The 57,671-nt window shown below is 61.1% G+C and carries 53 protein-coding genes (2 of these 53 cut by a window edge); 36 read left to right on the top strand and 17 right to left on the bottom strand.

What is annotated here, in order from left to right; translation table 11 throughout:
• Positions 1-1,301: the 5' portion of a 3-hydroxyacyl-CoA dehydrogenase gene (locus CP958_RS06370; RefSeq protein ID WP_096701146.1), read on the bottom strand. It extends 220 nt beyond the left edge of the window; only the first 1,301 of its 1,521 coding nucleotides appear in the window; it begins with the start codon at positions 1,299-1,301; the stop codon falls past the left edge of the window.
• Positions 1,302-1,304: 3 nt separating this feature from the next.
• A complete protein-coding gene (locus CP958_RS06365; protein ID WP_096701145.1) occupies positions 1,305-2,075 on the bottom strand; it encodes an enoyl-CoA hydratase in 771 nt (256 codons plus the stop codon).
• A gap of 391 nt (positions 2,076-2,466) precedes the next feature.
• Here CP958_RS06365 and CP958_RS06360 point away from each other — a divergent pair, with 391 nt between their 5' ends.
• The gene (locus CP958_RS06360; protein ID WP_096701144.1) at positions 2,467-3,369 is read left to right on the top strand and encodes a hydroxymethylglutaryl-CoA lyase; all 903 of its coding nucleotides are present in this window, start codon (positions 2,467-2,469) and stop codon (positions 3,367-3,369) included.
• A 70-nt stretch (positions 3,370-3,439) separates the two neighbouring features.
• On the opposite strand, the gene CP958_RS06355 is transcribed toward CP958_RS06360, so the two are convergent.
• Positions 3,440-4,378, bottom strand: coding sequence for an FAD-binding protein (locus CP958_RS06355; protein WP_096701143.1), 939 nt, complete (start codon positions 4,376-4,378; stop codon positions 3,440-3,442).
• A gap of 2 nt (positions 4,379-4,380) precedes the next feature.
• Positions 4,381-5,130 carry an electron transfer flavoprotein subunit beta/FixA family protein gene (locus tag CP958_RS06350; RefSeq protein WP_096701142.1) on the bottom strand — a complete coding sequence of 250 codons (750 nt, stop codon included), beginning with the start codon at positions 5,128-5,130 and terminating at the stop codon, positions 4,381-4,383.
• Between the two features lie 466 nt (positions 5,131-5,596).
• Here CP958_RS06350 and CP958_RS06345 point away from each other — a divergent pair, with 466 nt between their 5' ends.
• From CP958_RS06345 to CP958_RS06320, 6 genes are read left to right on the top strand one after another with little or no spacing between them, the layout of a single operon-like run.
• Positions 5,597-6,949, top strand: coding sequence for a 2-hydroxyacyl-CoA dehydratase family protein (locus tag CP958_RS06345; protein WP_170958861.1), 1,353 nt, complete (start codon positions 5,597-5,599; stop codon positions 6,947-6,949).
• 34 nt (positions 6,950-6,983) lie between these two features.
• Positions 6,984-8,156: a 2-hydroxyacyl-CoA dehydratase family protein gene (locus CP958_RS06340; protein ID WP_096701140.1), complete on the top strand. Its 1,173-nt coding sequence runs from the start codon at positions 6,984-6,986 to the stop codon at positions 8,154-8,156.
• A 23-nt stretch (positions 8,157-8,179) separates the two neighbouring features.
• A complete protein-coding gene (locus CP958_RS06335; protein WP_096701139.1) occupies positions 8,180-8,989 on the top strand; it encodes an acyl-CoA dehydratase activase in 810 nt (269 codons plus the stop codon).
• 3 nt (positions 8,990-8,992) lie between these two features.
• Complete coding sequence (locus CP958_RS06330) at positions 8,993-9,868, top strand: acyl-CoA dehydratase activase (protein WP_096701138.1); 876 nt, start codon at positions 8,993-8,995, stop codon at positions 9,866-9,868.
• Between the two features lies 1 nt (position 9,869).
• Positions 9,870-11,003 carry an acyl-CoA dehydrogenase family protein gene (locus tag CP958_RS06325; protein ID WP_096701137.1) on the top strand — a complete coding sequence of 378 codons (1,134 nt, stop codon included), beginning with the start codon at positions 9,870-9,872 and terminating at the stop codon, positions 11,001-11,003.
• A 60-nt stretch (positions 11,004-11,063) separates the two neighbouring features.
• Positions 11,064-11,525: a ferritin family protein gene (locus tag CP958_RS06320; RefSeq protein ID WP_096701136.1), complete on the top strand. Its 462-nt coding sequence runs from the start codon at positions 11,064-11,066 to the stop codon at positions 11,523-11,525.
• Positions 11,526-11,988: 463 nt separating this feature from the next.
• On the opposite strand, the gene CP958_RS06315 is transcribed toward CP958_RS06320, so the two are convergent.
• Positions 11,989-13,560: a long-chain fatty acid--CoA ligase gene (locus CP958_RS06315; RefSeq protein ID WP_096701135.1), complete on the bottom strand. Its 1,572-nt coding sequence runs from the start codon at positions 13,558-13,560 to the stop codon at positions 11,989-11,991.
• Between the two features lie 115 nt (positions 13,561-13,675).
• Positions 13,676-14,449: an enoyl-CoA hydratase-related protein gene (locus tag CP958_RS06310; RefSeq protein ID WP_096701134.1), complete on the bottom strand. Its 774-nt coding sequence runs from the start codon at positions 14,447-14,449 to the stop codon at positions 13,676-13,678.
• Between the two features lie 149 nt (positions 14,450-14,598).
• Between CP958_RS06310 and CP958_RS06305 the strand changes: the two genes are divergently transcribed.
• The 16 genes from CP958_RS06305 to CP958_RS06230 all read left to right on the top strand — a co-directional run bounded on the left by CP958_RS06305 (position 14,599) and on the right by CP958_RS06230 (position 31,294).
• Positions 14,599-15,501: a LysR family transcriptional regulator gene (locus tag CP958_RS06305; RefSeq protein WP_170958860.1), complete on the top strand. Its 903-nt coding sequence runs from the start codon at positions 14,599-14,601 to the stop codon at positions 15,499-15,501.
• A 155-nt stretch (positions 15,502-15,656) separates the two neighbouring features.
• The gene (locus CP958_RS06300; RefSeq protein ID WP_096701132.1) at positions 15,657-16,865 is read left to right on the top strand and encodes an acetyl-CoA C-acetyltransferase; all 1,209 of its coding nucleotides are present in this window, start codon (positions 15,657-15,659) and stop codon (positions 16,863-16,865) included.
• Between the two features lie 22 nt (positions 16,866-16,887).
• The gene (locus CP958_RS06295) at positions 16,888-19,023 is read left to right on the top strand and encodes a 3-hydroxyacyl-CoA dehydrogenase NAD-binding domain-containing protein (RefSeq protein WP_096701131.1); all 2,136 of its coding nucleotides are present in this window, start codon (positions 16,888-16,890) and stop codon (positions 19,021-19,023) included.
• A 70-nt stretch (positions 19,024-19,093) separates the two neighbouring features.
• Positions 19,094-20,227: an acyl-CoA dehydrogenase family protein gene (locus CP958_RS06290; protein WP_197706364.1), complete on the top strand. Its 1,134-nt coding sequence runs from the start codon at positions 19,094-19,096 to the stop codon at positions 20,225-20,227.
• Positions 20,228-20,307: 80 nt separating this feature from the next.
• Positions 20,308-21,282, top strand: coding sequence for a nitronate monooxygenase family protein (locus CP958_RS06285; protein WP_096701244.1), 975 nt, complete (start codon positions 20,308-20,310; stop codon positions 21,280-21,282).
• A gap of 256 nt (positions 21,283-21,538) precedes the next feature.
• Complete coding sequence (gene mhpD / locus CP958_RS06280) at positions 21,539-22,339, top strand: 2-keto-4-pentenoate hydratase (protein WP_096701129.1); 801 nt, start codon at positions 21,539-21,541, stop codon at positions 22,337-22,339.
• Between the two features lie 7 nt (positions 22,340-22,346).
• Complete coding sequence (locus CP958_RS06275; protein WP_096701128.1) at positions 22,347-23,291, top strand: acetaldehyde dehydrogenase (acetylating); 945 nt, start codon at positions 22,347-22,349, stop codon at positions 23,289-23,291.
• A complete protein-coding gene (dmpG, locus tag CP958_RS06270; RefSeq protein ID WP_096701127.1) occupies positions 23,288-24,316 on the top strand; it encodes a 4-hydroxy-2-oxovalerate aldolase in 1,029 nt (342 codons plus the stop codon). The genes CP958_RS06275 and dmpG overlap by 4 nt, the downstream gene beginning before the upstream one ends.
• Before the next feature lie 208 nt (positions 24,317-24,524).
• Positions 24,525-25,748 carry an FAD-dependent oxidoreductase gene (locus tag CP958_RS06265; protein WP_096701126.1) on the top strand — a complete coding sequence of 408 codons (1,224 nt, stop codon included), beginning with the start codon at positions 24,525-24,527 and terminating at the stop codon, positions 25,746-25,748.
• A 20-nt stretch (positions 25,749-25,768) separates the two neighbouring features.
• Positions 25,769-27,040 (top strand): aromatic ring-hydroxylating dioxygenase subunit alpha, encoded by a 1,272-nt coding sequence (locus CP958_RS06260; protein WP_096701125.1) that lies wholly within the window; start codon positions 25,769-25,771, stop codon positions 27,038-27,040.
• 15 nt (positions 27,041-27,055) lie between these two features.
• The gene (locus CP958_RS06255) at positions 27,056-27,544 is read left to right on the top strand and encodes an aromatic-ring-hydroxylating dioxygenase subunit beta (protein ID WP_096701124.1); all 489 of its coding nucleotides are present in this window, start codon (positions 27,056-27,058) and stop codon (positions 27,542-27,544) included.
• Between the two features lie 12 nt (positions 27,545-27,556).
• Positions 27,557-28,480: a VOC family protein gene (locus tag CP958_RS06250; protein ID WP_096701123.1), complete on the top strand. Its 924-nt coding sequence runs from the start codon at positions 27,557-27,559 to the stop codon at positions 28,478-28,480.
• Positions 28,477-29,253, top strand: coding sequence for an SDR family oxidoreductase (locus tag CP958_RS06245; protein WP_170958859.1), 777 nt, complete (start codon positions 28,477-28,479; stop codon positions 29,251-29,253). Before CP958_RS06250 ends, CP958_RS06245 begins: the two co-directional genes overlap by 4 nt.
• A gap of 42 nt (positions 29,254-29,295) precedes the next feature.
• Positions 29,296-29,592, top strand: coding sequence for a non-heme iron oxygenase ferredoxin subunit (locus CP958_RS06240; RefSeq protein WP_170958858.1), 297 nt, complete (start codon positions 29,296-29,298; stop codon positions 29,590-29,592).
• Positions 29,593-29,619: 27 nt separating this feature from the next.
• Positions 29,620-30,456, top strand: a complete 837-nt coding sequence (locus CP958_RS06235) for an alpha/beta hydrolase (RefSeq protein ID WP_096701121.1) — start codon at positions 29,620-29,622, stop codon at positions 30,454-30,456.
• A 190-nt stretch (positions 30,457-30,646) separates the two neighbouring features.
• Complete coding sequence (locus tag CP958_RS06230) at positions 30,647-31,294, top strand: TetR/AcrR family transcriptional regulator (RefSeq protein ID WP_096701120.1); 648 nt, start codon at positions 30,647-30,649, stop codon at positions 31,292-31,294.
• Between the two features lie 7 nt (positions 31,295-31,301).
• Here CP958_RS06230 and CP958_RS06225 read toward each other — a convergent pair whose 3' ends face one another.
• The 6 genes from CP958_RS06225 to CP958_RS06195 form a co-directional block, all read right to left on the bottom strand.
• Positions 31,302-32,006 (bottom strand): class II aldolase/adducin family protein, encoded by a 705-nt coding sequence (locus CP958_RS06225; protein WP_242442784.1) that lies wholly within the window; start codon positions 32,004-32,006, stop codon positions 31,302-31,304.
• Positions 32,007-32,411: 405 nt separating this feature from the next.
• Entirely contained in the window at positions 32,412-33,539 is a 1,128-nt protein-coding gene (locus CP958_RS06215) for an ABC transporter permease (RefSeq protein ID WP_096701117.1), read from the bottom strand.
• A 5-nt stretch (positions 33,540-33,544) separates the two neighbouring features.
• A complete protein-coding gene (gene rbbA, locus CP958_RS06210; RefSeq protein WP_096701116.1) occupies positions 33,545-36,259 on the bottom strand; it encodes a ribosome-associated ATPase/putative transporter RbbA in 2,715 nt (904 codons plus the stop codon).
• A 4-nt stretch (positions 36,260-36,263) separates the two neighbouring features.
• The gene (locus CP958_RS06205; protein ID WP_096701115.1) at positions 36,264-37,268 is read right to left on the bottom strand and encodes an efflux RND transporter periplasmic adaptor subunit; all 1,005 of its coding nucleotides are present in this window, start codon (positions 37,266-37,268) and stop codon (positions 36,264-36,266) included.
• A 117-nt stretch (positions 37,269-37,385) separates the two neighbouring features.
• On the bottom strand, positions 37,386-38,063 hold the full coding sequence (locus tag CP958_RS06200; RefSeq protein WP_096701114.1) for a 3-oxoacid CoA-transferase subunit B: 678 nt from the start codon (positions 38,061-38,063) through the stop codon (positions 37,386-37,388).
• A 17-nt stretch (positions 38,064-38,080) separates the two neighbouring features.
• Positions 38,081-38,782, bottom strand: coding sequence for a CoA transferase subunit A (locus CP958_RS06195; RefSeq protein WP_096701113.1), 702 nt, complete (start codon positions 38,780-38,782; stop codon positions 38,081-38,083).
• Positions 38,783-38,912: 130 nt separating this feature from the next.
• Here CP958_RS06195 and CP958_RS06190 point away from each other — a divergent pair, with 130 nt between their 5' ends.
• From CP958_RS06190 to CP958_RS06180, 3 genes are all read left to right on the top strand, one after another.
• Positions 38,913-40,199, top strand: coding sequence for an acyl-CoA dehydrogenase family protein (locus CP958_RS06190; protein ID WP_242442775.1), 1,287 nt, complete (start codon positions 38,913-38,915; stop codon positions 40,197-40,199).
• 20 nt (positions 40,200-40,219) lie between these two features.
• Positions 40,220-41,068 carry a MaoC/PaaZ C-terminal domain-containing protein gene (locus tag CP958_RS06185; RefSeq protein ID WP_096701111.1) on the top strand — a complete coding sequence of 283 codons (849 nt, stop codon included), beginning with the start codon at positions 40,220-40,222 and terminating at the stop codon, positions 41,066-41,068.
• Positions 41,069-41,131: 63 nt separating this feature from the next.
• A complete protein-coding gene (locus CP958_RS06180; RefSeq protein WP_096701110.1) occupies positions 41,132-41,893 on the top strand; it encodes an enoyl-CoA hydratase/isomerase family protein in 762 nt (253 codons plus the stop codon).
• Here the strand turns inward: CP958_RS06180 and CP958_RS06175 are convergent.
• The 4 genes from CP958_RS06175 to had all read right to left on the bottom strand — a co-directional run bounded on the left by CP958_RS06175 (position 41,877) and on the right by had (position 46,138).
• Positions 41,877-42,914, bottom strand: coding sequence for an acetyl-CoA hydrolase/transferase family protein (locus CP958_RS06175; RefSeq protein WP_170958856.1), 1,038 nt, complete (start codon positions 42,912-42,914; stop codon positions 41,877-41,879). The two genes, CP958_RS06180 and CP958_RS06175, sit on opposite strands and share 17 nt — an antisense overlap.
• A 211-nt stretch (positions 42,915-43,125) precedes the next feature.
• Positions 43,126-43,899: a cyclohexa-1,5-dienecarbonyl-CoA hydratase gene (locus CP958_RS06170; protein ID WP_096701108.1), complete on the bottom strand. Its 774-nt coding sequence runs from the start codon at positions 43,897-43,899 to the stop codon at positions 43,126-43,128.
• Positions 43,899-45,038 (bottom strand): 6-oxocyclohex-1-ene-1-carbonyl-CoA hydratase, encoded by a 1,140-nt coding sequence (oah, locus tag CP958_RS06165; RefSeq protein WP_096701107.1) that lies wholly within the window; start codon positions 45,036-45,038, stop codon positions 43,899-43,901. Before oah ends, CP958_RS06170 begins: the two co-directional genes overlap by 1 nt.
• 11 nt (positions 45,039-45,049) lie before the next feature.
• Entirely contained in the window at positions 45,050-46,138 is a 1,089-nt protein-coding gene (gene had / locus CP958_RS06160; RefSeq protein WP_242442774.1) for a 6-hydroxycyclohex-1-ene-1-carbonyl-CoA dehydrogenase, read from the bottom strand.
• 172 nt (positions 46,139-46,310) lie between these two features.
• On the opposite strand from had, the gene CP958_RS06155 reads away from it, so the two are divergent.
• From CP958_RS06155 to CP958_RS06145, 3 genes are all read left to right on the top strand, one after another.
• Positions 46,311-46,778: a MaoC family dehydratase gene (locus CP958_RS06155; protein ID WP_096701242.1), complete on the top strand. Its 468-nt coding sequence runs from the start codon at positions 46,311-46,313 to the stop codon at positions 46,776-46,778.
• A 134-nt stretch (positions 46,779-46,912) separates the two neighbouring features.
• Entirely contained in the window at positions 46,913-48,058 is a 1,146-nt protein-coding gene (locus CP958_RS06150; RefSeq protein ID WP_096701105.1) for an ABC transporter substrate-binding protein, read from the top strand.
• A gap of 124 nt (positions 48,059-48,182) precedes the next feature.
• Entirely contained in the window at positions 48,183-48,851 is a 669-nt protein-coding gene (locus CP958_RS06145) for a TetR/AcrR family transcriptional regulator (protein ID WP_170958855.1), read from the top strand.
• Between the two features lie 28 nt (positions 48,852-48,879).
• Here CP958_RS06145 and CP958_RS06140 read toward each other — a convergent pair whose 3' ends face one another.
• Positions 48,880-50,529, bottom strand: coding sequence for a class I adenylate-forming enzyme family protein (locus CP958_RS06140; RefSeq protein ID WP_096701103.1), 1,650 nt, complete (start codon positions 50,527-50,529; stop codon positions 48,880-48,882).
• A 307-nt stretch (positions 50,530-50,836) separates the two neighbouring features.
• Between CP958_RS06140 and CP958_RS06135 the strand changes: the two genes are divergently transcribed.
• From CP958_RS06135 to CP958_RS06105, 7 genes are all read left to right on the top strand, one after another.
• Complete coding sequence (locus CP958_RS06135; RefSeq protein WP_096701102.1) at positions 50,837-51,649, top strand: universal stress protein; 813 nt, start codon at positions 50,837-50,839, stop codon at positions 51,647-51,649.
• Positions 51,650-51,776: 127 nt separating this feature from the next.
• Positions 51,777-53,093 (top strand): FAD-dependent oxidoreductase, encoded by a 1,317-nt coding sequence (locus tag CP958_RS06130; protein ID WP_170958854.1) that lies wholly within the window; start codon positions 51,777-51,779, stop codon positions 53,091-53,093.
• A 41-nt stretch (positions 53,094-53,134) separates the two neighbouring features.
• On the top strand, positions 53,135-53,935 hold the full coding sequence (locus CP958_RS06125; protein WP_096701100.1) for an ABC transporter ATP-binding protein: 801 nt from the start codon (positions 53,135-53,137) through the stop codon (positions 53,933-53,935).
• A complete protein-coding gene (locus tag CP958_RS06120; RefSeq protein WP_096701099.1) occupies positions 53,932-54,747 on the top strand; it encodes an ABC transporter ATP-binding protein in 816 nt (271 codons plus the stop codon). The genes CP958_RS06125 and CP958_RS06120 overlap by 4 nt, the downstream gene beginning before the upstream one ends.
• The gene (locus tag CP958_RS06115; protein WP_197706362.1) at positions 54,734-56,677 is read left to right on the top strand and encodes an AMP-binding protein; all 1,944 of its coding nucleotides are present in this window, start codon (positions 54,734-54,736) and stop codon (positions 56,675-56,677) included. The genes CP958_RS06120 and CP958_RS06115 overlap by 14 nt, the downstream gene beginning before the upstream one ends.
• A gap of 5 nt (positions 56,678-56,682) precedes the next feature.
• Positions 56,683-57,555 (top strand): branched-chain amino acid ABC transporter permease, encoded by an 873-nt coding sequence (locus tag CP958_RS06110; RefSeq protein ID WP_096701098.1) that lies wholly within the window; start codon positions 56,683-56,685, stop codon positions 57,553-57,555.
• Position 57,556: 1 nt separating this feature from the next.
• On the top strand, positions 57,557-57,671 hold the 5' end (the start) of the coding sequence (locus CP958_RS06105; protein WP_096701097.1) for a branched-chain amino acid ABC transporter permease. It continues 932 nt past the right edge of the window; only the first 115 of its 1,047 coding nucleotides appear in the window; it begins with the start codon at positions 57,557-57,559; its stop codon lies beyond the right edge, outside the window.

Genomic DNA, 57,671 nt, shown 5'->3' with positions numbered 1-57,671 from the left:
TGGGCGATGTCGCAGCCGATATTGACGATGGTCGCCACCACCCTTTGCGCCACTAGGCCGGGGCTGTCATGGATCACCGAGACGGCGATCTCGTCGCCGGCCAGCAGGCCGTGGGCGCCGTCGCGGATTTCCGCCGCCGTCACCGGATTGGTCATCAGGGTGCGGTGGCTGTCCAGCCCGAACAGCGGATCGATGGCGATCGTGCGGGTAGCGTCGAGGCCGAGGCGGACGCAGGCGGTCGTACAGTCCTCGCCCTGCACAGGGACAAGGATGAGGGCGGCTTTGGTCGGCTTCTCGCCCCTCTCCAGTATGGCGTCCAGCTTGGTCACCAAGGCGGTGACGGTCAGAGAGCCTTCGCCCGGCGCCACCCATACCGGGCCGGTCCAGGCGGCGGGGACCACCGGCGCCGGTGGGACCACGGCCTTGTCGTCCTTGTAGGCATAGAAGCCACGCCCGGTCTTGCGCCCCAGCAGTCCGGCGGTGACACGCTGGCGGCCAATGGGGGACGGGCGGAAGCGCGGCTCCTGGTAATACTGGTCGTAGATGCTTTCCATCACCGGATGGGAGACATCCAGACCGGTGAGGTCGAGCAGTTCGAACGGCCCCATGCGGAAGCCGGCGGCGCCTTTCAAGATACGGTCGGCGGTGGCGAAATCAGCGACCCCCTCGCCCACCAGTTTCAGCGCCTCGGTGCCGTAGCCGCGGCCGGCGTGGTTGACGATGAAGCCCGGCGTGTCCTTGGCCTTCACCGGGGCATGCCCCATACGCAGGGCCAGATTGGTCAGCGCCTCGACCACCCAGGGCGCCGTCATGACGCCATCGATGACCTCCACCACCTTCATCAGTGGAACGGGATTGAAGAAATGAAACCCGCCCACCCGCTCAGGATGCCGGCAGGCGGCGGCGATGGAGGTCACCGACAGCGACGAGGTATTGGTGGCGATCAGGCAGCCGGCCGAAACCACCGTCTCCAGATCCTTCATCAGGGTCTGTTTGACCGTGATGTCTTCGGCGACGGCCTCCACCACCACATGGCAGGGGGTGAGGTCGGCGATAGTTTCGGCGATGACGAGGCGATCAAGGGCAGCTTCGGTAGCCGAAGTGCTCAGTGTTCCTCTCTCGGCCAGTTTATTCAGCATTTTCGTTATGAAAATTCTTGCTTCGGCGGCAGCTCCATCCCGAGCATCCATCAAGATGACGGCGCAGCCGGCGATCGCAGCGATCTGGGCGATGCCGCGTCCCATGGCACCTGTACCGACAACCCCCATGACGAGGTCGGGGCGTGCTGCATCCAGGCTCATGCTTTAAACCCCCTCATAGGCTGGTTTACGCTTTTCCAGGAAGGCGGCCATGCCCTCTTTCTGGTCCCAACTGGCAAATAGAAGCTGGAAAGCCTTGCGCTCCAGCATCAGGGCGGTATCCAGAGAGGCGTCCTGCCCGGCCAGCAGCACCTCCTTGATCTGGGCGATGGCGAGCGGCGGCATTCGTGAGATGGTCTTGGCAATATCGAGCGCCTTGTCCAGGACTTCGGCATCGGGGATCACCAGACTGGCAAGGCCCATCTGCCCAGCCTCGGCACCACTGAAGGCTTGGCCGGTCATGGCCAGGAACATGGCCCGGTATTTGCCCACGGCGCGCACGAGGCGCTGGGTACCTCCGGCACCGGGCATGATGCCGACCTTGACCTCGGGCTGGGAGAAGCTGGCATTCTCGCCCGCTACGATGATGTCGGCGTGCATAGCCAACTCGCAGCCGCCGCCCCAGGCGTAGCCCTGGACCGCAGCAATTACCGGCTTTGGACATTGGGCGATGGTTCGCCACAGGAGGTGGTTGTTGCGCTGCATCAGCTCGATGGCGCCGACTGCCGCCATATCCTTGATATCGGCTCCGGCGGCGAAAGCCTCATGGTTTCCAGTAATCACTATGACGCGAACCGAAGCGTCGGCGCCCAGGGTGATCATGTGCTCGGCCAACTGGCGGCGGACCTCCGCATTGAGTGCGTTTTTCGCCTCGGGCCGGTTGATGCGCAGGAGCGCCACGCGGTCCAAGGGATGGCTCAAAAGGACTTCCGCCACCAGTGCCTCCTTGTCACAGGTTCGAATTGATCATGAACGGCATCAGCTGGAGATTTGTGGCGCCGTCAAGATGACCAATCGGTCAATTTATTGGTAGCTGTCATTGGAGGGAGTGTCAATATTCAACTCCGTGCGCCTCAGCGTTTGCCACCATGGCAGCCACTTTGTTGACGAGGCGGTTCACAGAATGTATGGTCTGATAATGAGACTGACTAGTCATTTTTATAACTCATGTCTCGATTGGTGAGTGCTTTCCGTTGCCGGGATCGGGGCTCCGCTATGGTGGCCTCTTACTCGTTCCCCGAGATCACCTGGCGCCTCTTGCTCGCCGAGAATCGCGAGGTGAGTGACGTCGCGACAAGAGCCCCATTGAGCCGAAGTGGATTTACCCATGAGAGTTCCCAAACACGTCAAACTGGTGGAAGTCGGCCCTCGTGATGGGCTACAGAATGAACGAAGGCCGGTATTGCCGGCGGTCAAGGCGGAGTTAATCAACCGTTTGGGTGAGGCTGGGATGGCCGTCATCGAAGCGGGTAGCTTCGTCAGCCCCAAATGGGTCCCGCAGATGGCCGATACCGCTGCAGTGATGGATCTTATCGTCCGTAAGCCGGGCGTTTCATATCCCGTCCTGGTGCCCAATCTTCAGGGATTGGAGGCGGCGGTGGCGGCCCGCGTCAACGAGATCGCCGTCTTTGCCGCCGCGTCGGAGAGCTTTTCCCGCAAAAACATCAACTGTTCCATTGGAGAAAGTCTGGACCGATTGGCTCCGGTGGTGGCGGACGCTCGCAAGAAAGGCCTTCGGGTGCGCGGCTATGTATCCTGCGTCCTGGGATGCCCCTACGAGGGAACAGTTTCAGCCGGGATCGTCGCCGATGTCGCGGCTCGCTTGGCGGATTTCGGCTGCTACGAAATCTCCCTGGGTGACACCATAGGTGTTGGTACCCCCGGCGGGACGCTGGAAATGCTGCGGACGGTCGCTGTACACGTCCCTGTCGATAAGCTGGCGGTTCACTTTCACGATACTTATGGACAGGCATTGGCCAATATTCTCGCCGCATTGGATCTTGGCATTGCGGTCGTGGATTGTTCGATCTCCGGTTTGGGAGGGTGTCCTTACGCCAAAGGGGCATCGGGCAACGTGGCCTCCGAGGACGTACTGTACATGCTGAATGGCCTGGACGTTGAAACGGGCGTGAATTTGGACCGTTTGATAGACGCAGGGGCCTTTATCTGCGGTGTGCTGGGGCGCCCGACAGGTTCGAAGGTGGCTATGGTGCTGGCGGGGGGCAGATAGATACTTCCGCTGCAGGAATGAAAAAAGCGGGGGAGGGCCATACTCGGCCCGCCCCCGCCAGGCTGCGGCCTCAGGGAGACTGGAGGGCCGCGGTGAGTTCGGGCAACACCTTGAACAGGTCGGCGACCAGGCCGTAATCGGCGACCTGGAAGATGGGGGCCTCTTCGTCCTTGTTGATGGCGACGATGACCTTGGAATCCTTCATGCCGGCCAGGTGCTGGATGGCGCCCGAGATGCCGACGGCGATGTAGAGGTCCGGCGCCACGATCTTGCCGGTCTGGCCGACCTGGAAGTCGTTGGGCACGAAGCCGGCGTCGACGGCGGCGCGGGACGCTCCCACGGCGGCGCCCAGCTTGTCGGCCACGGCTTCCAGCAGGTGGAAGTTGTCGCCCGACTGCATGCCGCGTCCGCCCGAGATGATGATGCGGGCCGAGGTCAGCTCGGGACGCTCGGACTTGCTGAGCTGGCTGCCCACGTAGGACGACAGGGCCGGGTCGGCGGCGGCGGCCACGGCTTCGACGGTGGCAGAACCGCCTTCAGCCTTGGCGGCCTCGAAGCCGGTGCCGCGCACGGTGATCACCTTGGTGGCGTCCTTGGACTGCACGGTGGCCAGGGCGTTGCCGGCATAGATCGGGCGGATGAAGGTGTCGGCCGACACCACGCCGGTGATCTCGGAGACCTGGGCCACATCCAGCAGGGCGGCGACGCGGGGAGCGACGTTCTTGCCGCCGGTGGTGGCGGGCGCCAGGATGTGGCTGTAGCCGCCGGCCAGGGAGACCACCAGGGCGGCCAGGGGCTCGGCCAGATGGTTGGCGTAGAGCGCCGCGTCGGCAGACAGCACCTTGGCGACGCCGGCCACCTTGGACGCGGCCTCGGCCACGGCAGCGATGCCCGAACCGGCCACCAGCACATGGATGTCGCCGCCAATCTTCGAAGCGGCGGAGACGGTGTTCAGCGTGGCGGGCTTGAGGGCGCCGCCCTCGTGCTCGGCAATGACGAGAACGGTCATGATCAGATCACCTTCGCTTCGTTCTTCAGCTTGTCGACCAGGGCGGCGACATCGGCCACCTTGATGCCGGCCTTGCGCTTGGGCGGCTCTTCCACCTTCAAGGTGACGAGGCGGGGCGCCACGTCGACGCCCAGATCGGCCGGGCTGACAGTGTCGATGGGCTTCTTTTTGGCCTTCATGATGTTGGGCAGGCTGGCGTAGCGCGGCTCGTTCAGGCGCAGATCGGTGGTCACCACCGCCGGCAGCTTGAGATTCACCGTCTCCAGGCCGCCGTCCACCTCGCGGGTCACCGCAATGGCGTCAGGCCCCACCTCAACCTTGCTGGCGAAGGTGCCCTGGGCACAGCCCAGCAGGGCCGCCAGCATCTGACCGGTCTGGTTGGAATCGTCGTCGATGGCCTGCTTGCCCAGGATGATCAGGCCGGGAGCCTCTTTGGCCACCAGAGCCTTCAGCACCTTGGCGACGCCTAAGGGCTGGACCTCGTCGTCGGTCTGCACCAGAACGCCGCGGTCGGCGCCCATGGCCAAAGCGGTGCGCAGGGTCTCCGAGCAGGCGGCTGGGCCGACCGACACCGCCACCACCTCGGTGGCCTTGCCGGCTTCCTTCAGGCGTACGGCTTCTTCAACCGCGATCTCGTCGAACGGATTCATGGAGAACTTCACGTTCTGGGTCTCGACCCCCGAACCATCCGACTTCACGCGGATCTTCACGTTGTAGTCGATCACCCGCTTGATCGCGACCAGAACTCTCATTGTTGGCGACTCCCTCTAGAAGCCATGCCCTTGAAACGTTGGCTTGTGGCCGAATCGCTCGGCTGATGCGATGGCTCGGCAGTAGGGATACTTTTGGAGTGACTATCCAGTCAACTAATTTTTTGGTGGTCATTAATTTTTATATACCTAGAAACAATCGATGTTTTCCACAAGATCGCTGGCTCCGCTAGAGCTAATGTGACCATCAGGTTATGCCTTATTTTAGATTTCTGCAGATTCGGCGTGCCTCCAATCCGTTCGGGCGGGGCAGCGCAGATGCTCCAATGGCTCTCGAGAGTCGTGAAGTGACCATTCAGCCAATTTATGTGTCGTCCTGTTTCCTGGATATTTTTGAAAAACGTCGGAAAGCCGCGAAAAAATTGATTCGAATCTTATTGACGTCGGTGGGATTGGAGGGTAAATGGTTAGTCAGTCATCTTTTTTGAGAGAGATTGGAGAGCCGATAATGAGCGCTACCAGTGGAGAGCGGCCCGGCCATGCCCCGGTCGGCCATGAGATTGTGGGGCGTGGTTCACGCGAATCAGCGCGGCTGATGCGCAAGTGGTTTGCGTCGCTCACCGAGGCGGCCCGTCACGACAAGAAGGCGGCTTTCGTGTTCGTGATGGGCAACATGAATGAAGTGTTGCGGACCTTCGACATGCCGATCGTGTTTCCCGAGATCACCGCGTTGCAGACCGCAGTGCGCGGCACATCGGAGGAGTACCTTAAGGAAGCCGAGGATTATGGGTTCTCACCCGACGTCTGTGGCTATGTGAAGGCGGACATCGCCATGCACCTGCGTGGCGGCGGTCATCCCATGGGGCTGATTCCGAAGCCGGGCTTGGTGGTGGCTACCAACGCCTGCAACACCTACTTCAAGTGGGGCGAGATTTGGGAGCGGCTGTACGACGCACCCGTTGTCACCATCGATGTGCCCAATGATCGGTCCTGTGGATCCCGGACCATGCCGGGTGACAAGGATTTCAAGCACGAGCTCGCCTACGTGGTCGCCCAGATCAAGGAACTGATCTCCGAGTGCGAGCGGGTAACCGGCAAGAAGTTCGACATCGACAAGTTCCGCGAGCATCTGCGCTACGCCAACACCATGAGCCGCTACTGGAAGCAGCTGTTGGCGCTGAATGAGCGGACGCCGGCGGTGTTCAATGCTCTGACCGACGGGCTGGCCTTTCTCGGTATGGCCAACTGTTTCCGGGCGACGGAGGAAGGTGCCACTTTCTTCAAGGAACTCTACGAGGAGATGGAGTATCGCTCGGCGAACAACATCGGTTCAGTGACCCGCAAGGACGGCAAAGATGTCCCTGTGGAACAGAAGTTCCGACTCGGTCTGTTGGGAGTGCCCTGCTACTCCCACTTCCGTGGTTTCGCCGAGTTCTTCTCCGATTGGGGCGGCGTGTTCGTGATTTCGAGCTACCTGAAGTTCGCTTCCGGCGGCACGGCTCTGGGCTTCGAGTTCGATCTCGACAACCCTATCGAAAGCTACGCAGAGGGAATTCTGCTGACGGTCCGCGAAACCCAGCAGGGGCTGCTGTTTAATTTCTCCGACGTCGAGGACAAGTATTCACCCTACAAGCTCGACGGCATCGTCTATCACGGGGTCAAGAGCTGTCGCACCGCCTCGTCGGGCTTGGCCGACCGCCGCTTCCACACCTCCGAATCCTTGGGGCTGCCGACCCTGTTGCTCGAGTCCGACATCGTCGATCCTCGGGCGGTTTCCAAGGCACAGATGAAGAACCGCGCCGACGCCTTCTTCGAAGGAATGATCGCCCGCAAGCAGAAAGAGGCGGTGGCGGGCCATTGAGGCCGTCTCGCCCATTGAAAGCAGGAGATTCCGCATGACAGCCTCAGTTCCTTTGTTCACCGGATGGCAGGACCGGCCGCTGGATGAAATCTTCGCCCGTTGCCGGGAATTGGTCGAGGATGAGACCTATCCGACCGTCAAGGCGTGGCGCCAGAGCGGCGGACGCGTGCTCGGTCACTTCCAGGTCTACTTCCCCGAGGAGATCGCGCACGCCGCCGGTATGTTGCCGGTCAAGATCAAGGGTGGGCGAACCGAAGGGGTTTCGATCAGCCAGCACTTCGGATCGTTTCTCTGTTCTATCCTCAAGACGTCGCTAGAGTTGGCCATCGAGAAGCACATCGAACTCGACCTGTTCGTCACCCATCCTATCTGTGACGGCGCTCGCAATCTGGCCGGGATCTGGGGCCGTAATTTTCCCTACAAGGCTCAGATCCTGCACTTGCCGCAGAACGTCAATTCCGAGGGTGCTGCGGAATTCCTGCGTTACGAATATCTGAGGCTGGCCGAGGATATCGTAGCCGCCGGCGGTCAGCCGATCACCGAGGATGCGTTGCGGCAGTCCCTGGAACTCTATAACCATTCGCGCAAGCTGATGCGTGATCTCTACGATATCCGCCGCACCATGCCGTGGAAGCTGGCGGCCGACGAATCCTTCGCCTTGATTGGGTTGGCTGGCTTTCTGCCCCGCGAGGAATTCAACACCCTGCTCGAGACCGTGCTGCCGATGATCCGGGAACGGCCGGTTCGCCAGCAGGACAAAATGCGGGTGGTGTTGGAAGGCGGTTTCTGCGAGACCCCGCCGTTCGACTTGCTGCAGGCGGTATCGCGATCCTGCCATGTGGTCGATGACGACCTGTTCATCGGTCTGCGCTGGATTCTCGAGGACATCAATACTGCGGGCGACCCCTGGGCCAACTTGGCTTCGGCCTATATCTCGAAGTCATCCTATAGCGCCGTCCAGCACGATAACGACAAGCCCAACGAGAAGATGTTGCTGAAGCGGATCAAGCACGCGAATGCCGAGGCGGTAATCATCGCTTCCGCCAAGATGTGCGAACCCGGTCTCGACGAGGTGGTGGCGTATTCGAAGGAACTGGATGCCAAGAAAATCCCGTACTTCATCACGGAATTCGAGGAAAACCAGAACACCTTTGACGACATTTCCATCCAGATGGAGACCTTCGTCGAAAACATTATGTTCGACTGAAGGCAACACGGAGAGATGATGCCATGAAGTATACAGCAGGCGTCGACGTGGGTTCGACGCAGACCAAGGCGGTGATTATCGACGAGAGCAAGCGCATCGTCGCCCGCGCTTTGACCGATACCGGAGCCAACGTCACCCAGGCGGCACAGAACGCATTCGATTTGGCTTGCGCCGACGGCGGCATCGATCCCAAGTCGGTGGGATACGTGATCGGCACCGGTTACGGCCGCTACAAGGTCACCTTCGGCGACAAGCAGGTGACCGAGATCAGCTGCCACGGCCGTGGTGCCGCCCATATGTTTCCCGGTACCGGCACGGTCATCGACATGGGCGGCCAGGACAGCAAGGCCATCCGGGTCAAGCCGGACGGCGAGATCATCGACTTTTGCATGAACGACAAGTGTGCCGCCGGCACTGGGCGTTTTCTGGGTGCCGCCGCCATGGCCCTGGGTATGAGTCTCGGCGACCTTGGACCGGTATCCTTGAAGTCGACAAAGCCGGTCAAGATCAGCACCACCTGCACGGTGTTCGCCGAGGCCGAGGTTCTGTCCTGGTTGGGCAAGGGCAAGGCGGTCGAGGACATTCTGTGGGGCGTTCACAAGTCGATCGCCTCACGGTCCTACGGCCTGCTACGTCGGACCGGCATCACCGGCGAGATCACCTTCACCGGCGGTGTCGCCAAGAACCCCGGCATGGTCAAGGCGCTGGAGGAGGCATTGGGCAAGCCGCTCAACGTCAGCGACGACAGCCACTATATGGGAGCCCTTGGGGCGGCCCTGTTCGCCATGGACTATCTGATCGCCGGCGAAGCCCCGGCCCGCAAGGAGGCGTGAACCATGCGCTACACGATGGGACTGGACATCGGGTCCACTTATACCAAGGGCATTATTCTGGACGATTCCGACACGATCGTCGCCCGTACCGTCAAGCAGACCGGTTCGCGACTGCAGGAGGCGGCTCAGGCTGTGATGGCGGAGACCCTAAACCTTGCCGGCCTGGCACGGGAGGAGGTCGCCTATGTCATCACCACCGGCTACGGCCGGCATCAATTCGATGACCGGGATATCCAGGTCACCGACCTGACCGCCAACGCCCGCGGCGCCTCTTTCCTTTTTCCCCGCACCCGAACCGTGCTCGACATCGGCGGCCAGACCATGAAGGCCAGCCGCCTCGACGAGGCCAGAAAGGTCCGGACGTTCCGCCTCAACGACAAGTGCGCGTCGGGGACGGGGATGTTCCTGGAAAAGACCGTCCGCTACATGGGCTTCGACACCGAAGATATCGACGGTCTGCTGGAAAGCGCCACCGAACCGGCCTCCATTTCCGGGGTTTGCACCGTGTTCGCCGAGTCCGAAGTCATCAATCACCTCAGCAACAGCGTGTCGCCGGAAAATATCATGTTCGGTGCGGGTATGTCGCTCACGGGGCGTGCTGGTCAGCTTCTCAAGCGAGTCAAGATTGAGGAAGAGTTGACCCTGGTCGGGGGGATCCTGCGTTGGGGGCGTATCGCCCAAGCCATCTCCGAGGAACTCAAGATGGAGGTCAATGTTGCCGACGGCGACATGCCGCAATACACCGCTGCACTGGGGTGTGCCATCCTTGGCCATCTGCGACTGAAGACCACCGTAGGGCGTTCCGCTGAGGCTCTGTCCATGCAGGCAGTTGCTCTGCGGAACTCGCAGAAAAGCTGTTCGGCCTGCGGGACTGCTTAAGATGCAGTTCGCTCTTAGCCAAGAGCAAAGGATGGTATGCGATCTCGCCGAGGCATTTTCCCGCGACGAGATCGCTCCCATCGCCGCCAGGATGGATCGCGAGGCGACCTTTCCCATGGAGGTTCATCGCAAGGCCCATGAGCTTGGGCTGATCGGCGTGACCATCCCGCAGGAATACGGCGGGCATGGGCTGGGGACGACCGAACTGGTGCTGATCAGCGAGGCCTTCGCCCACGGTTGCGTCGGAGTGGCGACTTCTCTCGGGCTCAATCCTCTGGTCACGGAAGCATTGGTGCTCGCCGGCACCGAGCGGCAAAAACGGACTTATCTCGGGCGCATGGCCGATGGCGGCTTCGCCTGCTGGGGGCTGACCGAACCCGCTGCTGGCTCCGACGTGGCCGGGATCACCACCCGCGCCCGCCGGGTCGGGGGCGACTACGTCATCAACGGCGGAAAAGTATGGATCACCAACGCCTCGCTGGCCAGCTTCATCCTGGCTTTCGCCAAGACCGATCCCGACGCCGGCCACAAGGGGATGACAGCCTTCCTGATCGAGCGCGACACGCCCGGAGTCGAGGTCAGCCAGCCACTGTCCAAGATGGGACAGAAGGCATCCCCCACCTGCGAGATTCATTTCAGCGATGTCGTGGTACCGGCCGCCAACATTCTCGGTAATGAAAATGACGGTTTTCGTCTGGCCATGAAGTCGTTCGACAAGTCGCGCCCCATGGTGGGAGCCTTCGCAGTTGGGTTGATACGGCGCTGCCTGGACGAATCCATGGGGTATGCCCGTGAGCGGCGCACCATGGGATGCGCCATCATCGACCATCAGGTGATCGGGCACCGACTGGCGGACATGCGGATCAAGCTGGAGGCGTCGCGTCTCCTGACTCTCCAATCTGCCTGGCTGGCCGACATGGGTCAGTCCAATACCCTGGAGGCGTCTTGCGCCAAGGCATTCGCCTGCGACGCAGCCATGTGGGCCGCCACTGAAGCCGTCCAGATTCACGGTGGAATGGGCTACTCCACCGAGTTTCCGGTCGAGAAATTGTTCCGGGACGCCAAGATTCTGCAGATCTACGAAGGAACCAGCGAAATCCAACGCAACATCATTCTGCGGGAAATGCGGAAATAGCGCTGTCGTCGCCGAATTGGCCACGGTGGCTATGTTTTACGCTAGTCAAGGAGTCGTTTCATGAATTATTCCCTGCCGGAATTCCTCGCCCATGCCGTTGCTCTCGAACGGGAGGCTGAGGAACGCTACACCGAGCTGGCCGAAATGATGGAGGCCCACGCCAACCGCGACACGGCAAAGGTCTTCCGTGAGATGGCGCGCTTTTCCAAGCTGCACGCGCACGAGATATCCAACCGTACCAAGAATCTGGAGATTGCAAAGCTGAAGTCATGGGAGTTCCGCTGGCGGTTGCCTCCGGAAGTCGGCGACTATGCTCAAGACGGAACCGATTACCTGATGACGCCGCTTCATGCCCTGACCTATGCCCGCGCCAACGAAGTGCGTGGCATGGAGTTCTATCGGACGGCTGCAGAGCATGCTCAAAACGAGGATGTACGGCGATTCGCCAGCCGGTGCGCCGATGAGGAGGAGGAACATGTTGCCGCCTTGGATCGCTGGATCGCCAACAACTCTTCTCCTTAGATAGATAGGTAGCGTTGGGTTTTAAGTGGATAGCATCACCAATGCTTTCCGCTATGAGCCAAAGGAGGTTGTAAATGCCGGAGGAGTGCTTCGCAAGATTGATGTCTGCCATGGATACGTCTGGCGATTCTAATAATAAAAAAGCAATTTATATATCTATGAATACGATTTTATGTAGGTTTACGGGCATGTGCTCTGAATCTGATGTTTGCCATATAATTGCAGGGAGTATCATTGCGGATGTCGGTGGTTGTTCAGTATATCATGACTATTATGCACCACCTTCTTGATTCTGCCGTCTGGTGGAGTCTGGTAATACACCCTGGATATTAAAAGCTTGGCGGGGATCGTGTATGACCATCGCCTCCGCGTCCTTCAGCCGGAGCAGAAATGCTCCGGGACTTCGCCTCGAGGTCTCGATGAAGGGGATCTGCCTACCCATAGAGTCTTTCCCCCTCGTAGCTCATCCACGTGCTGTCCTTTCAACAGCTATGTCGGTCAGGAGGTATTCATCCCGGACCAGCCGCTTAAGAATCTTGCCAGCACCTGACAACGGGAACATGCCGTCCCGGAACTTGACCGAGCGGGGGCACTTGTAATGGCCGATGAGGTCGCGGCAGTGCTCGATCAGTTCAGACTCGGTCGCCGTCATCCCATCGCGCAGGACCACCACCGCTAGTACCGCCTCGCCCCAGACCGGGTCCGGCAGACCGATGACGACACAGCTCGATACGCTGGGGTGCTTTGCCAAAGCGTTTTCAACCTCGACGGAATAGATGTTCTCGCCGCCCGAAATAATCATGTCCTTCAGGCGATCCACCACATGCAGGAAGCCGTCAGTATCCAGAAAGCCGGCATCGCCGGTCCGAACCCAGCCATCAACGAGAGCATTCCTGGTCTCTTCCGGCTTGTTCCAGTAGCCGAGCATAGCCATCGGCCCCGCGACCGTGATCTCACCGACCTCTCCTGGAGCGGCAGGATTGCCATTGGGAGCTATCACCATCACCTCGCTCATCGTTGTCGCCCTGCCGGCGGTCTGCAGATGGCCGCTGTCCGGTCCTTCAAGCGTGTGGTACTGCGGCTCAAGCAGAGTAGCGATGGGAGACAACTCGGTCTGCCCATAGCACTGGACAAACCTGCATTGACCGAGGCGCGCCATGGAATCCCTCAGCAATGTCTCGGTGATGGGAGCGCCGCCGTAGCCGATGCAACTCAGCGAACTCAGATCGAACTTATCCCATTCGGGATGCTCGATCAGAATTTTGAGGATGGTCGGCACCAGCGGCAGGGTGGTGACACGATGACGCTCGATGGTCTGGAAAACCTCCACCGGCTGGAAGCCGGAGAGCATCACATGACTTCCCCCGGCCAAAGTGGTCGCGACACCGAAAGAGGTGTCTGCCATATGGAACATGGGAGCGATGTGCAGAAGCACGCTGTCCTCGTTCAGCCGCGTGGAGGGCAGGAGCGAGAGGGAACTGCTGATGAGGCCCCGGTGAGGCACCATCACCCCCTTGGGAAGGCCGGTGGTGCCGCCGGTATAGAAGATCCCCGCCAAATCCTCGCCGCCCCGCCGCGCATCCACGCAGGGCTTCGAATCCTCGACTAGGCACCGGTGGCTCACCGCCTCCTGGGGAGTGGAACCGGCACCGGCATGAATGAGGTGCCGCACCAAGCCGCACTGGCCCCGGAGTTGCTGCCCGGCGCCGAGGAAGTGGTCGTCCACCACGAGCACGACGGCACCGGCATCGTCGATGGCGTAGCGATTCTCCTGCACCGACCAGCGGGTATTGAGCGGAACGATACAGCCGCCAGCCCACATGGCGCCGAAGAAGTATTCGAGATAGTAGTCCGAATTCAAGCTGAGCAAAGCGACCCGGTCGCCGGTTCCGACCCCCAGGTCGCGCAATCCCCTGGCGACGCGAGCGACGCGGTCGGCGAACTCGCTCCATGTATTCGCCCGCCCATCACAGATGGTAGCAATGCGTTTGCCGCCGATCGCCGCAAACCGATGAATGCTTCTAGTCAATTGCATGATCAGCCCCCCTCAACCAGATCGCCCCGGAGGCCTTCGTGCGAAGACATCTCCCTGGTTCCGTCATGGATAAACGAATGCTTGGCCATCGCCATCTGGACTGGCCTCGCCAACCTTACCGTCCAATAAAGACCGGCTTCCGTTTTTCACGAAAGGCAATGACACCTTCAGCAAAATCGCGGGATGCACTGGCTATTTCCTGATGACGGGTCTCTATCTCCAGCGCCCTGGAAAGTGGCGCTTCGAGGCATTCCCTAATTCCGTGGCGGATCAGGCCATAGGCCAGTGTCGGGCCCTCCGCTAGTTTGGCCGAGATCGCTGCGACAGTATCGGCAAGCATGTTGTCGTCGACCACCGAATGAACCATCCCCCAGGCTGCGGCAGTTTCCGCTGTGATCCGTTCACCCAGCATCATCGCAGCAGTGGCGCGGGATCGGCCGAGAAGACGGGGAAGGAGCCAGGTCGCCCCCGTGTCGGGAACCAGCCCTACCTTGGCGAAGGCCAGCAGGAAATAGGCGGACCGCGCCGCGACCACGATATCGCCGGCGAGAGCGAGCGAACATCCGGCACCGACTGCGGCGCCATTGACCGCTACGACGATGGGGACCCGCAAGGCGTAAAGCTGCTCGATCAGCGGATTCGCATGCTTGCGCAGGATATCCATCGACAACTCTCCGGTGCCGCCCCCCAGATCGGCACCGGAAGAAAAGGCGCGCCCGGCACCGGTCAAGACTAAAACCCGGGCCGTCTCATCCTTTTCCACGGCCGCGCAGGCATCCCGTAACTCATCGACCGTATCCGCGTCCAAGGCATTGAGCACAGCATCGCGATCAATGGTCAGACACGCGATTCCTCCCTCGATCACAAGCGATAAATTACGATAGGCCATGTCACGTCTTCCCCGTCTGCCGATCCCATGGTCCCAGGCGTGTCTCGGATGGTCTGCACGCTTTCAGGTCTATCAGGATTGCGGCAGCGCCCCGTGCTACGTCTAATTCATTATTGACAGCACATATGCCGGCCAGGAATATCATGGGTATGTCTGACACCCGGCTGAGGCATGTGGTCGCGGTTGCCCGCCTCGGATCATTCTCGAAGGCGGGCGACGCGCTGGGGCTGACCCAGTCCGCGATCACAAAGAGTGTCGCCGAGGTTGAGCGTCAACTTGGCTACCCTCTGTTCGCCCGGACTTCGCGGGGCGCCCAGATGACTGAGGACGGCCGTAATTTCGTCAACAACGCCGCGCATATCCTGAGCGATCTGGACGAATTGTTCGCCGGGGCGCGGGGTGGGGGTAATCGCTATGCCGGTCCACTGCGCATCGGAATCTGCCCCGCCTCTCTGGAATGGATGCTGACCGAGCCGTGTGTGAAACTGTTGCGGCAGCATAGTGATGTCCGCCTGGAAATCGTCGGCGGCTCGTCCGAGCGCATCGTCGAGATGTTGCGGCAGGGCCGCCTCGACCTAGCGGTTGGACCGTTGGATACCCTTCAGGAATGGCGGGAGTTTTCTTGCGCCCCCATTGCGTCGGTATTGCCGAAACTGTTCGTCAGGAAGGGCCATCCACTGGCTTCCGGCACTCCGATAAGCTTTGCCGATCTGGCGAAGTACGAAATCATCGTTCCCCTGCCCATGCAGCCCTATCTGGGGGCCATCAGCGCGATCTATGAGGACGTCGGCCAGGACTGGACCCGGAAGGTCCACCTGATCGACTATTTTCCGGTAGTCAAGCGGCTGGTCCTGGAATTCGGATTGATCGGGGTGGTCGCGGAGAGCTATGGGATGACCAAACGCTTTGCAGAACGCTTTGACCTGCTCTCCCAGCCGAATCTCTTCCCGCCAATCACTTTCTGCTGCGCCTTCCGGGCGCGCTGGATTCCCAAGCCCGCCGCCGTGGCTTTTGGCCGTATCGTACGCGCCATCCTTCCCCCTCCCGCCTGAACGGCCTTTGTCCGTTAATCGCTATTCCTATTTGGAATGGCTCATCCGAATAAGCACTTGGCGGCGGCCAAATCTTCCATGTTAGCGCTATTGCAGTCGCTTGGCCGCGCGTTTGCCGTGCTAAGGGCTTCGCGCCGATGACAGGGAGGATTTGAATGGCCTTCGCAGCGTATATCTACGACGCCGTCCGTACCCCACGCGGCAAGGGCAAGCAGGACGGCGCCCTCCACCCGGTGAAGCCGGTCCGCCTTCTCGCCGATCTGCTGTCGGCGCTCGAAGTTCGCAACAAACTCGATACTGCGCGGGTCGAGGACGTGGTGGCCGGCTGCGCATCCGCAGCAGGCGAACAAGGAGCCGCCATCGGCAAGTCAGCGGCTTTGCTCGCTGGTTGGGCGGACAGCGTCTCAGGGTTCCAACTTGATCGCTTCTGCGCTTCCGGCCTCGAGGCGGTCAACACCGCCGCTGCCAAGATTATGAGCGGCATGGAGAGCCTGATCGTCGCGGGCGGCGTGGAGTCCATGTCACGGGTTCCCATGGGGGCGGGCGGCGGCGCCTATATCTCGGACTCCGAACTGATGTCGAAGACTGGATTCGTCTCCCAGGGTGTGGCGGCCGACCTGATCGCAACTCTTGGCGGTTACAGCCGAGAGCAGGTGGACGCCTTTGCCCTAAGCTCCCAACAGAAGGCTGCGACGGCCATTGCCGCCGGACGTTTCAATCGCAGCATGGTCGCCGTCAAAGATAAATTCGGGCGGGTTCTGCTCGATCGCGACGAGTTCGTGAAGCCAGACACCACCATGCAAGGGCTGGCAGCGGTCAAGCCCTCATTCGCCAAGATGGGCGAGATGGGAATGGATAGCGTCGCCATCTCCAAGTACCCCCATGTTTTGAGTATCGATCATGTGCATACGGCCGGGAATTCGTCGGGCGTGGTTGACGGGGCCAGCGCGGTCCTGATCGGCAACGAGGCGGTCGGCAGCGAATTGTCCCTGACGCCGCGCGGCCGAATCGTCGCCACCGCCGTCCTCAGCACCGAACCCACGATCATGCTGACCGGGCCGGCGCCGGCCACACGCAAGCTTCTGGCCAAGGCGGGGCTTGGGATAGATGACATCGACCTGTTCGAGGTCAACGAGGCCTTCGCCTCCGTCGTGCTGCGCTTCATGGACGATCTCGGCGTTCCCGAGGAGAAGATCAACGTGAATGGCGGCGCCATCGCGCTGGGACACCCCATCGCTGCCACCGGCGGCATGCTGGTGGCGACCATGATCGACGAACTGGAGCGCCGACAGCTCCGCCGCGGCATCTGCACGCTGTGCGTCGGCGGTGGCATGGGTATCGCGACGCTCATCGAGCGCGTCTGACCAATCAGTGGAGTTAGAAGTGATGCGCGACGCAAAATTCGACGTAAATCAGAAGAACATCGCCGTCGTGACGATCGATATGCACGATCGTCCGCTCAACGTGATGAATGATGACTACGTCAGCATGATCGATGAAGTCCTGGCGAAGCTGGAGGCGGGCCGGGAGACGCTCAAGGGCGTCATCATCACCTCCGGCAAGGACACCTTCATCGCCGGGGGCGATGTCCAGAAAATCCTGGACCTGCGGGCCGCCGGCCCGGAAGCGGGCTGCGCCTTCGTCGATGGCCTCAAGAGCCAGTTGCGCCGGTTTGAACGGCTCGGCATTCCCGTGGTCGCCGCGCTGAACGGTACCGCGCTCGGTGGCGGGTTCGAACTCGCTCTCGCCTGTCATTACCGTATCGCCGTTGATAACCCCAAGGCCCGATTCGGTTTTCCCGAGGTCGGCCTGGGCATCCTGCCTGCTTCCGGCGGCATCGTGCGAAGCGTGCGACTGCTCGGTCTGATGAACGCGCTGCCGCTCCTGACCGAAGGTAAGCAGTTGACTCCTCAGGAGGCACTGGGACAAGGGCTGGTTGACGCCCTGGCCGTCGACCGCGATGCCATGATGGCTGCCGCCGAGACGTGGATTCTTGCCAATCCCACCGCCACTCAGCCGTGGGAGCGGAAGGGATACTCCATTCCCGGCGGCGATATGTTCGCTGCGGAGAATCTGCCGGGAATGTCCATGTTTCCCAGCATGATCTTCAAGAAGACCCGGGGATTGCTTCCCGCCGCCGAGCGGATTCTTTCCACCGCGGCGGAAAGCGTCCAGACCGGATTCGACGCCGCCATGGCGATCGAAACCGGCAATTTCTGCGAACTTCTGATGTCTCCGGTCACGGAAAACCTGATCCGTACCATGTTCCTCCAGATGAACGAGATTTCGAGCGGAGCCAGCCGTCCGGAGGTCAAGGATAAGGGCAAGGTCCGCAAGGTCGGCGTGCTTGGCGCCGGCATGATGGGGCGCGGCATCGCCTTCGCGTCCGCGACGTGCGGTATCGAGGTCGTCCTGAAGGACATAAGCCTGGAAGTCGCCGAAAAGGGTAAGGGGTATGCGGCCGACATTCTCGGCAAACGGGTCACGCGTGGAAGCATGACCCAGGAGAAGGTGGACGCCACCCTGGCCTTGATCCATCCGACGGTCGACATGGCCGATCTCGCCGATTGCGACCTGATCATTGAGGCGGTGTTCGAGGACATCCCCCTGAAGAAGGCCATCATCTCGGAGGTCGAGGCGCTGCTGAAACCCGACGCGATCTTTGCCACTAACACCTCGACGCTTCCGATCTCCCTTCTCGCCACGGCAGCCAAGCGGCCGGGAAACTTCCTCGGCCTGCATTTCTTCTCCCCCGTGGACAAGATGCACATCGTCGAGATCATCAGCGGCAAGGAAACCAGCGATTCCTGTCTGGCGCGGGCCTATGACTATGTCCAGCAGATCAAGAAAACGCCCATCGTCGTCAATGACCATCGCGGATTCTTTACGTCCCGCGTCTTCAGCATGTATCCCGACGAGGGTGACCGGTTGCTGAAGGATGGCGTGAATCCCGTCCTGATTGAGAATCTCGGAAAGGAGATCGGCATGCCCGTCGGGCCGCTGGCCGTCCAGGACGAGGTCATGATGGACATGCTGCTGCGCAGCCACAAGACCAACACGGCGCTCGACCAGGAATTGGGCGGCACCTATGCCTCGACCTACGCCGTCTGTGGAGAATTGTGCCAGACCATGTGCGACAACGGACGTCCAGGCCGGGCGGCCGGGCGCGGCTTCTACGACTATGCCCCCGATGGCGGCAAGGCCCTGTGGCCCGGTCTTGCCGAGCTGTTCGGCGGTACCCGGGATATGCCGCTCCAGGACATTCGCGACCGATTGATGTTCCGCATGGTCGTCGAGGCTCTGCGCTGCCTTGACGAGGGTGTCCTCGACGAACTGCGGGACGGCAATATCGGATCCATTCTGGCCTTCGGTTTCCCCGTCCATACTGGCGGAGTGTTCCAGTTTGTCCGTTCCTACGGCATCGACGCGTTCAAGGCGCGTTGCAAGGAATTGAACGCTGCCTATGGCGAGCGTTTCAATCCGCCGGAAGGCGCCTTCCAACGACTGTCCTCAGACTCGTAGGAAGGGTGCTGGCGCCGGCCGTCGCCATTGTGGACGGGGCCCGGTTTGGGATCGCGACGGGGAGATGACGATGAAGCGAGAACTGTTTTCCACCGAACACGACATCTTTCGTGAGTCGGTTCGGCGTTTTTTGAAGAACGAAGTCGGCCCCCGAATGGAGACGTGGGAACACAACGGCGGCTTCGGGCATGACATCTTCACGCTCGCCGGAGAGGCCGGGCTGCTGTGTCCAAGCGTCCCCGAGGCGTATGACGGCCCCGATGCCGGTCTCCTGTATTCGGCGGTTATCCTCGAGGAAGCGGCGGAGTACAGCAATTTCGGGCTGTCGCTGACCATGCATTCCGAGATTGTCGCCAACTATATCCTGCATTTCGGCAGCGAGGCCCTTAAGAAAGCCTACCTTCCTCGCATGGTGACCGGCGAATGGGTCGGCGCCCTGGGCATGACCGAACCCAATGCCGGTTCCGACGTCAAGGCGTTGAAGACCAAGGTCGTGCGCGATGGCGATCACTATGTCGTTTCCGGCAGCAAGATCTTCATCTCCAATGCGACGGTGTGCGATTTCGCCGTCGTCGCGGTCAAGACGGACCCGTCGGCCGGCGCCAAGGGACTCAGCCTGTTGGTCATCGACACCAACCTACCCGGAGTCACCAAAGGCCCACCGCTGAAAAAAATCGGCCTGAAATCCCAGGATACCGGCGAGCTGTTCTTCGACGAGGTTCGCGTCCCCGCGGGCCAGCTCCTGGGCGGGGAAGGCAAGGGATTCTCGTACATGATGCAGGAACTCCCCTGGGAGCGCCTGCAACTGGCCATCTCCGCCGTGGCGGCCGCCGAGGCGGCGTATGGCTGGACCCTCGAATACGTCCGAGGCCGCCAAGCCTTCGGTCAGGCGGTGGCTGACTTCCAGAATACCCGCTTTGTCCTCGCCGAGCTGAAAACGGAAATCGCTCTCGGGCGGACCTTCGTTGATCGTTGCCTCACCCTGCTGCTGCGCGGAGAGCTCGATGCGCAGGCGGCGTCAATGGCCAAGTATTGGTGCAGTGAAATGCAGGGGCGGGTTGTCGATGCCGGCGTGCAGTTGCACGGCGGCTATGGTTTCATGGCCGAGTACCCGATCGCCAGGGCTTACGTGGATGCCCGGGCGCAGCGGATCTACGGCGGGACGAATGAGATCATGAAGGAGCTGATCTCCCGTAATTTATGAGGAGGCTCCGAGGCAAGGTCCAGACATGATCTGCCCTTTTCGGCGCAATCCATGAAGGAGTGCCTGTTTTGCCCCAGACCATGAAGACTCGCGTTACCGATCTCCTGGGAATTCGCTATCCCATCATTCAGGGCGGCATGCAGTGGGTCGGTCTCGCCGAATTGGCGTCCGCCGTATCCAATGCCGGCGGCCTCGGGATTCTCACCGCCCTGACCCAGCCGACCCCACAGGATCTTTATCGGGAAATCGAACGCTGCCGCCGGATGACCGACAAGCCGTTCGCGGTTAATCTCACCGTGTTCCCGACCGCCGAACCGCGCCCCTACGGCGAATACGTGGATGCGCTGCTGGATGCTGACGTGCGCATCGTCGAAACTGCCGGCAGCGGCGCCAAGGACCATTTCTCCAAGCTCAAGGCCCGTGGCGTCATCATCGTGCACAAATGCGTCGCGGTCCGCCACGCGCTCTCCGCCGAAAGCCAGGGTGTCGACGCCATAAGCATCGACGGCTTCGAATGCGCCGGCCATCCCGGCGAGGAGGATATCCCCGGACTGGTGCTGATTCCGGCCGCCGCCAGGCGGGTCAAGGTGCCGCTCATCGCCTCGGGCGGCATCGGCGATGGACGCGGCATGGCCGCCGCCTTGGCCCTGGGCGCCGAGGGCGTCAACATGGGCACCCGTTTCTGTTGCACCAAGGAGGCCCCGATCCATGACGACATCAAACGGGCTCTGATGAACGCCAAGGAAATGGATACGACCCTCATCTTCCGCAGTCTGAGAAACTCGGCGCGGGTCTTCAAAAACACCGTTGCCGAAAACGTCGTGCAAATGGAACGCAGCCCCGATGGCTGCTCATTCTCTGACATTCATCACTTGGTGGCGGGGCAGCGGGGGCGCGACGCCCTGCGAAGCGGAAAGATCGAAGACGGCATCATATCCGCCGGCATGGTCATCGGCCTGATCAACGATATCCCCACCTGCGCCGAACTGCTCGACAGAATGGTGACCGAGTGTCGGGAGAGATTGGCCTCCGCCGCCTCTGCCTTTCGGGAATAACCTCCGACGCGGACCCGCGCTCCGTCCGCCCGAACCAACGTGATGGCATCGTGCGTCGCGCTCCCCGACAGTCTTGTCCGTGGAGTCGCGGGCTATTCCATACCATCCCGACTCCCCCGGATTCATCGCCATACCGCCGTTCGCGCCAATCCCAGGATCACGATTCGGATCGACAAAAAAGCTATTGTTAAAAAAACAAACAGCGTGGTATGTTTGTTTTAAGTATGGAATATCTCTAAAAGTCTGGGAGGGCGTAATGGCGGGTTCAAGCGAGGCGAGAGATGGTATCGATGCTGCGGCACGGGCTATTCGCGAGGCATATCGGACCGGCGTCTCATGCCCTCCTGTCCGTGAGTTGCTGCCGGCGAAGGATCTTTCCGCCGCCTATGCTGTTCAGGAAATCAACACCACCCTGTGGCTAGCCGAGGGCCGCCGGCCGGTCGGCCGCAAGATCGGCCTGACCTCCAAGGCCGTGCAGAAGCAACTGGGTGTCGATCAGCCCGATTTCGGCATGCTCTATGCGGATATGTGCCTGGGTGATGGTGATGCCGTGCCGGCCGGAGCGGTGTTGCAGCCGAAGGCCGAAGCGGAAATCGCCCTGGTGCTTGATCGTGATCTAACCCAGGAGTGCCCGACTTTCGCCGAGATCCTGAGGGCTGTTGGCTACGTCCTGCCCGCCATCGAAATCGTCGGCTCGCGCATCGCCAACTGGCAAATCGACATCGTCGACACCATTGCCGACAACGCCTCCTCGGGAATGTTTGTGCTGGGCGGCAGGGCGCGTCGCCTCGACGATATCGATCTCACGGCTTGCGCCATGACCATGTACCGGGCTGATCAGACCATTTCCAGCGGCGGCGGGCGGGCCTGCCTGGGCCATCCGCTGAATGCCGCCGTCTGGCTGGCGGGCAAGATGGTGGAAATCGGCCGGCCGCTGCTGGCGGGCGACATCATCATGAGCGGCGCCCTAGGGCCGATGGTTTCCATGGAACCGGGAGACATGGTTGAGGCTTCCATTGAAGGCCTCGGCTCGGTTTTCGTAGGCTTCGAGCGATGAGGCGGACATGATGGTCAAGGTAGCAATCATCGGTTCGGGCAATATCGGCACCGACCTCATGATCAAGATCATGCGTCACGGGAAGAGCCTGGAAATGGCCGCCATGGTCGGGCTCGACACCAATTCGGACGGCCTGGCGCGCGCGGCACGAATGGGCGTGGATACCACCCATGAGGGAATAGGCGGACTGCTCGCCCTTCCTGTCTTCCGGGAGATCGACATCGTCTTCGATGCCACTTCGGCTGCCAGCCACGCGGTGCATGATCACATCCTGCGCCAGCACGGCAAGCGGGTGATCGACCTGACGCCCGCCGCCATCGGGCCTTATGTCATTCCCATCATTAATCTGGACGCTCATCTGGATCAGCCGAACATCAACATGGTGACCTGCGGCGGTCAGGCCACGATCCCCATGGTCGCCGCAGTCAGTCGCGTGGCCACCGTCCACTATGCCGAGATCGTGGCCTCCATAGCCTCGAAGTCCGCCGGGCCGGGAACCCGCGCCAATATCGATGAGTTCACCGAGACCACCGCCCGAGCCATCGAACGGGTCGGAGGCGCCAAGTGCGGCAAGGCGATCATCATCCTGAACCCGGCCGAACCGCCGTTGCTGATGCGGGACACCGTATTCACCCTCAGCGAAGGCGCCGACCAGGAACGCATCCGGGAGTCCGTCATCGCGATGGTCGAGGGGGTGCAGGGCTATGTCCCCGGCTATCGCCTGAAGCAGGAGGTGCAATTCGAACGGATCGGCTCCAACCGGCCACTGAAGATCCCAGGCCTGGGCGAATATACCGGAATCAAGACCTCGATCTTTCTCGAGGTGGAGGGAGCCGCGCATTATCTGCCGGCTTATGCCGGAAATCTTGACATCATGACATCGGCTGCCCTGGCCGCCGCCGAGCGGCTGGCCGAGCAGTGCCTGTCGGCGCGTAAAGGGAGTGCGGCATGATCCCCGAATTGTATATCCAGGATGTCTCCTTGCGTGACGGGATGCACGCCATCCGCCACCAGTATGGCGTGGCCAAGGCGGTGGAGATCGCCGTCGCTCTCGATAAGGCCGGCGTGGACAGCATCGAGATCGCCCATGGCGACGGTCTCGCCGGAGGGGGCTTCAACTACGGCTTTGGCGCTCACACTGATCTTGAATGGATCGAGGCGGTCGCAGGCGCGGTATCGCGGGCCAAGGTCGCGACCTTGCTGTTGCCGGGGATCGGCACCGTCCACGACCTCCGTACCGCCAACAGCGCCGGGGCTCGAAGCGTCCGGGTGGCGACCCACTGCACCGAAGCGGATGTGGCCAAGCAGCACATCGAGGAAGCCCGCCGCCTTGATATGGACGTGTCCGGTTTCCTGATGATGTCGCACATGTTGCCGCCGGCTGAACTGGCGCAGCAGGCCAAGCTGATGGAGAGCTACGGCGCGCATTGCGTCTATGTCACTGACTCGGGAGGGGCATTGCTGATGAATGGGGTGGCGGAGCGATTCGACGCCTATTGTCAGGTCCTGCGGCCCGAAACCCAACTCGGCATCCACGCCCACCATAATCTGGCGCTGGGAGTGGCCAATTCCATTGTGGCCGTGGAGCACGGCTGTACGCGGGTGGACGCTTCGCTGGCGGGCATGGGAGCCGGCGCGGGCAATTGTCCGCTGGAGGTCTTCATCGCCGTGGCCAACCGGGCAGGCTGGACGCACGGCTGCGACCTTTTCGCCCTCATGGACGCGGCGGACGATCTGGTGCGTCCGCTGCAGGATCGGCCTGTGCAAGTGGACCGCGAGACGCTGACGCTAGGCTATGCCGGGGTCTATTCCAGCTTTTTGCGTCACGCTGAAGCTGCGGCCGAGACTTACGGCATCGATACGCGGGCGGTGCTGGTGGAGTTGGGGCGCCGCCGTATGGTCGGCGGACAGGAGGATATGATCGTTGATGTGGCGCTCGATCTGATAAAGGCGGGAACGTCGTCCCTCCGTGTCTGAAGGAGAGACAAGGGCCGACGCGGTGATCAAAATCGGCGACACTTACATACAGGCCGAACGGTTTTAAAAGCCGACTGCATGAAAATAAATATAGTTGGGAGGATGTGATGATCAGCATGAAGACGGCCCCATTGGTGGCGGCGAGAAACCCAAATGTGGCCGGGCCGACCGGAGTCGGTGCGGCCGCGTCAGACGGCGCGGTGTAGTGATGGTTGGCCTGGACGATCCCATCGTCATCATCGGCGCAGGCATGGCCGGAGTCAGCGCCGCCGAATCCCTGCGAAGCGAGGGATATGACGGTGCCCTGGTGTTGATCAGTGCCGAATCCGAACTGCCCTATGATCGCCCGCCTCTCTCCAAGGCTTATCTCCTCCAGGGTGACCGCGAGGCCATCCGCCTCAAGCCGGCCAGTTTTTTCGCTGAGCAGCGCATCGATCTCCGGACCGGTTGCCGAGTGATCGGAGTGGACACGACCGCAGCTAAGGTCGGCTTGTCCGATGGGAGCTGGCTGCGGTTCAGCCGGCTGATGCTGGCGACCGGTGCTTCCCCCCGGCGTCTGCCATTGTTCGAGGTCGCTCGGACACCGGTCCACTATCTGCGCAGTCTTGCCGACGCCGACGCCATCCGCGCAGCATTGCTGCCGGGGGCGCGTCTGGCTCTGATCGGTGGCGGGGTGATCGGCCTGGAATTGGCCGCCACCGCTCGAGAGTTGGGGGCCGACGTGGTCGTGATCGAACTTGGCGATCGCCTGATGGGGCGCTCCGCATCTCCGCCGTTGGCCGACTTTCTGCTCGCCCGTCATCGTGCCGAGGGAGTCGATATCCGGCTTGGTCGCCAAGTGACGCGCCTGCCGTCCCATGGAACACTCGAACTCGACGATGGTTCCAACGTAGCCGCCGACATGATCGTGGTGGGGGCTGGGGCCGTACCCGACCTGAGCTTGGCCCGCAGCCTTGGTCTTGCCGTCGGCGCGGGAATCGTGGTCGATGGTCGCGGTCGTTGCAGTAAGCCCGGCTTCTTTGCTGCGGGTGATGTTGCCGAACAACGCAATCCGATCACCGGCGTGTCCGAACGGATTGAAACCTGGGCCAACGCCCAAAACCAGGCCATTGCCGTGGCGCGGACGATGTTGCACGGCGATAGTGCTGCCGAATATCGCGATCCGCCCTGGTACTGGACCGACCAATACGACCTCAAGGTCCAATCTATGGGGAAAACGCAGGCGAGCAGCTACGCCACGCGCATTGCAAGCGGTGGAGCCGGACGCGTCTTCTTCCATCTTGAGGGGGATCGTCTGGTCGGCGGAAGTACCGTCAACGCCAACCGCGAGATGGCGATGATACGGCGGCTCATTCTCGCCGGCCGACCGCTTTCCCCGGCAGCGCTGGAAGACACGTCCTGCGATCTCAAGACGCTCTTGGCGACCCGATAAACAGAGGAAAGGGCAAAATCATGGGTATTCACAGGTCCGCCATCGATCTGCATGTCGATCCAAAGCGGAACATCTTCAAGGTGCCGCGAACCGCCTTCGTCGATGACGCTGTCTTCGCCGCTGAACGCTCGCAGATTTTCGACACGTGCTGGCTCTATCTCGGCCATGCCTCAGAAATTCCCAAGAACGGCGATTTCGTCACTCGCACGGTCGCCGGGCGCAATCTCATCTTCAATCGTGACACCCGGGGCGAGATCAGGGCCCTGCTGAATACCTGCCCCCATCGGGGCTCTACGGTTTGCCGCGACCGCAAGGGCAACGCCAAGTCATTCCAGTGTTTCTACCATGGCTGGGTTTTCGGCTGTGATGGCAAGCTGAAGAGCCAGCCGGGCGAGGAATCCTATGACAGCGGGTTCAACCAGGACGGCCAGGCCAACCTTCTGCCGGCCCCCCGTCACGAGGAATATCGCGGGTTCCACTTCATTTGCTTCGACCCTGAGGCGATCGACCTGGCGACCTATCTCGGCAACGCCAAGGAGTACATTGATCTGGTGGCCGATCAGTCGGAAGTGGGGATGGTGGTCTTGGGGGGCACCCAGGAATACAGCATCCGCGCCAACTGGAAGCTGTTGAGCGAGAACAGCATCGACGGCTACCACGCCAGCACCACCCATGCCAGCTACCTGGACTACCTCAAGGGAACTGCTGGCAGTCTGGCCGACGCGCCACTACTCGGCGTCGGTCGCGATCTCGGCAACGGCCACGCCGTGATCGAGTATACGGCGCCGTGGGGCCGTCCGATCGCCCAGTGGATTCCTGCTTGGGGCGAGGAGGGCAAGGACGAATTGGACAACATCTGGGGCAAGCTGGTCAAACGCTTCGGTGAGGATCGAGCTAAGCGGATCGCTATCAATAACCGCAACCTGCTGATTTTTCCCAATCTGATCATCAACGATATCATGGCGATCACGATCCGTACCTTCTACCCCCTCTCCCCCTCCAACATGCATGTGAACGCCTGGGCGGTGGCTCCCAGCGAGGAAAGCGAGTGGGCGCGGAAATATCGTCTCTACAACTTTCTCGAATTCCTTGGACCGGGCGGCTTCGCCACGCCGGATGACGTGGAGGCGCTGGAGCAGTGCCAGCGCGGATTCGAGAACGCTAAGGAAGCCCATTGGAACGACATTTCCAAGGGGATGGGAAAGACACAGCCAGCCATGGATGACGAATGCCAGATGCGTGCCTTCTGGAGCCAATGGCATGCCCGCATCAGTCAAACCAACGCCACTTGACCGGGAGGAACGACCGTGACTAAGCACTTTGGACGCTCAGAAATCGAAGACTTCCTTTACGTTGAGGCCGCATATTTGGACGACTGGAAGCTGAATGAGTGGCTACAACTCTATACCGATGATGCGGAGTATTTTGTTCCCGCGACGGATCTTTCACATGATGCCTCGCCGGGTACATCCTTGTTCTACATCGCCGACGATTCGTTCCGCCTAAAAGAGCGAGTGGCGCGTCTGATGAAGAAGACCGCCTACGCCGAGTATCCCCGTTCGAAGACCCGCCACCTGATTAGCAACGTGCGGGTCGAGGAGCAAAAAGAAAACTCCTGCACGGTTTGGGCTGCGTTCGTTACCTATCGCTCCAAGATGGGCGTGACGGATTCTTTCATCGGCAGCGTGCGCTATCACGTCGTGCGCCAGAATGGCGAGCTGCGCATCCGGGAGAAGTGCTGTGTCCTGGACCAAGAAGCGTTGCGGCCTCAGGGCCGCATCAGCATCATCCTTTAAGGAGACGCGGCCATGACGGCACAATTCCGTTACCGAAAGCTCGGTTATGTCGCCCTCAATGTCAGCGATGTTGATCGTTCATGCGATTTCTACATCCGCGAGGTCGGTCTTGAGTTGTCCGAACGCGACGAGACCGGAAGGGTCTTTCTGCGGTGTGGACCGGATCATCACAACCTGATTTTGTACCCGGCCGCCGAGCCGGGGCTGAAACGGGTGGCCTTCGAACTGGAAGGGCCGGAGGAACTGGAGAAGGCCAGACATCATATTGAGCGGCTGGGGCTTGTCGGAATCGATATCGTTCCGGCCGAACTGGCGCAATTGCGCCAGGGCGACGGATTCCGATTCCAGGAACCCAACTCTGGTTTGACCTTCGAATATTACACCAAGATGTTGCAGATGGCCCTGCCGTACCGCCACACACATACCAAAATCGCGCGGCTTGGCCATGTGGTGCTTGGGGTGGAGACGTTTGACGAGACCGTCGCCTTCGTCACGCAAAATCTGGGCTTCGACGTGTCGGACTACGTCGCTGGCCGTTTCTCGTTCATGCGATGTCATCCCAATCCGCTGCATCATTCTTTCGCCATCGGAAAATCGCCGGACGGCAACAGACTGCACCATGTCAACTTCATGGTCGGCGACATCGACGATATCGGCTGTGCGATGAATCGCTTCAAACGTGATGCGGTGGAGATCGTGTTCGGTCCCGGCCGGCATCAGCCCTCGGGTAGTATCTTCATCTACTTCCTGGACCCCGACGGCATGACCGTGGAGTACAGCTATGGTATGGAGGAGTTTCCGGAACACGAACCGCGCCAGCCGCGCATGCTGGAGCCTCGGCCCGAGGCCCTGGACCTGTGGGGCAGCGTTCCCGCGGCAACCTTCGCCAAGGTCGGGGCTATCGAGCCTCCGGCCGTGAAGGGGGGCGGTCGATGACCGCCGCCCGAGCCAAACCCCTGGCGCTCACCGGCCGAGTGGCCGTCGTCACCGGAACGGCGCGCGGCATCGGCCTGAACATTGCCCAGCACCTGGCCGCCGCCGGCGCTCGGGTGGTTATCGGCGATATGGATGGCCGTGGGCTGGAGCAGTCCGTCTCGGCGTTGCAAAAGCAGGGGGCCGAGGTGGTCGGCCATGCGGGTGACCTGTCGCGGCAGGAGGAGGCCATCGCCCTGCGGGATGCCGCGATCGCGGCCTTTGGCACCATCGATATCCTGGTGAACAATGCGGGTGGCGGCGTGATCCTGCCGTTCCTGTCCCATACCTCGGAGACGCTTCGCCAGACCGTGGACCGGAATCTGTGGACGACCCTGTGGTGCTGTCACGCCATTCTCCCGGTAATGAAGGCGAAGGGCTATGGCCGCATCGTCAATGTCGGGGCCGATTCGGTGCGCAGCGGCCTTTGGGATCATGCCGCCTACAACGCCGCCAAGGGTGGCATGCACGGCCTCACCAGCGGTCTCGCCCGCGAATTCGCTAAGGACGGCATCACCGTCAACACGGTGGCGCCATGCGCCGTCAACACACCCCAACTATCGGAGATTCTGGCGAAAGACCCGAATCTAGTCGATCAGTTCGTCAGCATCGTTCCCATGGGGCGGCCGGCAGAAATGGACGAGGTATCCGCCATGATCGCTTTTCTCGCCTCGTCCGAGGCGTCATTCGTCACTGGGCAGGTGATCAGCGTCAACGGCGGCAGCACCATGCTTTGAGGGACCGCGAATGGAGCTAGGACTATGATGCATCGTCTTATCATGGCTGCCGACGTCGAAGTGGGCAGCATCGTTGGCGCCGACCTCCCGGATGGCCGCCGCGTCGCGGTGTACAACACCGGGGAAGGCTACTACGCCACCGAGGACCAGTGCACACATGGCAAGGCCTCGCTTTCCGAGGAAGGGATACTGGACGGCTGTGTCGTCGAATGTCCATGGCATTTCGGCAGCTTCGACGTGAGCACCGGTATGCCGAAGGCGATGCCCTGCACGGTGGCCCTCCGCATTTACCCCGTCACCCAGGAAGACGGCTGGATAATGATCGAAATCGACGCGTAGGATGCGGCAGTCAAAAGGATTGAGCTCATGATCCCTTCCAATGATCCAGAAATCGGCAGCAATGTCGTCGCCAACGGCATCGGCACCAACTACCTCGAGGCCGGTGAGGGATCGCCGCTGATCCTGGTGCATGGTTCAGGGCCGGGCGTGACTGCCTATGCCAATTGGCGGCTGGTCATCCCGAAACTGGCTTCTCACTTCCGGGTGATCGCCCTGGATATGGCCGGATTCGGCTATACTGAACGTCCCCAGGATGCGGATTACAGCATGGAATTCTGGCTGGCGCATCTGAGCGGATTCCTTGACGCGCTGGGCATCCAGCGCGCCTCGTTCGTCGGTAATTCTTTCGGGGGCGCGCTCACACTGGCCTTCGCGGCGCAATATCCGGACCGAGTCGACCGTTTTGTCCTGATGGGATCGGCCGGGGTGGAGTTTACTTTGACGTCAGCCCTGGACGCCGTATGGGGTTACGAGCCATCGGAAGAGAGCATGGCCCACCTCATGAATCTCTTCGCCTACGACAAGTCGCTCCTGTCGCCCGAATTGATCCAGTCGCGCTACAAGGCCAGTATCCGGCCGGGCTATCAGGAGAGTTATCGGTTGCTGTTTCCCGGCCCGCGCCAGCGCCACGTGTCTCGGCTGGCGACGCCGGAGGAGGCAATCGCCAGGATCGACAAACGCGTGCTGCTGCTTCACGGTCGCGATGACGTCGTGGTCCCGCCGACCACAAGTCATCGCCTCGTGCAGCTCATTCCCCGTTCAGAGCTCCACCTGTTCGGACAATGCGGCCACTGGGTGCAGGTCGAGAAGTGTGGTCCCTTCTGCGAACTGGTGACGCGGTTTCTCAAGGGCAATCTGGATTGACGGCGGTTCCACCCTGGCGAATATGACGCGGATGGCTGGCAACGGGGCGGGTTGATGTCCCGGCGGCAGGGGCGGATGCGCTCTTACCGCTGGCGGTGACACGGTGTTTTGGCTAAATTCCTCCATGACGCCGGGAGTTTTCCCATGAACCCAGAGAGGCCGAGGGGCCAAATCGAGTCAGGCTAGGCGCATGAATCAAAGCGATCAGGGAAAAAGCCCGCGACGGACCCAGGAGGAGCGCAGCGACCGGATGAAGCGGCGTATCCTGGACGCGGCCTTCGTCGTGCTGAAGGAGCGTGGCTATGCCGGCTTCACCACCGCCGAGGTCGCTAAACGGGCGGGAGTATCGCGCGGTGCCCAGGTGCACCATTTTCCCAGCAAGAACGACTTGGTCCTGGCCACTATGGAATATGTCTTCGACATGTCCCGGTCCTATGGGGTAGCGCTGGCGAAGAATTTACCGTTCTCCGACGATCCGCTCGATGCCGTCATAAAAGACGCCGCCACCTTCTATTTCAGCGACTATTTCTATGTTGGTCTGGACTGGCTGCTGACCGGTTGCAAGGATGCCGAGTTCAAGAAGCAGGCCTTGGTAATCATGCGGAACTATCGCCAGCCGGTGGAAGACGAGTGGCAGAAGACCATGCTGGACCATGGCATGTCCCCCGAACATGCAGCCGATATATTATGGCTGACGATCAATATCGTCCGCGGCGCCGCTATCCGTGCGATTTGGAGTCCCGATATGAAGCAGGTGGAACGCCTGCTCTTCGTATGGCGCGATATGGTTTCGAACTACCTTGAAGGCTCGCTCAAGCGCCGGAACCGCGTCTCTTGACCCGGCATCAGGCGCCCGGGCCCTCATAGGGATACGGCCCCTCTGGATCGCCGACGGTCAGATATTCCCACATCCGCTCGAATATGCCGCCAGCTCGAACCGCCCGATGTTCGATCTCGTGGGAGGTAAGCAGGGATGGATCGCCCAGGCCATGGAGGTCGAGGACAAAGCGTTCGATCCGTCCCGCCTCTTCCAGATACCAAGCGAACACCACGGCGTCCTGCAAGCTGGCGCCGACGGTAACTGCTCCGTTGCCTCGCATCACGACGGCTGGCGCCTCTCCCAGCGTTTCCGCGATTCCCTCGGCACGCACGGTATCACGGGCCAGCAATGGATCGTCCCAAAGTGGCGGACACGGCGCAAAGTAAGAGGCGAAACCATGCCATGGACGGGCAGTGATCCGCAGAACCGACAACGCCACAGTGATCGGAGGCATGATGCGGGCAACGCCGCCGACATCCGGCCGACTCCGATAGATCGCTTGGTGTATCCTGACTTCTCCCAGGGTGCCGACCGGCAATTCACCGTCAACCGGAACCACGATGCCATTCTCTCCGGCCGCGACCAGACCCATGGGCCTGGGACTGCAAACCAGAAAGCTGCCCGTATCCAGCCGTTGGCTGCAATGGCCATAAGCATGCACCAAGCCGTGGCGGCCAAGCGCACGGGCCGCGATGCGGACGAGTCTCTGACGGTCTGTCACTGGGTCCATCATACAAACAGTTGGAACTGTATCTATGAGACCATGAAACACGGCGACCAACAACGCTAAAGCTATGCCCCCTTCGTTTCACATTCAGACAGGAGGAAGCCCCCCGAATCATTCTTCTCGGACGGGAGGCCGCTCCAGTCACAGCGGATAAGGCAAGTATCTGAATTGGAACGGTTTATCTTTGTGGCCACCTCGGTATCGATGTTTGCATCGCGTCTCCGGAGGTCTGACGGGGCGAGCAATGCCAAGAAGCTGTTCGTCGGAGCTGGCAACGCCTCTGGCGCCAGGGGACTCAGTATGTCGGTCATCGACACAAACATTCTCGGTATCGCCAAAGGCCCACCATTGAAGAAAATCGGCTTAAAATACCAAAATGGCCTATCCGGCCTGGATCGCCGACGCTCCCTAACTGTAGCTCGACAGGTGGTGGCGGAAACGGCGTAGGCTGACCCAGAAGAAGCCGGCACCGACGGCGGCGGTGGCTGCCAGGTTGGGCCAGATCACCTCCAGTCCGGCGCCCCGGTGAAGAATGGCCTGGGCGATGGCAACGAAATGGGTCGAGGGCGACAACAGCGTCACCTGCTGGAGGATTTCCGGCATACTCTCGCGCGGGGTCTGGCCGCCGGACAGCAGCGTCATGGGTAGAATCACCAAGATGAACAGCAATCCCAGCTGCGGCATCGATTGGGCCACGGTTCCCAGGAACATGCCGAGGGCGGTGGTGAAGAACAGATAGATCGCCACCGCGGCCAGGAACAATATCGGCGAGCCCGCCAGCGGAACCGCCAGCACTCCTTCGATGACCACCTTCAGCGATATGGCGGTGAGTAGCAGGATTACCGCGCTGTTGGCCAGCACCTTGGCCAGCATGATCTCGATCGGCCGGACGGGCATGACCAGCAGATGCTCGATGGTCCCGTGCTCGCGCTCGCGCACCAGGGCGGCGCCGGCCAGCAGGATCGACAGCATGGTGATGTGGTCGATGAGTGTCATCATGCCGGAGAAACGTGGGGTCTGGATATCCTGATTGAAGGCGAAGCGCAGTTGCAGGTCGATCGCCGGGCGGTCGGTCGCGGCCTCGTCACGGCCGAGAAACCGTTGGCTTTCGTCGAGGATGATGGTCTGGATGTAGCCGGCGCCGATACCGGCCTGCATCATGGCGGTAGCGTCCACCAGGACCTGGACGACGGGCCGGCGGCCGGCGCGGGCGTCGGCTTCGAATCCGGAGGGGATGTCGAGGATGAAAGTAAAGCGGGCGCTGTTCATCGCCGGATCGATCTCGTCCAATCCGATGAGGACGGGTTTTTGGAAATGGGGCGGGAGGAACGCGGCCAGGATGTGCCCAGACAGAAGCGACCGGTCCTCATCGACGGCCGCGATGGCGGCCCGATGTAATTCGTGGGACAGGCCATAGGCCTGCGCGTAGATGGCGACGGAAAAGGCGTAAAGGGAAAAGGCGACAAGCACCCAGTCGTGGAAGAAGCTGGCGAATTCCTTACTGATCAGGGCTCTGATGGTGCTGAACCGTGCCATCACGTTTACCGCTCCTGCTTGCGCAACAGGGCCATGGACAGCCCCCACAGTGCGGGAGCGAACAGGACCAGGACGGCGATGAATGGGGCGAGATCGGTCAGGCCGAGGCCCTTGGTGAAGGCGCCGACGCTGATCTTGAGGAAATAGGTGGTTGGAAAGAAGGTGCCGACGGCACGGGCGCCGCCTTCCAGGCTGGAGACCGGCTGCAGCATTCCGGAAAACTGGGTGGCCGGCATGATGGTGATGACTGCCGTCCCGAACAGGGCGGAAATCTGCGTCCGGGTGAACGATGACATCAGCAGGCCGATGCCGGTGGTTGCCGTCACATAGGCTAGCGCCCCCAGCGAGAGGCCGGTCAGGCTGCCCCGTATCGGGACGTTGAACAACAGCACGGCCATCATCACCATCAGGACGAAATTGACCATGCCGAGAACAACGTAGGGTACCTGCTTTCCGGCGAGAAACTCGAAGCGGCTGGTGGGGGTGACGTAGAAATTGGTAATGGAGCCCAATTCCTTTTCCCGAACGATGCCCAGGGCCATCAGGATGGCGGGGATGAACACCAGCAGCAGGCCGATCACCGCCGGCACCATGGCCTCGACGCTGCGGAACGCCTGGTTGTAGCGGAAGCGGGTTTCCACCTGGACCGGCTCGGGGGGCATGGTAATGCCGTTCTCGCGGGCCAGCGCGTTCAGGAATTGCCGGTGCAGTCCGGTGACGTAGCCTTCTACCGTTTCCGCCCGGAACGGCATGGCGCCGTCCATGGTCACCGCGATCTCGGTTGGTTGCCCGCGCCGCAAATGGGCGCCGAAATCGGGCGGAATCTCCACCACCGCGACGACGGTTCCGCCGCGTAGCGCGAGAGTCGGCTCCGATCCATTGCGCAGCGTCGGCTTCTCCTTGAAATAGGGGGACCCCTGGAACTGCTCGATATAGGCGCGGCTTTCCGGCGATCCGTCGTGATTCAGCACGGTGAATGCGACATGCTCCACGTCCAGGGTTATGCCGTAGCCGAAGATCAGCATCAGGATCGCGGTTCCGAACAGCGCCACCGCCAGCCTCACGCGGTCGCGCAGAATCTCCAGCCCTTCTCGCCAGGCGAAGGCGCCGAGGCGCCGGAGCGAAAAGGATGGAGGCGGGGGCTGGCTTTCCAGCGGAGCCGGAAAGTGGCTGGCATCGCCGTCGTCCCCAGGAGGCAAGGCTTCTTCCATGAAGGCGATGAAGGCCGCGTCCAGGGAATGTACCCGGCGCTCCAGGCGCAGTTGCTCTGGCTCTCCGACCGCAAGCACCCTGCCGGCATGCATGAAGGCGATTCGGTCGCACCGGGCCGCCTCGCTCATAAAGTGGGTGGAAACGAAGATGGTCACGCCCCGGTGGCGCGATAGGGTGAACAATTCCCGCCAGAAGGCGTCGCGTGCCACCGGATCGACGCCGGAGGTCGGTTCGTCGAGAATCAGGATTTCCGGCTCGTGCAGAATAGCCACCGCCAGCGAGAGTCGCTGGCGGACCCCCAGCGGCAGATCGCCGGCCAGTTTGTCGAGATGGGGGGCCAGGTCGAAGCGGCCGACCAGATGGTCCTCGCGCCGCCGCGCCGCGTCCGGTGGCAGGTGGAATATCCTGGCATGCAGGCGCAGGTTCTTTCGCACCGTCAACTCGCCGTAGAGCGAGAAGGACTGCGACATGTAGCCGATCCGTCGGCGGGCCGACAGGTCCCGGGGATTCACCGGCATTCCCAGCAGGCGAACCCGGCCCGCGGTCATGGGCAGCAGGCCGGTCAACATTTTCATGGTGGTGGTCTTGCCGCAGCCGTTGGAGCCGAGGAATCCGAAAATCTCCCCTCGGCCGATGGAAAAGCTGACGTCATCGACGGCGGTGAAGTCGCCGAAGCGGCGGGTGAGGCCGCGCGCCTCGATCACCGGTGCCTCGCCGTCGCCGTCATGGCGGGGTGTCTTCAGCAGGGGACGATGATCGCGGCCGGCTTCCTCGGGAAGCAGGGCGACGAACACCTCTTCCAGCGTCTCGCGGCCGGCGGCCGATTTCAGCTCTTCCGGCGGGGCGCAGGCCAGCAGGCGGCCGCCATGGAATACCGCCACCCGGTCGAATTGCTCGGCCTCCTCCATGTAGGAGGTCGCGGCGAGGACGGTCATGCGCGGGCGGGTGGCGCGAATGCCGGCGATCAGTTCCCAGAATTGGCGCCGCGACAGCGGATCGACGCCGGTGGTCGGCTCGTCCAGAATCAACAGGTCCGGATCGTGGATCAGAGCGCAGCACAGCCCGAGCTTCTGCTTCATCCCGCCCGACAGCTTGCCCATGGGGCGACCGGCGAAGGCGGCCAGACCGGTACCGGCCAGCAGGGCGGCGACTCGCTCCTCGCGTTGGTGGGCGTTCAGCCCGAACAGCTTGCCGAAGAATTCCAGGTGCTCGCGCACGCTGAGGTCGGGATAGAGGTTGCGGCCCAGCCCCTGCGGCATGAAGGCGATGCGCGGCTGGACCCGGGCACGGGGTCGGGCTTCGGCCATGTTCGCTCCCAGGACCCGGACGCTCCCCCGCTGCAGGCGCTTGGCCCCGGCGATCAGTCCCAGGAGGGACGATTTGCCCACGCCGTCGGGGCCGATTAGCACCAGGCTGGAGGCCTCGGCGACCTCCAGCGACACTCCCTCCAACGCAGCCGCCTTGCCGTAGGCATGGTGGACTTCGTGGATGGCGACGGCCGGAGTCATGGTGTCATTGCCCCGTCGCTATCGCCTTGGTCAGATCGGATTCGAGCCAGTCGGGCCAGGCCGCGTCTGGGGCAAGTCTGACGTAGCCCATACCCGTCAACCCCGTCTTCACCTGCTCGATGTGTTGCCGCACCAGTTGCTCGGGGACGCGGATCTTGACGCGGTACATCATCCTGTCCCTTTCGCGCTGGGTTTCGACCTGCCGGGGTGTGAACTGCGCCCTGGGCGAGACGAACGAGACCTTGGCCGGAACGGCGCGGTCGGGCATCACGTCCAGGATGATGCGTGCTTCGGCGCCCAGGGCGATCCGGCCGGCCTCGGCCGTGGGCAGGAATAGGGTCATGTAGATGTTGGACAGGTCGATCAGGGTGGCCACCTTTCCTCCGGCGGCCAGCACTTCCCCCGGCTCGGCGAGGCGATAGAGGACACGGCCGGTACAGGGGGCGCGCAGCACGCCGTCCGCCACCAGATGGGTCTGACGTTCCACTTCCGCCCGGGCGGCCGAAGCGGCTTCTTTCGCCGCCTCCAGGCGGTTGCGCGCCGCCTCCAGGGCGGAAGCGGCGGTGCGGCGCTGGGACCGGGCCTGATCGACCCGCTGCTCTGAAACCGTGCCCTTGGACAGCAGGGTGGCGGCGCGCTCGAACTCGCGCTCGGCAAGCACCAACTCGCCCTTGCGCTGCTCGATCACGGCGGCGGCCTCGGCCTGGGTCATCCCGGCCTGCCGGACCCGGGCCTCGGCGGAGCGCAGGGATGCCTCAAGATCGGCAGTATCGATCCGCGCCACCACGTCGCCCACCTGCACCATATCGCCTTCCTGGAAGCGGATTTCCGCCACCCGGCCGGCATGCTTGGCGCTCAAATCCACCTCGTTGGCCTCGATGCGGCCATTGCCGCCGCCGATTCCGGCGGGGACCTCCCGTGACGGGTGGACGACCCGGTATGTCCCATAGACACCGCCCAGGATGACCGCACCACAGACAATTCCCATGATCATGCGGGACACGCGCATGGAACGGATCCTGCTTTCGAAGCGGTGAACCTTCCCCTCCGGCCAGAATGAGCGAATCTCAGGACGGGCTCAATCCACAATAGCCGGTACCTGACATGTCTCTCTTCGGGGCTTCCATCATGCCGATGGCGCGAACGACCCCACGGTGCCGTCGGCCAGTGCGATATCGAAGGCCACTCCGGTCATTTGTGTGATCTCGTGCATATCGACGTCGGGAGCGAGTTCGATCAGCGTGAGGCCGCCGCCTTGCTTGTCGATGGTGAAGACCGCCAGATCGGTGATGATCATATCGACTACCCCTACTCCCGTCAGCGGTAAGGAGCACCATTCAAGAATCTTGTGTTCGCCATCCTTGGCTGTGTGCTCCATGACGACCACGACCTTCTTGACGCCGGCCACCAGATCCATGGCCCCACCCATTCCCTTGACCATCTTCCCGGGAACCATCCAGTTGGCTAGGTCGCCGGTGCCGCTGACCTGCATGGCGCCAAGAATGGAGAGGTCGATATGGCCGCCCCGGATCATGGCGAAGCTGTCCGCCGACGAGAAATAGCTGGTGGTTGGAAGCTCGGTGACGGTCTGTTTTCCGGCATTGATCAGGTCGGGGTCCTCATCGCCCTCGAGAGGGAAGGGGCCCATGCCCAGCATGCCGTTCTCGCTTTGCAGGACAACCTTGACTCCCGGCGGGATGTAATTGGCCACCAGGGTTGGAATGCCGATGCCGAGATTGACGTAGAAACCGTCGCAGAGTTCACGGGCGGCACGTTCCGCCATCTGGTCGCGAGTCCAAGGCATGCTCTTTTTTCCCCCCCTCAGGTCCGTGCGCGCACGGTGCGTTGCTCGATCCGCTTTTCGTATTCGTGCCCTTGTAGAATCTTCTGCACGAAGATGCCGGGCGTGTGCACATGATCCGGATCGATCTGGCCGTTCGGGACCAATTCCTCGACTTCGGCGATGGTCACCGTCCCTGCGGTCGCCATCATCGGGTTGAAGTTGCGGCCCGTCTTGCGGAAAACCAGGTTTCCTTCAGCATCGCCCCGCCAAGCCTTGACGATTGACAGATCGGCCTGCAGCGCCAGTTCCATCACATAGGCTTCGCCGTTGAACACCCTGATTTCCTTGCCATTGGCCACCTGGGTGCCGACGCCGGTCTTGGTGAAGAATGCCGGAATGCCAGCTCCGCCCGCCCGGATCCGTTCGGCCAGAGTTCCCTGTGGGTTGAATTCGAGTTCCAGTTCCCCCGAAAGGTATTGCTGGGCGAACAGCTTGTTCTCGCCGACATAGGACGAGACCATCTTCCTGATCTGGCGGGTCTCGAGCAGCGTTCCCAGGCCGAAACCGTCGATGCCGGCATTGTTGCTGATGACGGTGAGATTCCGGACGCCGCTTTCCTTGAGCGCGGCGATCAGGTTCTCGGGGATGCCGCACAAGCCGAATCCGCCGGCCATGACCGTCATCCCGTCGAACAGCACTCCCTCAAGCGCCTCGGCGGCGCTTTTACAGACCTTGTCCATTGCGATGTCCCTGCCCTGTCGCCGGGTCTGGTGTGACCCGTTTCTTTTAAATGACTGACTAACCATTTACATTGTCAATAGGGCTGCCGTCAATCCCATTGAATCCATGTGTGGCCTAAAATGTGGGTGCTTGACACGGGGTGGTTCGAGCCGTACCTTCGGCGACAATAGTGACCGACAAGTCATTTTAAATGCCTTGGGGTCGAAGTCGCTCTCTTTGAATAGGGGGCAATCACGACGAGGAGGCGTCATGGAGTTCGATTTTGACGAGACGCAGTCACAGATCCGAGAGTCGCTGCAGCGGATTTGCAGCAAATATCCGGATGAGTACTGGCTCGAGCGGGACCGTCATGGCGGCTTTCCCGACGATTTCGCCAAGGACGTGGCCGAGGCCGGGTGGCTTGGAATCGCGCTTCCGGAAGCCTATGGCGGCGCGGGATTAGGCGTCACAGAGGCGGCGATCATGATGATGACCATCGCCGAATCGGGGGCAGGCTTTACCGGCGCCTCTTCGGTGCATATCAACATCTTTGGCCTGAAGCCGGTTGCGGTTCATGGCACCGAGGAGCAGAAGCAAGCCTGGCTGCCGCCGATCATTCAGGCCAAGGACAGAGCCTGCTTCGGTGTCACCGAGGCCAATGCCGGTCTCGACACCGCGCATATCCAGACCCGGGCCGAGCGCCAAGGGGATGTTTATGTGGTGAATGGCGGCAAGATCTGGACCTCGACCGCCCAGACCGCCAACAAGATCCTGCTGCTGGCACGGACTGCTCCCATCGAGACCACCCCCAATCCGATCGATGGCCTGACCCTGTTCTATACCGATCTCGACCGTAGCTGTATGGAGGTCAAGGAGATCGAGAAGATGGGCCGCAAGGCGGTGGATTCCAACATGGTGTTCATCGACAACCTGCGCGTGCCTGTCGGGCATCGTATCGGCCAGGAAGGCAAAGGCTTCCGCTACCTGCTCGAAGGGTTCAACCCCGAACGGATTCTCATCGCTGCCGAGGCCGTCGGGCTTGGCCGGGCCGCTCTCCGGCGGGCTACCCAGTACGCCAAGGAGCGGGTGGTGTTCGGTCGCCCCATCGGTCAGAATCAGGCAATCCAGCATCCTCTGGCACGCTGTTGGGCCGAACTGGAGGCCGCCAATCTGATGATCTTCAAGGCTGCCGCCCTCTACGACGCCGGCAAGCCCTGTGGCGCCGAGGCCAACGCGGCTAAGTTCCTGGCGGCGGAGGCTGGTTTCCGCGCCTGCGAAACCGCCGTCATGACCCACGGCGGTATGGGGTACGCCAAGGAATATCATGTTGAACGCTATCTCCGCGAGGTGATGATCCCGCGGTTGGCCCCCATCAGCCGGGAGTTGGTTCTATCCTTCCTTGCCGAAAGGGTTCTTGGATTGCCCAAATCGTATTGAGTGGATGAGGGAGGGCGGCCGTGCCAATCGATTACGATACTCTGATGGCTTGGCCGTTCCCTGACCGGGTACATGCCTACAGCCCCGATGACACGATCCTCTATGCCCTGGGAATCGGGATGGGGGGCACGGACGAGGAATTGCCCTTCGTTTACGAGGACGGCTTGCGGGCGGTGCCAACCATGGCCGTGGTCCTGGCCCATCCCGGGTTCTGGATGCGTGATTCCGGCACCGGCATCACCTGGCGGAGGCTGCTGCATCGGGATCAAAGTCTGACGATGTTTCGTCCGCTGCCGCCGGCGGCGACCGTTAAGGGCCGGACCTGGGTCAGCGGTTTGGCAGACCGGGGAGTGGGGCGGGGGGCATTGCTTTCCGTTACCCGAGAGGTCAGCGATGCCGAGAACGGCGAGGTGCTGTGCCGTATGGATTCCACCTATCTCTTGCGCGACGACGGTGGTTTCGGCGGTCCTTTGGAAATGGCGGTGGCACCGGCCGACATTCCCTTGCGGAAGGCTGATACCATCGGCGTCTTTCATACTTCGGTACGCTCCTCCCTGATCTACCGACTGTCGGGAGATAAAAACCCACTGCATGTGGACCCTCGTGTCGCGGCGGCGGCAGGGTTTTCCGGCCCGATTTTGCATGGGTTGTGTACCTTCGGAATTGCTGCGCGTGGAATTTTGGCTGGCTATTGCGACAACTGGCCGGAACGGCTTGCGTCGCTGCAGTGCCGCTTTACAGCTCCCGTCTATCCCGGTGAGACCATCCGCATGGAGATGTGGAAGGATGGCAGCCATGTCGCTTTTCGTGCCCATTCCATGGAACGGTCCGTGGTCGTGCTCGACCACGGCAAGGCGACGGTTTGCTGAAAAGCCTTTGGGGCGCCGATCGAGAAGTGCCAATACGGCTTGACAGAAATAGGACATCGAGCCATGACGAGAAACATTCCTCCAGTTCTGGTGTCTCATGCCAACGCGGTGGCCACGGTGGTTCTGAACCGACCGGCAAAGTTGAATGCCATCGACGACGACCTCACACTCTGCCTGGAGGAGGCATTGATTAGCCTGGACGCCGATCAGCACGTGAGGGTGGTGGTTATTCGTGGAGCTGGCCCCAGTTTCGCGGCTGGTGGTGATCTGGACGAGTTCATCGCTGATCCCTCGCGGGTGCCGGTCATGGTCGAACGGTTCCAGAATACCATGCGGGCGCTGACTGCCATGCGTAAGCCGGTGGTCGCCAGCCTGCACGGTGCCGTGGCCGGTGGCGGCCTGGGGATTGCCTTGGCATGTGATCTCGCCGTGGCGGCCGAGAATACCCGGATGATTTTTGCCTATTCAAAGCTTGGCGTCAGTTGCGATGGTGGCCTGTCCTACCGGCTTCCACGTTTGGTGGGGATGCGAAAGGCTCTTGAGATCGCCCTGGTTGATGCCCCGATCGGTGCGGCCGAAGCCTTGCGGCTGGGGCTTGTCAATCGCGTGGTATCCGGCGATGCGCTGGAAGCCGAAACGTCTCGGTTCGCGGAGCAATTAGCGAGGTTGGATCCGCTTGCCGTCGGCAAGGCCAAGACTCTGTTTTCCGGAGGTTGGGATCGGACCTTCGATCAGCAATTGGATGCCGAATTGGCAGCCTTCAAGATTTGCGCTGACCGTCCGGAATTTGTTGATCGAATCATGGCGATCAAATCACGCTCTTGATCAATTGATCGCGGAATTCCGGTGCCGCGATAGCCGTCAGTGCCTCAGCTCTCTCGTTGGGGGCTTTGTTGCGAAGCTCGGCGATACCGTATTCGGTGACGATGATATCGGCATCGACCCTGGCGCAGGTTACCTTTTCCACCCGGGAAACGATTCTCGACCGTCCCTTTCCCGCCCGCGACGGCAGGGCGATGATCGACCTGCCGTTGCGGGCAAGGCCGGCCCCTCGCATGAAGTCTCCCAGGCCGCCGATACCGCTCACCTGGCGGCCACTGATGAACTCGGCGTTGATCTGTCCGTCGAGGTCTATCTCGATGGCCGAATTGATCGCAACGAAGTTTTCGAGGCTGCGAATCACGTCGAGGTCGTGGGTATAGGATGCGGGGCGGAACGCAACGCAAGGCTCCTGGCCCAGAGACTGATAGAACGGCTGTGATCCGAAGGCGATACCGGTGACGGCGATTCCGGTATCCGTCGGTTTCCTCGCGCCGTTGATGTTGCCGTTCTTGATCAATCCCAGCACGGGTTCGGTCAGCAGGCCGGAATGAAAACCTAGGTCGTTCCGGGTGCGCAGGGCGGTCAGTACCGCCGTCGGAATACGCCCCATTCCCATCTGGATGGTGTCGCCATCATGAACCAGCGAAGCGACGATCTCCCCCAGCCTGCGGCTGACCTCATCCTCGGAATCGGCCGACGGCTCGACCAGCGGATGATCGACCTCGGCGACGTAGTCAATGATATCCAGGGGAATTCTGGGGCTACCCGGAGGGGTCGGCATTGAATGATTGATTTCAGCGATGACGCATTTGGTCCGCGACAATGCGGCGGGTACGAAATCCACCGATACTCCCAGGCTGCAGGTTCCCGAACCATCGGGTGGCGATACTTGGATCAGGGCAACATCGAAATCCCCGAAGGTTTCAAGGTATGAGATGATGCCGCTGTAGTGGAGCGGTAACAGGCGAGTCGCTCCCGTCGCCAGGGAAGGAGCCAGTTCCGGCGTCCCGAAGAACGCTGTCATCCTTGCCCCCAAGGCAAAGGAGGCGGGGTCCCACCGGTTGATCCCCGGCGGGAACACCCCGACATAGTGAGCATCGCCGCAGCTGCCTCCAGCTTCGCACAGGGCCGACAGGAGCGAGGTGGGCTCGCCCGACCCACCCTGTACGAAGACCCGGCTTCCGGCGCGGACATATCGACAAACGTCCTTGGGCTCTATCCGCTGCGGCATGGGGCTACTCGTCGCGCCACTGGGGGGGGCGCTTGTCGATGAAGGCCCGCAGCCCCTCGACCGCATCATGGGTAGACATCAGGCCGTCCAGATACAGTTCTTCGACAGCCGCCAAATTGACCTCGACCCGCTTGACCATTCCAACGCGGGCAGCGCGGACGGCGAAGCGAAGCGAACTGGCGCTGCAGGGGGCGAGATGCTGGTTGAAATAGGCCAGCGCGGCGGCCTCGGGATCATCAGATACCGTGTTGACCAATTGCATCGCCGCCGCTTCCTGACCGGTTATGGAGCGTCCGGAGATCAGCAGGTCTTCCGCCTGGGCCCTTCCGATGCGTTCCGGCAGCAGGCAGGACGCCGCTGCCGCGAAGACACCCAGCTGGATTTCCGGCTGACCAAAGCGGCTGTCAGGTGTGGCGAAGACGAGGTGGCCGCCGCAGGCCACCTCCAGACCGCCACCCAGGCACTGTCCCCGAACCGCCACCAGGATCGGGACGGGGCTGCGGACCATTCGTAGGATAAGCCTGTCCAAGGACCGGATCATGGCGGCGCAGGTCTCCGGCAGATGCTCGGGGACCGAGGCTCCGAAACTGAAATGCGATCCTTCGGCATCCAGCAGCACGGCGCACAAATGGCGATCCGCAATGCCCTCGGCCAGGGCATCGTCAAGTGCCGCTATCATCTCGGCATCGACGATGTTGGCCTTGGGGCGCGACAGCCGCAGCCGCAGCAGCTTGCCGTCGCATTCCCGCCACACCCGGAGGGGAGAGGCGGCGGTCATTACTGGCCCCTCCGCGCGGCCGGCATTAGGCTCTGCCCCAGTTCCGGCGACCATGGCGTCCCCTTGGCCAGGGCCTGGCGCAATCCAACGAAATCCGCTTCGCGGTCGTCCTTGGTGCCTTCGTTGAAGGCCTGGAAGCCGAGGCGGGCCTCCGTCATCATGTTGAGCGCCAGCCAATCGCGGCTGTTCTCCTTGTTGGCGTTCCAGGCGTTCAGCTTGGGCTTCCTGAGTTCCTCGATGGTCTTGAGGAAACATTCGGGGAAAGTCAGCAGAATCTTGCTGCACAGTTCCTCGACCTTGGCGTCGAGCAGCGACAGATCGATGGTGCCCTTGGCCATCAGAGCCTTACCGGCGGCCAATTCGTCGCCGGTTTTCGGCTCGCCGTGAATGATTTTGCCATATTCGTCGAGATAGCGGTCGGTGATCACCAGCGGGTTGGCGACGAACTTGCCGTCCACCTTGAGTGCGGGCACGATGTCGGTGAGCATGCCCAGGCGATAGGCCTTGTGGGCCGACCACGGCTCGCACAGGCTGCCAGAAATCATCGCTTGCTCACAGCCGATCAGCACCGGCAGGAAGTCGGTGGCACCACCGATGGGGGCCGAACCGTGCTTGGGACCGGCTTGGCCGAAGCGGGCCAGATCCTGGGTGACCGAGAAATCCGCAGCCATGCCGATTTCCTGTCCGCCGCCAATGCGCATGCCGTTGACGCGGCAGATCACCGGCTTGTCACAGCCCAGAATGGCCGAGACCATATCGTTGAACAGCCGCACATACTGGCGGTATTCCTGCGGATTGCCGGCGTAATATTCGGCGTATTCCTTGGTGTTGCCGCCCGAGCAGAACGCCTTGTCGCCGGCGCCGGTGAACACCACCGCAACGACGTCACGTGCCACCGATGCGGCACGAAAGGCCAAGATAGCCCCCTTGACCATCTCGGTGGTGTACGAATTGAACTGCTTCTGATTGTCGAAGGTAATCCAGTAATTGTAGAGCCCCTCGGCGATCTTGCCGTCGGGCGTCCTGGCCGGCTTCTTCTCGACGATGATGCCGGGAACGATCTGTTCCGGCACCAGATTGTGGTCGTGCAGTTCGTGGGGACGGGTTGCCTCGATGATGGAAGCGGTAGTCGTGGTCATTGAGCGAACTCCTAGGGAATCAAGATCGCGCGCCGGGTCAGGCGGCGTTCGTGGATATCGTGGAAAACCTCATTGATGTTCTCGAGCGGGTGGGTCTCGACGAAGTCTTTGAGGTTGACCTTGCCGGACAGCACCAGTTGGAGAGCCAGAGGGTATTTTTCGGGTAGGCAGCCCCAGTTTCCGAGTGCGCGGGCGTGTAGCGCCATCAGGTTGGACAGCCGAACCTCGGCCTTGTCCATGGTGAAGCCTACGGTACCCAAGGTAGAACCGTGAACCATCAGGCCGAAGGCGTTCTCCTGCCCAGCCTTGGTACCGGAGCATTCGAAAACGAACCATTCGGTCGAGCGCAGGCCGCGTTCCCTGGCGAAGGCCGCGATGAGCTTCTTCTGCTCGCGGCCATCCGCCGTTCTGGCATTGATGGTCAGATCGGCGCCATACCCGGCGATCATGTCGAGCTTGGCCTGGTCCACATCGATGGCCACCACGGCGGCTCCGAAAGCGTGGGCGATCTGAGCGCAATAGCCACCGACACCTCCGACCCCGTTGACGATGGCCAAGTCACCGGCGCCTAGCCCCGACTGATGTACCGCCTCGAAGGGGCTGGTGACCGCATCGGCGACCACCGACACCTGCGGAAGCGTCAAGCCCGCCAGATTCAGCGCGCGTTCATCGACCGCGCATAGACCGCGGGCCGGGACCTTGATGTGTGAGGCAAAGCCGCCATCCGTATCGCTGCCCAGGAATATCTGATTGCGACAGATCGTTCCCTTGCCACGGCGGCAGAGATCGCACTCTCCGCATGGAATCGAAGCGATGACGAGGACCGCCTTGCCGAGCCACGCCGTGGCTCCGGCGCCGGCGATTTCGACATAGCCGCTGATCTCGTGCCCGAGGGTCAGGGGCAGATTCTTGTTGGTCCGTACCCCATCGAAGAAAAATCCGAGGTCGGTATGGCAGACGCCGCAGCCGGCAACGCGAACCAGCACTTCGTCATCCCCGAGCGGCTGCGGGTCAAAGGGTACCTTAGACATCGGTTTGCCGACTTCAGTCATTTGCCAGCGGTAATACGAACTGGTCATTTTAGCCACCTTCAAAAACATGACCGTACATTCAGTCTATGATTCCCGATGTCGTGTCAACAGCAAACTTGCTGTTATGATAATATATTGAAATTATTGATGTTTTTCGCTACTTGACGCATCGGGTTGGGCGGGGGTAGTGTTTATATATCGTGATGACCTTGTGGTCATTGTTGTGATTGGTGGGGGTGACGTGGACGTTTTCAGTCGCGCTATCGATGATCGCTATTTCGAGGATTACCCTCAGGGGGCCGTTTATCGGTTCGGGGCGATCACGGTCGAGTTCGATGAAGTGATTGCATTCGCCTCGCGGTATGACCCTCAGGTCTTCCACATGGATCCTGAGGCGGCGCGTGAGACGATATTCGGCGGTCTGATCGCGAGCGGGTGGTATACGGCTGCGCTTATGATGCGGATGTTTTGCGAGCACTACCTGTCGAAAGTAGCCAGTTTGGGTTCGCCGGGGCTGGATGAGGTGCGGTGGCCGCGGCCGGTTCGTCCAGGGGATTGTCTGTCCCTTCGTGTCACCGTAGCTGCCGTGACCCCATCGCGCTCTAAGCCTGATCGCGGCGTCGTCACTTCGTTCATCGAGGTGTTGAATCAGGGCGATGATGTGGTCATGAGCATGAAGGCCGCGAATATGTTGAGGCGGCGGCCATAGGCAAGGTGGGGCGGTCCGTACGGGCGTGGTGTTGACTTCTATCTCGACAGGGCTTAGCGTTTTGATGACTGACTAGTCAGTCCAGTGCCGTAAAGTGGCATAAAATAACGGATAAGCTTAGTGGAGGGAAAGCCATGTTCAGGAGGATTTGGAGGTGTGCGGCAATCGCCGTCGTAACCCTGGCGTCGAGTGCGGCGTTTGCCGTGGAAGACGTCAAGATCGGGGTGTTTCTGTCGGCAACCGGAGGGTTGAGCATCAATGGAGATCCGGAGAAGAAATTCCTGGAGAGCTATATTGATGTCGTAAACAAGGAAGGTGGCGTGCTCGGCCGCCCGGTCAAGCTGATCATCTATGACGACCAGAGCGACACGGCCAAGGCCATAGGCTTTGCCAAGCGACTGATCGAGGTGGATAAGGTCGATCTTCTCATGGGAGGGAGCGGCACGCCGACAAGTATGGGTGTCATTCCGATCGTCGAGAGGGCGGAGATTCCTTACGTCTCCTTCGGTGGCGGCGTGGCGATTGTCGATCCGGTCAAGAAGTGGGTGTTCAAGGCTCCTCATACCGATCGTATGGTGGCTGAACGTATCTTCATGGATATGAAGAAGCGCGGTATCACCAAGGTGGCGCTGCTGTCCGAGGATGTGGGCTTTGGCAAGTCGGGGCGCGAGCAGACGCTGATGGTGGCTCCCAAATACGGGATCGAGATCGTTGCCGATGAGACCTATTCACCCAAGGATTCCGATGTCACCACCCAGCTGACTAAGATTCGGGGGGCCGCGGGCGTTCAGGCGCTGTTCGTATTCGGGACGGGGGCCGGCCCGGCCGTGGCGACCAAGAATATTCGCCAACTGGGGATCAATCTGCCCATCTACCAATCCCATGGTGTCTCGTCGAAGGACTTCCTCAAGCTGGTTGGTCCCGCGGCGGAAGGTTTCCGTCTTCCCGGGATCGCCCTGCAGGTCGCCGAGCAGGTTCCGGCCTCGGATCCGCAAAAGCCGGTGGTCAGCAAGATCAAGAAATTTTACGAAGAGGCGCACAAGGCGGAAGCTTCGGTTTTCGTCGGTCTCGCCTATGATGGGCTGATGGTTGCTCTCGAGGGGATCAAGCGTGCCGGCTCCACGGACAAGGTGGCGGTGCGCGACGCCATCGAAGGAATCAGAGGCCTGGTGGCAACGGCCGGAACGTTCAACATGAGCCCCACCGACCATCTGGGGCTCAGCATCGACAGCCTGAAAATGTTCGAGGTCAAAAACGGCGACTTCGTTCTGCTCGACTGAGGTGGCTACGGCCCTGGTCGGCCCTTGGCCGCCAGGGTCGCTGCCCTTGACAGACCGAGGCCGCCAAAATATATCGATGGACCATTGGTCATCTCGGGGTGGTTCGGTTGTAAAGGTGAATGAAGTGGCTGAGGTGATTGCTGTCGAGGACGATGGAGATGGGGAGCCCCAGACGGTTGCGGAGAAGCGCCGGGCTCAGATTGTCGCAGCGGCCATCCGGCTGTTTTCCGAGCGGGGCTATTTTCAAACCACCATTGAGGATGTGGCCAACGCGGTTCCCATCAGCAAGGGGCTGGTTTATCGGTATTTCAAGGACAAGAACGACCTTTTGTTCTTTGTTCTGCGCCATGTGATCGAAAAATATAATTTCGAGGAAATTCAGAGGTTGCTTCCCAAGGAGAATGCGCTTGATGTTCTCATCAAGGTCCTGGGAATGCATTGTAGGCTGGCGACCGAACATACGCAGGAAGTCACTTTGGCTTATTGCTCAACGAAGGATCTCCTTCCCGAGCAGCGGCGCCAGATCAAGATTCTCGAGTCGAAGATTGCCAGAGTCATCCGCCAGTGCCTCGAGGCATGCATCCATGGCGGGATGATGTCCGAGCTGAATACGGATATCATGGCGTATCAGTATATTATGTTCGGACATTCGTGGGCCCTGAAGAACTGGGCTTTCCGGGATCGCTATTCGCCTGACGAATACATGGCGGAAGGTGAGAAGATACTGATCCACCCGTTCCTGACGGATTCCGGCCGCCGGGAATTCGAGAAGATTCGCAACGGCGCCGCCTGACCGGTGTCGGGCGGCGCTGGCGGAGCGGCTACAGCTTCCGGGCAAGTAGCGCTTTCAGTCGTCCCCTGATGATCTTGCGGGTCGGGGTGATCGGCATCTCATCGATGACCTCGAGCCGTTCCGGAAGCTTCACCTTCGATACGCCGCCTTCGATCAAATGGGCGCACAATTCCTCGAGCGTCGGGGGCTTGTAGGCATCCGTCGGCACCACAAAACAGCAGGCCTTTTGCCCAAGGACGGTGTCCTCATAGGGAATGATGGCCACTTCCATCACTTTCGGATGGTTGCCGAGCATGATCTCGATATCGAGCGGATTATACTTGATGCCTCCTCGGTTGATGATCTCGGTTTTGCGGCCGGTAATGCGGACGTTGCCACTCTTGTCCATTACGGCCAGGTCACCAGTCCGGAACCAGCGGTCTGGGGTGAATGCCTGCCGCGTGGCATCTTCATTGTTATAATACCCCCGAAAGAGCAGCCCTCCGCGAATTTGGAGTTCTCCCTCCTCGCCTTGGGCGACGGGATGATCATCGTGGTCGGCGATGCGGACCTCGGCCCCCGGGGCGGGGCGGCCTGATGTCGTGGTGGCGATCTCGAACGAATCGGTCGGTCTGGTATAGAGGCCCGCCTGCAACTCCGTCATCCCCCACAGATTGGTCAGGAAACCGGCGGGGAGGCGTTTGGAGACGGCTTTGGCAACGTCGGGCGACAAAGCGCTTCCGGCGGTGATGATCAGGCGAATGGAAGACAGGTCGAGGCTTTCCAACAGGCCGCTGATCATCAAGCCGTTGAGATGGGCTGGCGCACACACCAGAACGGTGGGGCGATGCTTGGTGATGGCCTGGGCAAGGTCCGGCGGAGTGAAGGCGGGGAAGAGGATGCTCGATCCGGCCACTTTTGTGGTCAGGTGAAGGGCGTAAAGGCCAAGCAGGTGAGTAAAGGGCGCTACCGACAGCACCTTATCGCCCTGGCACAGCCCGTGTTCAACGGCTCCCGCCCGAGCGTTACCCAGAGTCATCTGGTAGGTGAGGGGGACCGCTTTGGGGCTGGCGCTGGTTCCAGACGTGAACAGCAACAGGAAGGGATTGGCCGCCGCCGGGGTGATGTCGGCAGGCAGAGCAGCTTCGGACTGCAGCAATTCGGAAAAGGAGCTGGTGCCGGCAACGGGTTCTCCCACGGCAATCACATGCTCCAGAGCTGGGAGTTCGTCTTTTCGCACCAGGACCTCGTGGGCAGGGGCGAAGTCCTTTATGGCGCCGTAGCAGATGAATGCCACGCTGCCCGCATGTCGCAATAAGGTCGTGATTTCGGCCGTACGATAGGGCATGTGGACCGTCGACAGCACTCCCCCCAGCCTGGCGATGGCGAAATACGCGACGATAAATTCGTACGAATTGGGAAGCTGCACCGATACGACATCGCCGGTGCGCACCCCGAGATCGTAGAGACCACGGGCGAAGCGCTCGATGTCGTTGGCGAGATTGCGGTAAGTCGCCGTGTGATCATTCGTTACCACGGCGGAAGCGTTGCCCGAGCGGGTGACGTTATCGGCGATCCAGCCTGACAGGGTGTCGTCCCCCCAAATTCCCTTGGCCTCGAGGGCTCTGCGTTCCGCAGGATCGACGGCAATAGAAGACCGTAGGTTGAGTGCCCCCGGCTTTACGATGTGTGCGTTCATGGATGTCCTCCCCAGCTTTTTCTTACGGGAAAAATGACTGTACGGTCACTTTTGTTTGGAGATTAGGGGGGGTGATACCTTTTCGTCAAGAGACCATAACTCTCTAGGCAGTATGATGGTTTGCTGGGCCGGCAGAACGTGTAGCGCCGAGAGAGCCAAATATCCGGGAGAGAGGGTGGTGGCTTTTGGGCTTTAAGGGGCTCGCTATAGGTTCGGTCTCTTCCCTGTTGACGGAACGGGGGAGTACGGAATACCTTATTGCAAGATAAACGACTGGTCAGTCAATTGTTCTTCGAACGGGGGGCGCATGAAAGACATCCTTGTTCACGTCGATGGCTCCGCGCGGGCTCAGGCGCGGATTGAAATCGCCCTCGATTTGATGTCGCGCTTTGGCGGGCGTCTGACGGGGCTCTTCGCCCAAAGCGAAGAACATCGTATCAGCGCGGTGGCGCGCCGCTCCAGCGAAGGTCTGGATCAGGCCGCTGATAAGGCGGCGGCCCAGTTTGACGATCTCTGTCGAAAGAGGGGGGTGGATGGCCGGTGGTGGCGTCTGCCTCATGGCGAGCCGGATTTCGTAGTTTCCGAACTGGCTTTCTGCGCCCGGTATTTCGATCTGGTGATCCTGGGGCAGCCGGAGGAGGGGGGCTCCCTGGTCCCCGAGGATATGATCGAGCGGGTGGTGCTGAACTGCGGTCGGCCGGTGCTGATCGTTCCCTATGTTTGGCGGCACGTTGCTCTCGGGCGCCGAATCCTGGTGGCGTGGAATGCTTCGCCGGAAGTAACGCGTGCCGTTCACGATGCCATGCCTCTATTGGCCGTGGCGGACTCGGTGACGGTGGTTTCCATGCGTCAGCCTGGGGTCGAGGTGGCTCAAGCCGCTGGTTGTCCTCCGGTGGATATCCTGGATCACCTGTTGTCGTGGGGGGTGGCTGCAGTGGGCGAGCATCTGCCTAACGACCACATCGGCAAGATGGATATGCTGCTGTCGCGCGCTTTCGACATGGGAGTCGATCTTCTGGTGATGGGGGCGCACGGTCATGACGGCCCCTCATTGCTGCGTAACTCGGCGACCCAGCACCTGTTGCGCCATATGACCCTGCCGGTTTTGATGGCTCATTGACAAGGGGGCGGGGCGGGCGCTGCGGCGCAGCATAATGAAAAATATGCAGGTCAGGTATGCAAATTAATAGACCGGATGTCCGGTTTACTTTATGGTGAGTGGGTCGCGTATTTTCCTGGAGGGAGTGATGGTTGATCGAGTGGAGCGTTTTGACGCGGTGGTGATCGGCGCAGGTGCCGGTGGCCTCTGTGCCGCAGCCCGGTTGGCCAACGCTGGCTTTTCGACCGTGCTGCTGGAATCGCTGGACAGGGTCGGCGGACGCGCCTCCACCGAGGTCATCGACGGCTTCAAGGTCAATATCGGGGCGATCGCACTGGAACTGGGCGGCGTGTTCGAGGAAACTTTCGCCGCGCTGGGCCAGCCGCTGGACGTTCGGCTGCCGAAGCCGGCCAGCGCGTTCTACCTGGACCACAGGGTCGTGGATGTCGGGAGCGGCGGCTGGGGCATGCTGCTCGGTGGGTTGACCAAGCAGGCGGCGAAGATTCTCGAGAAGTTTGCCGAGGCCCGCGCCGGTTCCCTGCCCGATGGCAGCCAGTCCACCGAGGATTGGCTATCCGGATACACCAAGAACGAGACGGTTCATGGGATTTTCCGGAACCTCTGCGCGGCGATTTTCAGCTGCAACGCGGATGAACTGCCGGCGCGGGCCTTTCTCACCTATTTCACCAGCAAGGGGGCATTCAAGCGGTTCGGCTTCTGCCCCCGTGGAACGATCGGCGCCTGGGAGGATCTGGCCGCAGCGGCACAGAGAAAGGGATGCGATATCCGGTTGGAAGCGCCGGTAGAGCGGATTCTCATCGAGAACGGCAAGGTGTGCGGCGTGGTCGTCCGGCAGGGAGGGGAGGCCATCCGTATCGATGCCGGGATCGTGGTCAGCAATGCCGGCCCGAAGCTGACCGTCGATCTGGGCGGGGAGGAGAGCTTTCCCTCGGATTATGTGGGACTGGTCAGGAACCGCCTGAAGCCAGCCGCCAACATCGTCATCAATTTCGCCAGCCGCCAGCCGCTGCTCGAGGCGCCGGGAATCGTCACCTTCGGCAAGACCCGCCGGCTCTGCAACATGGCCAACCTGACGGCCACCTGTCCCGAGCTGGCGCCCCCCGGTTGGCATCAATACGTGGCTTATGCGGTGCCGGTCCCTGCACTCGGTGATTTCGATGCGGAAGCGGAAATCCAATACGCCCTGGAGGATCTGCGGGAGCAGTTCCCCGGCTTCGATACCGTGAAGATGCTGTCCATCCGGGTGATGCGGGGCGACTGGCCGTGCCAGCGCAGCTGTGCCGGCTACGACCTGCCGCGCGAAACCGGGGTGGCCGGATTGTGGTGCGTTGGGGATGCCGTGAAGGCCTACGGCAATGGCGGTACCCAGGCCTGCGCCGAGACGGCCAGGCTGGTGGTCGACCAGATCGTTGTTGATCGAGGGATGTCTCAAGGGCTGCAGTAGACAGCGAAGATCGTTTTAAAACTGAGCAGGCGAAATCCGTCATGTCCACAGATGTCATAGAGATAAAAAACCTTCAGGTGATCTATGGCGGCGCCATCGAGGCGGTTCGCGATGTTTCCATCCGTGTCGAGCCCGGCAAGATTGTCGCGCTGCTGGGATCGAACGGTGCGGGAAAATCGACCCTGCTGAAGGCGTTGTCGGGCGTGCTGGACGATGAGGACGGCGAGATCGAGGCCGGTTCCATCACCCATGACGGCATCGACCTGACGGCCTTGCGCCCAGACCAAATCGTTCGACGAGGAATTGTCCAGGTGCCGGAAGGCCGCCGCCTGTTCGCGTCCCTGACCGTTGACGAGAACCTGGACATGGGCGGCTATACCGCCGATCGGCGCGTGATCGAGGAGCGTCGGGCGGTGGTGTTCGATCTCTTCCCCCGCTTGGCCGAGCGTCGGCGGCAGATCTCGGGCTACCTTTCCGGTGGTGAGCAGCAGATGGTGGCGATCGGGCGGGCGCTCATGGGGTCTCCCCGTGTACTGGTCCTCGATGAGCCGTCGTTGGGTCTCGCTCCTATCGTTATCGAACACATCTACGAGGTCATTCGGCGGCTGAACGGCGATCTCGGCTTGACCGTGTTGCTGGTGGAGCAGAACGCCCAGCGCGCTCTCGCCATCGCAGATTATGGATACATCATCGAACGGGGGCGGATCGTGCTGGATGGTGAGGCGAGAACGCTTGAGGGCAACGCCGACGTAAGGGAGTTCTACCTTGGCCTTTCCGGTGCCCAGCGCAAGAGTCTGCGTGAAATCAAGCACTACAAGCGTCGCAAGCGGTGGCTGTCATGAGCCCGCTTCTGGTTACCGACCAGGTGAGCAAAGCCTTTCGTGGCCTGATCGCCGTTTCCGAGGTCGGCCTATCCGTCGGACGCGGCGAGATTTGCAGCGTCATCGGGCCGAACGGCGCGGGCAAGACCACCCTATTCAATCTGATCAGCGGCGTCCTGAAGCCGACGGCCGGGCGGATTGTCTTCGATGGCGAGGACATGACCCAGGTGCCTGCCTGGAAATTTGTCAACAACGGTATTGGCCGGACATTTCAGAATCTCGCGCTGTTCAAGCACGGGACGGTGGTCGAGAACCTGCTGGTCGGCCTGCATGCCCAGCTCCGCTCGGGGGTGTTCGCCTGCGCGACCTTCTTCGGAGGAGCTCGCCGTGAGGAACTCGCCGCCCGCGAGACCGTCGAGGAAATTATCGAATTTCTCGAGATCGAGGATATCCGCGACAAGGTGGTCGGCGCTCTGTCCTACGGACAGCAAAAGAGGGTCGAGCTAGGGCGAGCCCTGGCGTCGAAGCCGAAACTGTTGCTCCTTGATGAAATGGTCTCAGGAATGAATCAGGAAGAAACTGAGGATATCGCCAGATTCGTCATGGATATTCGCGACGAATACGGAACATCCGTACTGATGATCGAGCATAACATGCGAATCGTGATGGATATCTCCGATCGCATTCATGTTCTGAATTTCGGAAAGAAGATCGCCGAGGGAACTCCGGAGGAGATTGGGCGCAGCCCCGTGGTGGCCGAGGCCTATTTTGGGTCCAAGGGCAGCGACCTTACGGCGCAGAGTGGGGAGGCACCTGCCGATGTTTGTTGCTGAGGCTGATCAGAAGAAATCCAGTCAGTGCGATACCGAGGGCGCTGCCGTCTCGGCCCCGATGATGGGGCTCGAATCCGTGTCTCTCGCCGGCCGTCTGGCTCAAGGCGATACGACGCTGCCGCAACTGCTCCGCTACCGGGCTCAGACCCTTGGCGATGCGCTGGCGTTGCGCGAAAAGGATCGGGGAATCTGGCGTCGTTACAGTTGGAATCATTACTACGCCACTGTGCGTCGTGTCGCCCTGGGGTTGCGGGCGCTCGGGGTCGGGGCCGGTGACCGGGTAGCGATCGCCAGTGAGGATACGCCGGAATGGTTCTATGCCGATCTTGGGGCGGAATCCCTTGGGGCCGTGGTGGTCGGCATCTACCCAACCAATCCCTGGCCGGAACTGCAATACATTGTCCGGCACAGCGGGGCGCGGGTGGTGTTCGCCGGGGACCAGGAGCAGACGGATAAAGTCCTTGATGCCCTGGCGAACGAAGGAGGTTTGTCCGACGTCGAGCATGTCATCTGCGTCGATATGAAGGGCATGCGCCACTACACCCATGAAAAGGTGATGTCCTACGAGACCCTGCTCGCTCTCGGCGATAGCTATCTGAGGGATCATCCTTCGGCCGAAGCCGACCTCGACGCCTCCATCGAGATCGGGGCGCCGGACGATTGCTGCTTTCTCGTCTACACATCGGGTACCACCGGCCCGCCCAAGGGCTCGATGATCTCGCACCGCAACATCATCTATTCGGCCTACGCTTATTCGAATGGATGTGAGATGGAGGGCGTGCCTTACGAAGCCGTCTGCTATCTTCCGCTGTGTCACATGGCCGAGCGCTGCTACTCCATGGTGATGCAACTGGTCATGGGCGGGCGAGTCAATTTCGCTGAATCCATCGATACGGTTGCCATCAATGTTCGGGAGATCGCTCCGACCTTTTTCATCGGCGTCCCCCGTATCTACGAGAAGCTGCATCAGGGCTTTCTATTCAAGCTCCAGGAAAGCGGGACGTTCCAGAGAAGGGCGTTCGACCTCTTCATGAAGCTGGGGCGTCCGTTGTCCGACCGGCGGCAATTGCCGTCCTATTCCCCGGGGCTGTGGGACCGCTTTCTATCCTTCATCCTCTATTGGGGGATGTTCCGCAACATCCACCGCTACATGGGCCTGGACCGGTCGAGGCACCGCCTATGTGCTGGTGCGGCGGTGTCGCCCGAGCTGATGCGTTTCTTCGACATCATCGGATTGCCGGTGAGTCAGGGATATGGCCTGACCGAGTCCGGCGGTGTTGTTTTCCTGCAACGATCAGGTAAGCGGCGAGTCGGTGCCGCTGGGGTTGCGCTGCAGGGAGTAGAGTGGCGGCTGGCCGATGACGGCGAGATTCAAATTCGCTGCCCGGGTATCTTCAAGGGCTATTTCCGTGACGAGAGGGCGACGGTCGAGACCATTACTTCGGACGGCTGGTTGTTGTCAGGCGATATCGTCGAGGTACTGGATGATGGGGAAATCTCCATCGTTGACCGCAAGAAGGCGATCATCATCACCAGCGGCGGCAAGAACATAGCCCCGTCCGAACTCGAGAACGCCATCAAGGACAGTCCCTTCATCGCCGAGGCGATCGTGGTCGGTGAGGCACGGAAATTCCTTGGTGCTCTTATCCAGATCGATGTCGATACCGTGGGGCGGTGGGCGCAGGAGCGTTCCCTCGCCTACACCACCTACAAGTCTCTGACCGTGCTGCCGGAGGTAAAAGCCCTGGTGCAAGGGGTCGTGGACGAGGTCAATAGCCGATTCGCTCGCGTCGAGAATATTCGGAAGTTCGTGATCCTGGAAAAGGAACTCGACCATGATGATGGCGAGCTAACGGCTACGCAGAAGGTCAGGAGAAGTATTATTAATAAGAAGTTCGCAAAAGAGCTCGTAGAAATTTACGGGGAGTGACGCTTATGCAGTACTTCGTAGACCAAGTCATATCTGGAATAGCCGTGGGTGCAATCTACGGTCTGGTTGCGATGGGGTTTTCCGTAATCTACAAGGCAACGGGATTGCTCAACTTTGCCCAGGGTGAGATGTCCATGGTGACCGCCTATGTCGCCTGGAGCCTTGCCAGCTTGGTTCCCGGCAATGTGTGGTTGGTGGCGGGCGGCTCCCTGGCTGCGTCTCTGCTGCTCGGCCTGGTGATCGAGCGGGTGGTCATGCGGCCGATGCTGGGAGAACCCGTCTTTGCCACCGTCATGGTGACGATCGCCCTGTCGGTCATTCTGCGTTCGGTTATTCAACTCATCTGGGATCCCTATCCGCATGCCCTCGATCTCGGCGTAGGGCGGGACGTTGTCCAGATCGGCCAGACTGGGATACGCACCGGCCAGATCGCCGTGATGGCGACGCTTCTCGCCGTCACTGGTGGGGTATGGCTGTTCTTCCGGTATAGCCGGGTGGGCAAGGCGATGCGGGCGGTGGCCAGCGACGAGCGTGCCGCCCAACTAATGGGGATCAGTGCCGCGCGGATTCATGCGGTGGCATGGATGGGGTCTTCCATGATCGCCGGCATCGCCGGAGTGTTCTTCGCTCTGATCTACAACGTGTCGCCCAGCTTGTATCACGTCGGATTGAAGGCGTTCCCGGCCACCATTCTCGGCGGCCTCGACTCGGTGCTGGGCTCCGGATTCAGCGGCGTCTTCCTGGGGGTGGCGGAGAATTTGGCCGGCGGCTATCTGGCGCCGACCATGAAGGAAATCATCGGCTTCGTCATCATCATCGCCGTGCTGATGATCCGCCCCTTCGGCCTGTTCGGCCAACGCGATATCGAGAGGGTGTGAGATGCGGAGCGGAAATTACAAGGAGAGCGTCGCCGAGCTCATAATGCTCAGCGATTCGCCGCCGGTCTGGGTATGGGGCGCCATTCTGTTCCTGGCGCTGATCGTCGCGCCATATG

Origin of the sequence: Magnetospirillum sp. 15-1, assembly GCF_900184795.1 — a bacterium.
Lineage (GTDB): Bacteria > Pseudomonadota > Alphaproteobacteria > Rhodospirillales > Magnetospirillaceae > Phaeospirillum.
This window is presented reverse-complemented; position numbering and strand designations above follow the sequence as displayed.

Excerpts from the sequence above, each read along its gene's own strand:
- CP958_RS06360 (WP_096701144.1), top strand. The coding sequence starts at position 2,467 with ATGAGAGTTCCCAAACACGTCAAACTGGTGGAAGTCGGCCCTCGTGAT.
- CP958_RS06355 (WP_096701143.1), bottom strand. The coding sequence starts at position 4,378 with ATGACCGTTCTCGTCATTGCCGAGCACGAGGGCGGCGCCCTCAAGCCC.
- CP958_RS06350 (WP_096701142.1), bottom strand. The coding sequence starts at position 5,130 with ATGAGAGTTCTGGTCGCGATCAAGCGGGTGATCGACTACAACGTGAAG.
- CP958_RS06345 (WP_170958861.1), top strand. The coding sequence starts at position 5,597 with ATGAGCGCTACCAGTGGAGAGCGGCCCGGCCATGCCCCGGTCGGCCAT.
- CP958_RS06340 (WP_096701140.1), top strand. The coding sequence starts at position 6,984 with ATGACAGCCTCAGTTCCTTTGTTCACCGGATGGCAGGACCGGCCGCTG.
- CP958_RS06335 (WP_096701139.1), top strand. The coding sequence starts at position 8,180 with ATGAAGTATACAGCAGGCGTCGACGTGGGTTCGACGCAGACCAAGGCG.
- CP958_RS06330 (WP_096701138.1), top strand. The coding sequence starts at position 8,993 with ATGCGCTACACGATGGGACTGGACATCGGGTCCACTTATACCAAGGGC.
- CP958_RS06325 (WP_096701137.1), top strand. The coding sequence starts at position 9,870 with ATGCAGTTCGCTCTTAGCCAAGAGCAAAGGATGGTATGCGATCTCGCC.
- CP958_RS06320 (WP_096701136.1), top strand. The coding sequence starts at position 11,064 with ATGAATTATTCCCTGCCGGAATTCCTCGCCCATGCCGTTGCTCTCGAA.
- CP958_RS06315 (WP_096701135.1), bottom strand. The coding sequence starts at position 13,560 with ATGCAATTGACTAGAAGCATTCATCGGTTTGCGGCGATCGGCGGCAAA.
- CP958_RS06310 (WP_096701134.1), bottom strand. The coding sequence starts at position 14,449 with ATGGCCTATCGTAATTTATCGCTTGTGATCGAGGGAGGAATCGCGTGT.
- CP958_RS06305 (WP_170958860.1), top strand. The coding sequence starts at position 14,599 with ATGTCTGACACCCGGCTGAGGCATGTGGTCGCGGTTGCCCGCCTCGGA.
- CP958_RS06300 (WP_096701132.1), top strand. The coding sequence starts at position 15,657 with ATGGCCTTCGCAGCGTATATCTACGACGCCGTCCGTACCCCACGCGGC.
- CP958_RS06295 (WP_096701131.1), top strand. The coding sequence starts at position 16,888 with ATGCGCGACGCAAAATTCGACGTAAATCAGAAGAACATCGCCGTCGTG.
- CP958_RS06290 (WP_197706364.1), top strand. The coding sequence starts at position 19,094 with ATGAAGCGAGAACTGTTTTCCACCGAACACGACATCTTTCGTGAGTCG.
- CP958_RS06285 (WP_096701244.1), top strand. The coding sequence starts at position 20,308 with ATGAAGACTCGCGTTACCGATCTCCTGGGAATTCGCTATCCCATCATT.
- mhpD (WP_096701129.1), top strand. The coding sequence starts at position 21,539 with ATGGCGGGTTCAAGCGAGGCGAGAGATGGTATCGATGCTGCGGCACGG.
- CP958_RS06275 (WP_096701128.1), top strand. The coding sequence starts at position 22,347 with ATGATGGTCAAGGTAGCAATCATCGGTTCGGGCAATATCGGCACCGAC.
- dmpG (WP_096701127.1), top strand. The coding sequence starts at position 23,288 with ATGATCCCCGAATTGTATATCCAGGATGTCTCCTTGCGTGACGGGATG.
- CP958_RS06265 (WP_096701126.1), top strand. The coding sequence starts at position 24,525 with ATGGTTGGCCTGGACGATCCCATCGTCATCATCGGCGCAGGCATGGCC.
- CP958_RS06260 (WP_096701125.1), top strand. The coding sequence starts at position 25,769 with ATGGGTATTCACAGGTCCGCCATCGATCTGCATGTCGATCCAAAGCGG.
- CP958_RS06250 (WP_096701123.1), top strand. The coding sequence starts at position 27,557 with ATGACGGCACAATTCCGTTACCGAAAGCTCGGTTATGTCGCCCTCAAT.
- CP958_RS06245 (WP_170958859.1), top strand. The coding sequence starts at position 28,477 with ATGACCGCCGCCCGAGCCAAACCCCTGGCGCTCACCGGCCGAGTGGCC.
- CP958_RS06240 (WP_170958858.1), top strand. The coding sequence starts at position 29,296 with ATGGCTGCCGACGTCGAAGTGGGCAGCATCGTTGGCGCCGACCTCCCG.
- CP958_RS06235 (WP_096701121.1), top strand. The coding sequence starts at position 29,620 with ATGATCCCTTCCAATGATCCAGAAATCGGCAGCAATGTCGTCGCCAAC.
- CP958_RS06230 (WP_096701120.1), top strand. The coding sequence starts at position 30,647 with ATGAATCAAAGCGATCAGGGAAAAAGCCCGCGACGGACCCAGGAGGAG.
- CP958_RS06225 (WP_242442784.1), bottom strand. The coding sequence starts at position 32,006 with ATGGACCCAGTGACAGACCGTCAGAGACTCGTCCGCATCGCGGCCCGT.
- CP958_RS06215 (WP_096701117.1), bottom strand. The coding sequence starts at position 33,539 with ATGGCACGGTTCAGCACCATCAGAGCCCTGATCAGTAAGGAATTCGCC.
- rbbA (WP_096701116.1), bottom strand. The coding sequence starts at position 36,259 with ATGACTCCGGCCGTCGCCATCCACGAAGTCCACCATGCCTACGGCAAG.
- CP958_RS06205 (WP_096701115.1), bottom strand. The coding sequence starts at position 37,268 with ATGCGCGTGTCCCGCATGATCATGGGAATTGTCTGTGGTGCGGTCATC.
- CP958_RS06200 (WP_096701114.1), bottom strand. The coding sequence starts at position 38,063 with ATGCCTTGGACTCGCGACCAGATGGCGGAACGTGCCGCCCGTGAACTC.
- CP958_RS06195 (WP_096701113.1), bottom strand. The coding sequence starts at position 38,782 with ATGGACAAGGTCTGTAAAAGCGCCGCCGAGGCGCTTGAGGGAGTGCTG.
- CP958_RS06180 (WP_096701110.1), top strand. The coding sequence starts at position 41,132 with ATGACGAGAAACATTCCTCCAGTTCTGGTGTCTCATGCCAACGCGGTG.
- CP958_RS06175 (WP_170958856.1), bottom strand. The coding sequence starts at position 42,914 with ATGACAGCGTTCTTCGGGACGCCGGAACTGGCTCCTTCCCTGGCGACG.
- CP958_RS06170 (WP_096701108.1), bottom strand. The coding sequence starts at position 43,899 with ATGACCGCCGCCTCTCCCCTCCGGGTGTGGCGGGAATGCGACGGCAAG.
- oah (WP_096701107.1), bottom strand. The coding sequence starts at position 45,038 with ATGACCACGACTACCGCTTCCATCATCGAGGCAACCCGTCCCCACGAA.
- had (WP_242442774.1), bottom strand. The coding sequence starts at position 46,138 with ATGTTTTTGAAGGTGGCTAAAATGACCAGTTCGTATTACCGCTGGCAA.
- CP958_RS06150 (WP_096701105.1), top strand. The coding sequence starts at position 46,913 with ATGTTCAGGAGGATTTGGAGGTGTGCGGCAATCGCCGTCGTAACCCTG.
- CP958_RS06140 (WP_096701103.1), bottom strand. The coding sequence starts at position 50,529 with ATGAACGCACACATCGTAAAGCCGGGGGCACTCAACCTACGGTCTTCT.
- CP958_RS06135 (WP_096701102.1), top strand. The coding sequence starts at position 50,837 with ATGAAAGACATCCTTGTTCACGTCGATGGCTCCGCGCGGGCTCAGGCG.
- CP958_RS06130 (WP_170958854.1), top strand. The coding sequence starts at position 51,777 with ATGGTTGATCGAGTGGAGCGTTTTGACGCGGTGGTGATCGGCGCAGGT.
- CP958_RS06125 (WP_096701100.1), top strand. The coding sequence starts at position 53,135 with ATGTCCACAGATGTCATAGAGATAAAAAACCTTCAGGTGATCTATGGC.
- CP958_RS06120 (WP_096701099.1), top strand. The coding sequence starts at position 53,932 with ATGAGCCCGCTTCTGGTTACCGACCAGGTGAGCAAAGCCTTTCGTGGC.
- CP958_RS06115 (WP_197706362.1), top strand. The coding sequence starts at position 54,734 with ATGTTTGTTGCTGAGGCTGATCAGAAGAAATCCAGTCAGTGCGATACC.
- CP958_RS06110 (WP_096701098.1), top strand. The coding sequence starts at position 56,683 with ATGCAGTACTTCGTAGACCAAGTCATATCTGGAATAGCCGTGGGTGCA.